The sequence below is a fragment of the Vibrio sp. T3Y01 genome (assembly GCF_013114525.1).
GTDB lineage: Bacteria > Pseudomonadota > Gammaproteobacteria > Enterobacterales > Vibrionaceae > Vibrio > Vibrio chagasii_B.
This window is the reverse complement of sequence record NZ_VTXJ01000006.1, coordinates 1-57671: the sequence shown is the minus strand read 5'-3', so window position 1 is coordinate 57671 and position 57671 is coordinate 1. Positions and strand designations below refer to the sequence as shown.

Genomic DNA, 57671 nt, shown 5'->3' with positions numbered 1-57671 from the left:
GGCTATTGTCGCTTTCTTTATGTGTATTCAAGCAAAACAAGCGTGGTTAGGTTATATCCCAGGGACCTTCATTGGTTGCTGTGCGACGTTTGCTGCAGGTGGTGACTGGCAATTAGTTGTGCCTTCTTTACTACTTGGCGGAGTATTTGGATACTTGATGAAAGCTACGGGCTTGTGGCTTCACGCAAAATCAACTCAATCTTCGGAAGTGGTTGAACAACACGCTAAACAAGCAAAGGCGTAACGAATACGTTAAGCAACGTTGCTTTAGTTACTGTGAACTCTTGCAAGATAACCCCCAATTAATTTGTATATCAATTTATACAGGCACACCACTTGGTGTGCCTTTTTTGGTTTTGGTTACTCTAAAAATACGATGATCTTATCTACAGAAGAACTTATAGCGTCTATCAGAAAAGCTAAAGTTTTAGGCTTAGGTATTCCCATTCGCCATGGTGATCACTCGTTTTAGTGTCCAGCGTAATAACAGTGGTATGCATTCTTGACCGCGGCTCTCACAATGGGAAACTATCGCCAAAGCGAGGTCCGGTTTTGCATGTTTCTTCAATACTTTAGCCACTACTTTTTTCGGCGGAATAGGGTGATCATAAGGGATCTTGACCATGTCCCTGAAAAAGCTCTCAAATCCATTCATATATAAATAGTGTTCGATGTCTTTATCTGGTAACTCGGTTAAACGATGGCGTTCTTGATCGTTACCAAGCTTGGAGTGAACCGTTGCTGCATACTTTTTACCTGCGGCATCCCCATCGGTGACCACGTGCCAATCGATGCCAAATTCTTGTGCGACTTTGATTAAAGCTTTGAGCCCAGACTGAGCAAACTCAATAATCTGTACACCTTCGGCTGCAAGGTTATATCCGCATTGGTTGGCCAGTTCATTAAACAGCCAAACTTCGGTTTCACCCTCAACTAACAGCCAGCATCGAGCGAATAACGCACCAGAGCGATGGAACCGAATATGGAAACCAATACGTCTCAATTCATCTTTGCTGAAGTGGTTCATGTTCAGTTGATTAGCGATGGTTTTGTCTGATTGACGAACCAAACGACGAATAGATTGTAATGGAACCGCGGCAAGCAACTCACCACTGTTAGTAGTGAGGATTTTCTGCATTGGCAGCTTTTGCATCAGGCTCCAAGCCCTCGCCAAGTGAGTAGGGTGCAATCGACCTTCGGGATCTTCGAGGATCAAAAGCGGACGCGCACATCGTCTTAAGTCATTTGGTCCCTTCGCTTGTAGGTAAGCGTTCAGTAAACCCATGAATAATAAACGAGTTTGTTTATTCTTGGTTTCTTCAACAAGTTGATGAATACTCTGATCATTAGCCCCAGCTGAATAGAGCAAGCCATCTCTTTGTTTTCTTGGGTTACGACGCGAATTACTCTTGAAGGAAAAGTAGTGTTCAATCAGGCTCTGCATTGACTGTAAGCTGCTGCGCATCTCGCCTTTGTTTACATGCCCAGGGATAGCCATTAGACGACGGCATGTATTATCGATTCGTTTTTCAATTCGAGCTTGGCGTGCGTTACCATTATTGCCATTGCCATTGCCATTGCCATTGTTCGAATTTCCATTCCCGTTACCATTGATAGGCGCGTTATGGTTAAGTGACTTGGCATTAAAAGGACGATCAAAGTGCCTTGCATCGCGTAATCGAATTACTGGGTGCAAGGTCATCAATTCTTGTGCGAGCTTTTCTGAATGGTGAAGCTTGAGAGGGTTACCATCTAGGCCTAAGAATGCATAGTGGGTGGTGGTTTCATACTGCTCCAAAGTCGCGCTGATTCGGTAATAAATTCGATAAACACCGAATTCATCTTGGACCCAGATCGGCTTGAGCTTGCGATAACGGCCTGCATTCAGCTCGCTCTTGTCGTTGGCTTTGAGCGATAGGACAATTTGAAGATGTTGAGACTGTGGATGTGAAACTGAGTAATCGACATGAAAATCGGTCATTTCAAAGTGGTATGGCACACCGTCTGAGGGCAGAACGACGGAAAGGGCATCTAATAGTGAAGACTTACCCCAAGTATTTTCACCAATGAGCGTGGTTAGCTCGTCAAACGCCAATGACATGCGCTTGATACCTCGAAAGCCAGAAATCTCGATTCTTTCTAGTTGCATAGGCTTACTCCTAACGGAAGGCTCTGCTAATTGTTTGAAAGCTAACAGATATCTTTAATCATAATCGAAAAATGCATATTCGGTATGCTTATCTGTCACAAAACCCACTCTTTGTTTATACGCCGTAAAATGAGATTTTTGATCTATCTCGAGTATTTTTTTGCAGTGCAGTTTCATAAAATTCACGATTCTGTCATGATTCTCGACCTAGTATGAAGGGACAAAGAGAGAAGACAATATGACTAAAAAGAATAAGCCGACAAAAATTGTGTTGGCACACATCAACGACACCCACTCATACTTTGAACCAACGTCATTACAGCTATCACTTAAAATGAACAACCACATCATTGAACCTTATGTCAGTGCTGGTGGTTTCGCTCGAATCGCAACACGCTTTAAACAAATAGAACAAGATGCCCAACGACAAAAGGTCGGAACCCTGTTCCTGCATGCTGGGGACTGCTTTCAAGGGACCCTGTACTTTTCTCTGTTCAAGGGGAAAGCCAACGCCGATCTGCTGAATGCACTGAATATTGACGCTATGACTCTCGGCAATCACGAACTAGACATGGGTAATGAACCCGTTGCTATGTTCGCAAAGAAAATCCAATTTCCGCTATTGGCCGGTAACTGGAACTTGTCGAATGAAGATATCAATAAAACTCATACCTTAGCAGACAACGACATTGTTAAGCCTTATCAACCCGAAACACGAAGTGCTTCTTATATAACGAAAGAGTTCGATGGTCAGAAGGTCGCTATTTTTGGCTTAAGCATCGATAAGATGTCGAGTATTGCCAACCCAGATTTAGATACTCCATTTGAAAATGCCCTTGAAACAGCGAAAGCAACCATAGAGCAAATTCACAAAGCAGGTATCAATAAAATTGTATTGCTCAGTCACCTTGGTTACGAAGCCGATTTAGAGCTCGCGGCAAATGTCTCTGGCATTGGAGTGATCGTTGGCGGTCATAGCCACCGCTTGCAAGGTGATTTCTCAGATATTGGCTTGGTAAAAGACGATGACTATGGCGTGAAAGTGGGTGATACCTATGTCGTACAAGCGGGCTTCCACGCAATGAGCCTAGGCCACTGCGAAATCGAGTTCGACGCTCAAGGTAAAGTGACGCACTTTAATGGCAAGAATGAACTGTTATTAGGTCGACGCCTCTTTATCGATGCGAAATTGAGTGAAGTAGGGCAAGACGATGCACATGATATGGCGTGTGATTTTTTGAACAATCACCCAAACATCGCAGTGTGTAAGAAAGATCCTGAGCTGCAAAGCATCCTTACAGACAAGTATCAGCCTAGAGTCCGTAAACTTCAGCAGCAAGTAGTAGCGCATGCCGACACTAAGTTACGCCATGTTCGTATCCCTGATGAAAATGGGCCAAGCCAACTTGCACCGCTCGTTGCTCAATCATTCCACTACTTAATGAACCAAAAAGGACATCAGGTAGATTTTGCGATCCATAACTCTGGTGGTGTAAGGAACTCCCTTAATAGCGGTGATGTTTCGGTTGCCGATATTGCCGGAAAGCTACTACCGTTTGCCGTACCTATTGGCGTGTATGAAGTCAGAGGTGAAACGATAGCTGGTATGTTGGAAGGTGCCATCAATAACGCACTGGATAACGGTGTGGTTGGCACAGGATCGGGGAGTTTCCCTTACACCCATAACTTAAGGTTTTGTTACCACAAAGAAGCGCCACTCGGGCATCGCATCCATCATTTAGAAATTCATTCAGAAGAGTCTGGTTGGCAGCCAGTTTCGCGTGATCGCGTCTATCGCGGCACATCATCAGCCTACACGATGAAAGGAAAAGAAGGTTATCACGCGGTGTTGGATATGATCGGAGATGGCACAGTTACGACCTACTCAATGGCAGACTGCTTTATTGCGTTTTTGCAGGATAATCCTGAGTCGCTTCAATACAATGAACCATTTAATTGCATGGAGTGTTTTAGGTAATCACGTCTAAAACAGGTCATTTATAAAATTGGCACTGTTTATGCTTAGAATCTAGGGTAATTCTTGTGGAGGCAAAGCATGAATAGGAAAGATTGGTTGGATGCAGCGGCTGTTGTCGGTTGGGTATCCATTTGGTCGGCATTGGTTTATCTGGTACCTGTAGCCGGTATATAACACATCGTGAACGGATGTTTCAGTAAGATATAGTGATAAAACGAATGGTATTTTATGTGTTGTCTGTTGGCTCTAAAGCTAACGGACAGGGCTAATAGTATTGTCGGAATCAATACGAGTGTCTTATTGACAGAGTGGTATAAATAAAAAAGGAGCGTTTTGCTCCTTTTTTATTTATTTCTGCAAATTTATCTAGACGAAACAAAGTTAGGGGAATATTATCCACGCGTTTGGGGAGTAGTTAGCGCAAGTTTACATATCGTCATCTCGTTAGGCCAAGTGTCTATCCGGTATGTAAAGGTGAAATCCCATATTTCACTTCAACGAGACCAACGCAATCACAGTCAAGATCCGTCGTGGAGCTTGATATGTTTTGTTTGCGGAAGGTCTTTAAACAGTTCTTCCGCCCGGAGGAATAATGAACTCAACTCAATCTCTATTATCTACCAATAGTGAATCCTTTTTTTCATCGCCAATCATGACGACGTATGCGGGATTTTTCCTGCTTACGGTTATTCTCGTCTCTATTGATATCTATCAGACTCGCGGTGGTAACGTCACAATCAGAAAAGCGGCGATCTGGAGTGTTTTCTGGTTTTTGCTAGCATTCTTGTTTGCAGGTTCTATCTACCTGTTTTGGGATGTATACGCACCAAATAGTGATTACACCGCACAAAAGGCGACAGTGTCATTCATCACGGGTTATTTGCTAGAGAAATCATTGAGCGTAGACAACCTGTTTGTATTCGCGATGATCTTTGCTCAATACCAGGTTCCTGAACATCTAAGACCTCGTGCGCTTCTTTGGGGTGTAATTGGTGCATTGGTGCTTCGTGCAATTATGATCGCACTAGGTGCTCAATTACTTGCTGAATATCACTGGGTGCTTTACGTATTCGCTGCATTCTTGATTGGTACAGGTATTAAACTGGCTTTAGACAAGGGCGAAGAGGAGAGTGTGAATACACTGCCTGAAAAGCTACTTCGTAAAATCATGCCGGTAACTGAAGATTTCCATGGTCCTGCACTAATGATTAAGCAGGGCACCAAATGGGTACTAACGCCAATGATGTTGGTGATTGGTGCGATTGCAGTCATGGACGTGATGTTTGCACTGGACTCTATCCCTGCAATCTTCGCGGTAACACAAGAACCGTTCTTGGTACTTGCGGCTAACGTGTTTGCGTTACTTGGTCTTCGCTCATTGTACTTTGTACTGCAAGGTATGATGGACAAGTTCATCTATTTGAAACCAGCGCTTTCGTTCATCATGGTGTTCATTGGTGTGAAAATGCTTCTGGTTGATAGTGAGTGGGCTATCCCAACTTACTGGTCATTGGCGGTATTGGTTTCTACGATGACAATAGCGGTTATAGCGTCTATTTATGCAAAGAAGCCTGCTATTGAGCAAGTAAATTAGAGTAAATATAACTTATCGAAAACTCGATAGTATACATGTGGTCGGTGAAGCGGAAAATTTATTTATGTAAAATTTCTGTGACATCGACCACTTTTGTTTGAGGGGTATTTGTACTAAATGCATGATTTAAGCATCATATTGAATTTTAAATCACTGTTCATGCATATGTATTTTGGCGTATTGTTAATGGTTTGTGTTATTAGAAAAACTAATCTCAAAGTCTAAATTTAGTCATTTTTTAACCTGCAAAAGATCACTTATTATTCTTGCCATCAGAACGAAACACACAAACAAATTTATAGAGAGGCAATCATGGCTCAAGCAGTACAAATGAATACTATCGCTGTTCCTAACTCTATGGATAAGAAGACCTACTCGGTTAACTTCAAAGGATTGATTGCACACATTTTTGATATTCTTTTCGTAGACAACTCTCCACGTAGTTACTACGCGAGCGACCTATCTGGTCACATGCAACGCGATATCGGTATCAACCGTTAATCTCAGCGTAAACGCATAGAATAGAAGAAATACAGAATTTAAAAAACGCCAGCTTCTCAGCTGGCGTTTTTGTATTTGAAACAGTTTGTATCTGAAAGAAGTTGTATTTGAAAGAAAACGTTTAGTATCGCGGTCTTTAGATAAGTAGCTTCTATGAGGGTCGCGGTGTGTCATACGCCAAATACAACACGTCATTGATCAAACTCTGCTTATTTGCCTTACCGATCGGCTTCTATTCTTCAGTGTCGAATGCTCAAACTTGGAGTCACGAAGGGCAGCCGGCACAGGTGATTGAACTATTCACGTCAGAAGGTTGTTCTAGTTGTCCTCCCGCTGATGCGTATCTAAGTACATTTGAAGATGACCCAGAACTGTGGACACAAGTCATTCCTCTCGCTTATCACGTCGACTATTGGGACTACCTCGGTTGGGGGGATAAGTTCGCGAGTAAGGCCTTTAGTCAAAAGCAACGTTTGTATAACGCTTATGGGGTGACAAGCGGGGTCTATACACCGGGTTTTGTTGTTGATGGAAAAGAGTGGCGCGGCTATTTCAACTGGCTCGATAGAACGTTACCTTCGCTCCCCCAAAAAAATAACCCCAAGCTGACGGTAAATCATAAAGGCGACACGTTCAGCGTGAGTTACGAAGGTAAAGGTGATTATGTGGCACATATCGCTCTATTGGCGATGAACGAAGTCACAAGTGTCAAAGCTGGTGAAAACAGAGGTAAGAAGTTAGAGCATGATTTTGTCGTAGTGTACGATGGCTACCAACGTGGTGAATCTGAGTGGCAATTCAATGTGGACTTTGATCCGCTAGTCGCTTCGCCCGATGCCGTAGCTATCTGGTTAACCGCACCTAATTCGTACGCACCTGAACAGACGGTAGCAGGGTGGTTGAATTAAACTCACGGTGCTCAACGCCAACCGTCCTTCAATTATCAAGTTCGCAATTGGGGCGACACCAAACCGGTACTGTGTCGCCTTCGTCCCGTTTTAGTTGGTCTAAATTGAAGTTACAGGCTGGAAAGGGGCGATTTAGTTACGTAATACAGCGGAAATACGTTAGTATAGCGCGCTATTATTTTAGCTTTGAGTTCCTGCAATTAATGACTAACACCACAGCACCAACCAACTTCTCTGATCTTGGCTTAATTTCTCCTTTGATGGCTCGTCTTACCGAGCTTGAATATCAACAGCCAACGCCTATCCAAGCGCAAGTGATTCCAAGTGTGTTAGCAGGACGCGACTTAATTGCAGGCGCAAATACGGGCTCGGGTAAAACCGCTGCATTTGCACTTCCTCTGTTACAACAGATCCATGAAGATGCACCTTTAGATCGTCGTTCGGGCAAAGGTAACTTCGTTTCTGGCCTTATCTTAGTGCCGACTCGCGAACTGGCTAAACAAGTTGCTGATAGCGTTAAATCTTACGCAGTGCATTTTAACGGTGCGATTAAAACGGTTTGTGTATTTGGTGGTGTGTCTGTGAACACTCAGATGCAGGCACTACGAGGCGGCACTGACATCTTGGTGGCAACACCAGGTCGCCTGCTTGACCTTATTTCAAGCAACGCAATCAAGCTTGATAAAGTCAAAACGCTCGTGCTTGATGAAGCGGATCGAATGTTAAGCCTTGGCTTTACAGAAGAACTAGGCGCTATCTTGAAGCTTTTGCCAAGTAAGAAGCAAACTCTATTATTCTCTGCAACATTCCCTGAACAAGTTCAAGCCCTAACCGAAGAGCTACTCAATGACCCTCTAGAAGTTCAACTTCAAAGCGCGAACGCGAGTACGCTGGTTCAGCGTGTATTTGAAGTAGAAAAAGGCCGAAAAACTGCATTATTGGCTTACTTAATCAAACAACACGAATGGCGCCAAGCTCTGATCTTCGTGAATGCAAAGAACAGCTGTGAACACCTAGCAGACAAACTATACAAACGCGGCATCATTGCAGAAGTCTTCCACGGCGATAAAGGGCAGGGCTCTCGTACTCGTATCCTTGAAGATTTTAAATCTGGCGAGATCGACGTTCTGATCGCAACTGACATCGCAGCTCGTGGTCTGGATATCGAAAAGCTTCCTGTTGTTATCAACTTTGATTTACCGCGTAGCCCTTCAGACTACATGCATCGTATTGGCCGAAGTGGTCGTGCAGGTGAGGTTGGCTTAGCGCTATCTTTGATCGACCATGAAGACTACCATCACTTCAAAATCATCGAGAAGAAGAACAAGATTCGTCTTGAGCGTGAGCAAATCGAAGGCTTTGAAGTTGATGCAGAAGCGGTTGCTGAACTGATCGCAGCGCTTAAGCCTGTTGCGCCACCTGCTGGCACAGGTAAGAAGAAAAAGAAGAAGAAAGCAGCACAAAACCAAGATGTGTGGCTGAAAAACAACTGATATGAATCGGTGACTATCGGTGAGTCAGTAATTATCGATACAGAAAAAGGCGCTTGATTGCGCCTTTTTTGTGTCGGTTGTTCCACCATTTTCTACTGTCTGCATGTTGCTGATAGAGGATAGCCCCCATCAAATCAAACCGCCGCTTTTACTCTGAACAGGTCGGTAAACAGCTTGGCAATCATCAAAATAATCAGAAGAGTGGTCAACATAAGCAGTGGCGTCTCAATCCGATATACAGGTGTAAGGTTCAAAGCTCCGGAGGTAAGTACGACTAACAAGTTGATACCCAAGACTCGATGTACCATCAGTTTAGGTGTAGCAAAAACCTTCCAGATCACCACGCTATTGATGAAATAGAATAGCGCAAGTTGCCACAATTCAGTCATCATCGGCATGATGAAAATGTATTGAAGTAAGATAACCGTACCCGTTCCAATTACACCAAAAAAAGCATCTTTGATAACACTGGGTGGCATGGTTGGTAGCATCGAAGAGAATATGCCTGCGATCATCGGAAAGATAAAACCACCCGGAACAGGAAGGTATATCCAAACCAGTAGTGACGTTACAAACATGGACACACCCTGTAGAACTTTTCGGCCATCTTCATTTAAGTGCTGAACAAAAGTGCGATGTTCTTGGTGCCAGCACACCTTCGGATTGCTCATCATGACCAAAGGTTCTCCCTCGACCAGTGAGTGGTGAGGCATCATTAAATCTAACTGTTCCATATTCTCAACCAGTATCGGCCAATGAATAGGGTCATCATGTTCGTCAGAAGCAAGTTCAAGCAAACGTTCTTGGATATGGGCCATTTCGTTGATTCGTAAACGCCATGCCTTAACATTCTGTTTTAAATGGTAACTTCCCGATAGTGGTAAGTTTAATAACTGATACAGCTTATCAATGTTCGTAGAATTAGCCTCTAACGCTTCAACATCGAGCTGTACTGGGTTTCGCATTGCTGATAACAGAGTTTCTTTGCTAGATTCAAAGCGTTGTACAAATTGTTGCTCTGTGTTCACTGGCCAAAGTAAACGATAGACTATTGAAAATGTGATGACGCCAAGAAGAGTTTCTTGTATGCGTAACACAGCAAAATAGAACGTAGCTTGGTTGTCGAATCCACCCATACAAGCAATGATCGAGCAGACAGCAAAGCCGATCGAAAATATATAGCCGTATTTATCGTCGCTTGACATAAAAATACATACCCCAAGAAATAGGGTAAAGAACGTCAAAAACAATAAGCGGTCTTGCGAAAACATGGCGATCAGAAAAAAGGCATAACCGGTTCCCAATAAAGTTCCTATCAACCGGTTATGACCCTTGTTTATTGAGTGTGCAAAGCTTTCATTCAATGCCATTACGGCAACGGCTATCGCAGCCCAATATGGCTTCTCCCATTGAAACCACAGGGCAAGGCAGATCGCGATGACAATAGAAAGCGCAGCTTTAATTGCTTCTTTAGTTGATGCACTGAACATAAAACCCACACTTCTATTTAATTATTTTGATCGAAGCCGTCATGCCTACGCGAAGTTGTAAGTCCTCAGGCACCTTATCGAGCTCTACTTTAATTGGGATACGCTGAGCAAGACGGATCCATTGAAAATTTGGATTAACGTTAGGTAAAAGATCGTTACCAGTGCTTCCATCTTGTTTGGCAATACCAAACCCAATGCTTTTTATATGGCCTTCCAATAGGATATCGTTATGCATCATGAGCGTGACCAACGCTTTATTATTGGATTCAACACCCACTAGGTCGGTTTCTTTGAAGTAGCCTTCAATCCAGAAGCTGTCTTCATCAATCAAGGCTACTACTGGTGTGTTGGCTACAACCTGAGAGCCTGCACGTAGATTTAAGTTAGTAATGTAGCCATTTGTCGGCGCATAAACCTTGGTAAACTTCAGGTTTAATTGTGCTTCTTCAACATTTGCTTTTGCTAGCTCTACATTGGCAGCAGAAGTTTCAACCGCATTGCTCAAATTGTTGAGCGTTAGAATAGGCACTGCGCCAGGTGTGCGCTTTTGTAGGTTCACGGCACGTTGCTCTTCATTTTTTGCTTTCGCTAATAGTGCAAGCGCTTGTTTTTGCGTTGCTAATGCCTTGTGGTAAGCCGCTTTGTAAATACTAGGGTCAATTTCAAAGAGCAAGTCACCTTTAGAAACATGCGAGTTATCATCCACATGGACCTTAGTAACTTGTCCGGTAACACGAGGCGTTATAGATACAATGTAAGCACTGACCTGACCATCTCTTGTCCAAGGGTTACTTGTATAGGATTGATAGTAGGTATACGCGACTGTTCCCGCAGCAGCGAGCAATAATAATGAAATTAAGTAACGTTTAATCATGTGAGGTGCCTTATAAAATGGGAATGAATAGGCCGATCACGCCTGTAAACAGTACGACTAAGCAAATCTCCGCAATCGCAGGAAAAGCGACAAACTTATGTAACCCGAACTTGGTTGCGAGCGACCCCGTGACCATTGTTAATGCGTAAGCTAAAGCGATAACCAATAAAAACGGGGGGAAATAGACTTCACCCCAAACAAGCTCGTGCGGCATGGTATTCATGTTTTAATTCTCTAACGTCTGAAGAAGACAACGATAAATGAAAGAAAGAAATACTAAAACTCGCTTATAGAGGATCAAATCCATCAAATGAAATGAATTAAGGTATATACTGAAGTTTAAAGCGGTAAAGGTGAGGTCGATAATTTTTCTATCTCACTTTGAACTTAATGAATGATTAAGAAGCGAGCACATCAAAATGAACTTTAGTATTGAACAACTTCTCGCGTTTGTGACTGTCTATGAACAGCTTTCGTTCAGCAAAGCTGCGGTAAAACTCAATAAGCACAGAACGACCGTGGGCCAGGTAATTAGTAACTTGGAAGATCATCTTGCAGTGAATCTGTTTGAAAGAGTGGGTCGCTCTGTTGAGCCCACAGAGGATGGGCACCTCCTTTATCACTACGCAAAGCAAATGACCGAACAGGCCCTCACCTTCAACAAGGTTGCATCGAGCCTTTCTTATGGCGGGTTAGAAAACATCACCATTGCGTATTCCAGTATGGTTCCACAAGGTGTGCTAGTGGATATACGTAAAAGACTTAAACAAGATTTCCCGATGATGCGAGTTAATTTTGTCATCAGGAATAAAAAGGAAATTAAGGCAGGGTTACAAAGTGGAGAATTGCACTTTGGGCTTGTAAATGCACATCATAGCCGAGCAATGCACAGTTTTGATTCGACGTTTCTAGGGCATTTTGAGTTTTATCCGTTCGCACAAAAAGCTGGCGAGCTGTCTCAAATAGGCAAAGATGACGTATTAGTGGCTTTGAGAAACTCGAAACAGTTTGTTTTGAAATCGCTGGTTGATGAAGGGATGGCAGAGAAGATTATTGTTAGCTCTGACTATGAAGAAATTGACCAGCTGTCACTAATTATCAGAATGCTTGAAGAGGGGTTAGGTTGGGCATTGCTACCCAAGGCTTTTTTCACTGACTCAGAGTTTTCAACGCATTTAATAGAGCCAATTCATTCCGCTCAAATGGTAGAGGGCTTCAAATTTGGCTTCGCATTGTGGTGCCCACACTCTAAGCAAGTCAGTGCCATCAAAGGCTCTTTGGTCTCGGTGATAAAGGAGTATCGAGATCAGCTTATTGGTAGCATTAAGCGATGATAATCTCAGGTATAAAAAAGGCGCTCAACGAGCGCCTTTTTTCGTTCTGTATAGAAGCGATTACTTCTTACGGCAGTACTCAGCGATCACGTACATTGATTGACCACCGTTAGTTTTACCAGAAACAAGCTTAGGATCGTCACCAACGCTGATACCGCGGATAACAGTACCTTGCTTGATTACTTGGTTAGTACCTTTAACTGGAAGGTCTTTGATTACTGTTACGTCGTCACCTTTTTTAAGCTCAACGCCGTTGCAATCAAGAGGTTTATCATCAGCAGACATGCCGATTTGTGCCCATACTGATGTTTCTTCTTCCATGTACATCATATCTAGCGCGTCTTGAGCCCAGCTTTCTGAGTTAAGACGAGTTAGTTGGCGCCATGCTGTTACTTGAACAGGGGCTTCTTGGCTCCACATGCTGTCAGTTAGGCAGCGCCAGTGATTAATATCTTTAGGCTCGTCAATCTCACCAAGACATTTGTCACATACCATGATGCCGTGATCCACTGTTACGTGGCTGTGTGGCGGTACTGCGTATGCAGTAAGAGAAGAATCAGAACCACATAGTTCACATTTAGATTGGCAGCGTTCTAGCATAGTAGCTTCAGAAGACATAATGGACTCACATTTATTAGGTATTAATTTACGGGGCTATTATCCACTTTATTTACAATAAAGAAAGAGGTCGTACGGTATTCTGTCTTGATTAATTTTAGCCGAGATCAACCATTTGTGTTTTAAAGTTTTATGCAAACGGTTAACTAACCTTAGTTAAAAGTTGCGAATACAAAAATGCCAGCGGTTAGGCTGGCATTTGGTTTAGTGAGGGAGAGTTATTATTCCAATACCGCTCCATTAATTGAGCCTGCTGATAAAGCGTTGTTTACCAAGAAGTCTGTAGCTTGGGTCTGCATGCTAATGTGATGGTTTAAATCTAGTGGCATAGGCGTAGTGGTATCTTGCGGAGCAACAAATGTACTATGCGATGCCACATCACTAAACTTAACAAAGTCTTTAGTGCCGTTTGGTGATGTATTGCTTGCATCTACCACCGTTAAGCCAAGTTTCGTAGCGAGCGGTGTTGTACCAGCAAAAGGTGCATCCGCAACAGTATTTGGCACTGTTTGGTCGTCTTGTGCTTGCCCCATATAAATAGGCATCTGAGTAGAAGCTGCTAGCAAGTAATCAACATTACTATATGGATCAATAGTGTCTAACACGGTTTGTGCCGCATAAGCGAACTGTTGGAACGCGGCCGTCATTGCAGCTAGTTGTTCCGGCGTAGCATTATCTTCAAACGTGCTATAACAAACTTGATCTGTTAAACCTGTGCAGCTTGCAGAAGCGAAACTTGCGTAATCACTAGAAGCACCCAAAGCTACATTATGCTTAACTTGCGGTCCAAAGAACGGTGAACCCAACAAAAGGTTAGATATCTGTCCACCAGAGTTTTCAATAGCCGCAGCACTGAAGCTATATAAAGCATCGGCAGTCGCACTACCTAGCGTTCGGTTAGATGATGCAACTGCAGTTGTTCCGACAATACCACCCAATGAATGACCTAAGAATTTAACCTGTGAGCCAGCAAATGCTTTCAAAGGTGAACTAGCAAGCAAACCAGCTTGCAAAGAAGCAGTTAAAGAGGCTCTTAAGCCCATTACATCCAATGAACTTTGGCGTACGTTATCGCGAGCTACAGGTAGGTTAGCAAGGTTCAAGTAAGCCAACACATCTGCGTTTGCTGAACGGGTATCATCTAGACTGCGCGTACCATGTATTGGTAAGTCAATTGCGATAACAGCAACGCCAGCTCTCGCTAAATTGTAAGCGAACGCATAAGCATTTTCTTTAGCAGAGGTTATACCGTGTTGGTAAATCACCACATCAGTAGGATCTGCACCATTAGGTGTAAATAACAAAAACTCTACAGACTCTAATGATTTTACCTGAGGAACTGGAGAGTATTTCGTAATAACTCTTTCGCTATCAAGTGGTGAACCATCTGCTAAAGTCAGGTTTAGGCCAACCAGTTTAAGCTGTTCTGTTTGGTCAGTCGCTAATACACTAGTATCGATACCTGCTGCAACTAATTGAGCAGCCATGTTAGCTTGCTCGTTAGCATCACTTAGAGCATTTGATACTTTAGCTAAGCTAGGCATACCTGATTCGAATGGCTGAGAATTCCATTCGCTAATACTGGTTTCTAGGTAATAAGGTAACTGAACGAAACCCTGAGTCACATCAACGTTGTCAGTACCACCGTATAGTCCGTTAATCGCAGCCTTTAGAGTAGCGATAGTTGTCGCGTCACCGCCAGCAACATATTTATCGAAGTCTGTATCGTTTGCTAATGCTGTAGTGAAGAGTTCTGTAGAACCGAATTGCATTGTGTAAGCCGCCGTAAGATCGACAGAGTTAGGGTTTGCGCTGCCTTTCCAGACACCATTTAGGTTTGTCGCTGCCAATCCTGTTGCCGTAGCGCCTTTAGTAGCAAATAGCGTGTCTCCAACAGACTCAGTAGTAAACCAAGTTGAATAGATGATGTTCTCTGTATCAAGGTTAATTGCACCTGCTGCTGTCGCGCCAGCGAAGATCTTCTCAACCCCTTGAGTGACTTGTTGAGCTTGAGCAAGGCTACCTTCGGTATAAATCACTGCACTCGATTTTAGTGCAGCGTAACTTGCTGACATACCAACAGGATCACCATTCACATCCGTAAGTTCGTTTGACAGAGCCAACACATACTCACTGGAGGCATCAAGTGAATCATCAAATTTGATCGTGAACGTGTCAGTTGCAGAACTAGATTCGACCTCAAAATCAATACCTAGCGTCAATACCTTTGTAACACTTGGTGTGGTCTCAGATGTAAGTGAACCACTAAGTTGTAAAAGATAAACGCCACCAGTCGCAGCACCATCCGCTAATCCAGCACCTTCAAAATCCATGATGATCGGCATAGAAGTCGACCAACCGTCCATAGTGTTCATTGCTGCGATAGGGTTGGTCAATGAGTCATCACCGCTAGTCGGCAGACCCAGTGTGCCGTCTGTCGTATCCATCAATGCAAAGCTTGGAAGAGGAACTGCGACATCTGCACCTGTTAACTGAAACTTGATGTTAGTCGCTTGAGCAAGTGAATCTTGAATATATTGCTCATATTGAATTGCGGTTGATGCGCCAGAGCTTGATGAGTCGTCACCACAACCAGCAAGAAACATTGCAGAAGCAAGCAGCGAAACATTAAATAACTTTTTCATGTTTTGTAATTCCGTTTAGTTGAAGGTGTAGTTCATTTGAATCGCAGATAGGTACGCAACTGCATCGCCAGAGAACTCAAGCTCTTGGCCTAGTTCATTGGTTTCTTTGAAGTCACCATCTTTACTTTGTACAAGGGCAAAACCAGCATCGAACGAAAGGTTAGGGCTGTACTGGTAAGTTAAACCGGCGCTGTACCAGAAACGATCGCTGTCAGGGATACTTAATGTCGCTTCACCCGCTTGTTCGTCGTATGCAAGACCAGCTCGCAGAGTCCACGCTTGGTTCAGTTGATAAGTCGCACCTAATGAGTAACGGTTGTTATCGTCGTAGTGTTCAGTCTTATTGAAACATTCACCATTTACACAATCTGGACTGGTTGCTTTAAGTTCTTTGAAGCTACTCCAACCCGTTTGCTGCCAACCGTAGTGAATTGCCCACTGGTCAGTCAGTTGGTGAAAAGCGGAGATTTCTATAATCGAAGGTAACGTGATCTTAAGACGACCTGTTGTAGATGTAGCACTGCCTTGTACGATGCTTCCGGTGTAATCGTTAAAGTCACCATCATCAAAATCTAGGTCAACTTCAGAACGATAGGCGATAGCGAAGCGATTGTTTTCGTTTAGCTCATATAGCGCACCAACGTTCCAACCGAATGCAAAAGTTTCACCCGTCATGCTAATCAGCTTGGTAGAAGCAGGATCACCGGTAATGTTAGAAATTGAACCTTGGTGACGGTTCAGTTCTGCCTCAGCGTAAACAAAGTTCACGCCAGCACCAACGCTGAATTGTTGGTTAATTCGATATGCTACGTTTGGATTGATGTTAACAGAGATCAGAGAAGTATCACCGGCGAGATCACCAGCATAGATATCGTCTGGGTAGTCAGTCGCTACACCATAGTTTGAGAACATACCGATACCCCAAGCCCATTTATCATTGATTGGACTAATGTAGTAAGCAGCTGGAACAACTTGCAGAGGCGCCACATCACTGGACTTCTGACTCTGACCGCCAGAACCTGGGACATTCTTCTGTGTGATGTCTACTTCTGGATCAACGATAGAAACCGCGCCTGAAAACTGGGCTGTATCAAATAGGGTCATTGCGGCGGGGTTTCTCGCTAGTACACTCGCGTTGTCAGCTACTGCACCTTCACCAGAAAACGAGCGACCAAGGCCTGAGGCAGAATGCTCAGCAACTTGGAAGCCAGCGGCAAGTGAATTACATGCAAATAGCACCGAAAGTGAAACGAGAGAGCGTTGTATTGTTTTCATCCTTGACCCTCCTAGGGCATCGAATTTCGTTATTATGGTTTGAAAACACACTGAGCATTTTTGGTGTTGAAGCTCTAATGTAAACAGCATGTTAAATTCATGTTTTATATAAAGTCAAAGAAAGAGTTGTTATTTTGTGAACTTATATTTTTGAGGGGCGGGACTTTAACATCAATATTATAAATGCAATCAATGGTTTATTTGTGGTTGGAGGTGTGACCAGAGTGTTTATGCACCGTTACGGTATAAATAGTGTTCAATAGCTCGATATGTAACGATTTTGTTTCTGTTTACCGTCATTCCCTAAATCGGCATAATATCAGCTCATTTTGATGGTCATTTAATTGGAATTTATAGTTTGGAATTACTCGCGATAGAGTTTCTTGGTAAACCACTTCGTTTAGAAGGATCGATGGCAGGGTGGCAGCAGCTATTTTGGGACAACACACTAGTGTCTCAATTAGATGCGACTTCGGAAGATGGTGATGTGCGAACACATACATTTATGCTTCGTTCTGGCGAAGAAACGTTGCAGTGTCACGTGGAATCTACGGTTCAGTGGCAACCTTTTGAGATGGTTTATAAGGCGCTGGTTAACGGACAAGTCGTTACCGAAGGAAGTCGTAATACTAAAGACATCGAGCAGCAAACTCCGGTTGTCGCACCTAAACCTGAAAAGCGCTTTAGCCTGATTGGGTTAGTATCGCTTGGAATGAAAGCGCTTAAGAGCGCTAAGTTGATTAAAGTAGTGCTCGCATCTGCAAGTTTGGCGGCATATTCGTGGCTGTTTTCTATTCAGTTCGCTCTCGCTTTGATCGCTTGCTTGATGTTCCATGAATATGGACATATCAGAGCCATGAAGTACTTCGGTATGAAAACGAAAGGTATTTATCTAATCCCATTCCTTGGTGGCTTAGCACTCTCCGACGAAAAGATTAATACACGATGGCAAGATGTGGTTATCTCAATCATGGGGCCTTTGTTTGGACTGATATTATCGCTTGTGTTCACCGTGTTGTATTGGGTGACAGGTGAGATGTTCTTTGCAGGTCTTGCGGTATTTAATGCCTTACTTAACCTATTCAACCTATTGCCAATTTTGCCGCTTGATGGTGGTCATGTTCTAAAAAGTATCAGCTTTTCGATGAACAGTGTGCTCGGTATCGTTCTATGTGTCGCAGCGGCTGTAGGCGGCGTTATTCTAAGTTATCAGTTGAATCTAACGCTGTTTGGCTTCTTATTGATTATGGGTAGCGTTGAAATTCTGTTTGAATGGAGAGGGCGCCACCATAGCCATTTATTACCACTAGATAGATATGGCCAAGTAGTTTCTTTCCTTTGGTATGTAGGCCTGGTTTCTAGTTTGATCGGCGTTATTTGGTATTTTGCTTCTACAGGCGACCAGCTACTAAGCCTACCGTTACAGATCCTTGGTACTTAATGCTCTTGCGATAGAGTCAATGTCAGAGCAAGAATCTCACTAAACAAAAAAACGCCCTAACCATTTTGGATAGGGCGTTTTTTATGGAGTCTCACCGAGTCGTGTTGCTAAAGCGATCCTAGCTTACATTATGCCTTACAGTTTGGTCTTGCTACATTCGATTGAGGTAGCGTTGTTATTTTTGACTGTAAGTCTTTAATACGAGTACTGTGCGAAGGGTGAGTAGAAAGAAGCTCTGGTGGTTGGCTTCCACCTGACGCTTTCGCCATGTTCTGCCACAAATCGACGCTCTGTTTAGGGTCAAAGCCAGCTTGCGCCATGTATTCTAGGCCAACAATATCGGCTTCAGACTCTTGAGTTCGACCATAAGGCAGAATCACACCATATTGAACCCCCAAGCCTAATGCGGCCATGGTCATCCCTTGATATTGCTTGTATTCAGATGAACCCAAAGCAACACTCGTAATCGATAAACCTGTATTGGCGATCTGTGATTGGGACAAACGTTCGTTGCTGTGATCAGCTAAAACGTGCGCGACTTCGTGTCCGATGACGGTAGCCAATTGGTCTTGGTTCACTGCAACCTTAAGTAACCCCGTATAAACACCAATTTTACCACCAGGTAGGGCAAACGCGTTTACTTGGTCACTATCAAAAACAACGACTTCCCATTCACTAAAACCTTGCTTGGGAATGTGTTGAGTAATACTGTTCGCTACACACTGTACATAGGCGTTTGTTTTTGCATCTGTACTAATAGGTTGCTCTTTCTTCATCTGTTCGAAAGATTGCGCGCCAAGTTGAGACATGTCTTTGTCTGAAAACAGCAGCAATTGATTTCTTCCTGTTGGAGAAGCGCTACATGCGGTTAAGCCTGCGAGAGTGAGAAGCGAGGCAAACTTCATCCATGACGTCATACAATATCCTCTGTGTATTCGGTTTTTATGCATGTTAACATCAACTTGCGTAATGGCTAATAGGTATAAGATAACTTATTAGATGTAAGACAAGAACAGACACCAATAACAAACTCTGCTCAAGCGATAACAAAAATTAAGGAAACTGCATGACCATTTGGAAAAAGCCTGTTGACCTAGATACCTTCAACGCGACCTCAAAAAATACCTTAATTGAGCACCTCAACATCGTTTATACCGAGGTCAACGACAATTCATTAGTGGCGACTATGCCTGTTTGTCACTTTACTCACCAACCACTTGGTATGCTTCATGGTGGTGCTTCCGTCGTGCTTGCAGAAACGTTGGGCTCGTTAGCGGCAAATTTCTGTGTGCCAGAAGGCTACTACTGTGTTGGACTCGACATCAACGCTAATCATGTAAGATCAATGCGTGAAGGGCATGTTATCGGCACCGCTGAGCCAATTCACCTTGGTGTATCGACACAAGTATGGCAGATAAATATTACTGACGAGCGTCAACGCTTGGTCTGTACAAGCCGTTTAACCATTGCAGTAAAAAAGCACAAACGATAAAACGATCGATTATTGGTGGCACCATTGTGACCACCAGTTTGAACCCCGTTAACTAACCACAATTCTAGTTTGAGAAATCCATGGTCATAACCTTTAAAAATGGAAAAGTCATTGCAACAGCGCACGAGCTTGTTGTTCGTTTAGATGGTGAACATAGAGTCACGCTTCAAGCTCAAGTCGATGCGATTCAACTGATCGGAAAAGGGGCAAATGTCATCTCAGCCAATGGCTCTGAATGTAAGTGGTCAATAAAGTTAGACGATGAACAACAGCTTCGCGACATCGCCAATGAAATTGGTTGTGATGTGATGTAATCCAATGTCTGCAAAGCGCTTTGCTGGCTTGCTATCTTAGTCAAAATAAACTTACCTACTCAAATTCGATATTTCTGTGTAAAAACATTATCAGTTAGATTGATTTTCACTAATAAAATGAGGAAACTGAATTCATTATCCCTTGAATAAGTTTTCCTCTTTATGAGTAGCCCAAGACTTCGCGTTCAATTTGAAACCCTGTTTGAATACTTCGATGGTAAAGACGCTGATGTTCAGCTTGATGACATAACAGATGTACTCTGTTGTACACGTCGAAACGCCAGAATGGTACTCAATAAACTCGAAGAAGAGGGCTGGATAGAGTGGTTACCTGCGGCTGGTCGAGGTAAGTTATCTCAACTAATTTTTAAGCAAAACCGCTGTGACGTCAGTGAAAACTTGGCAAGGCGCTACTTAGAAGAAGGTAAGATTGGACAAGCGCTATCCGTTCTTGACCAAAATGCTGCAAAGCTAACCCAAGTTATCCAAAACTACCTTGGGGTTCAATATCAAGAGGGTGAACAGGTCATTCGTTTGCCTTATTATCGCCCGCTTTCCATGCTTAATCCGACAAAGTCGATGCGTCGTTCAGAACAACACATCGCCTGCCAAGTCTTCAGTGGTTTGACGCGTTTGGATGAAAACGATCAGCTCCAGCCTGATCTTGCCCACTCTTGGCAGCAAATCAGTGACTATCAATGGCGGTTTTTCTTGAGACCCGGTGTACGCTTCCATAATGGTGAGCCACTCATGACAAATCACGTCGTTGATACACTGCTAGCACTCGAGCCACTTAATATGTTCTCTCATATTAAAGACGTATCCTCACCGGCCAATTGCGTCGTTGATGTCTTTCTAACGCGCCCGGATAAATACTTCCCACTCGCGCTCACAGAATCCGTCGCAAAAGTAACGTTGCCGATGATTTTACGTGGAGAGGACTACGACATTCGTCCAATTGGTACTGGTCCATATCGCATTGAAAAAAATGACGAAAAACAACTCGTATTAACCGCTTTCAATGGCTACTTTGGCTTTAGGCCGCTGATTGATCGTGTCGAGGTGTGGGTCGTGGATGAAGCCTATTCGTCCATGGTTTATCCAAGCCTTTCTAAGCCGGTTATGGCTGATCGCGGAGATAGCGATGAAGTAGAGCTCGATCCGGGATGTACGTATCTATTGCTCAACAGAAAGAAAGGTATCGCGAAGGACCCTGCATGGGCGGAGTTTTTATCCAATGCGCTAAATGCTGCCGATCTTTTTGTGCACATTCCCAAAGAGACCGTCATTGATCTGGGTGTATTGCATGCTTATGGCATCAAGCCTGGTTGGTACGATATCAAGTTAAAAGTTCCGCAGTGTCCACCAGCCGATACTAAGCCTGCAGTAAAGTTAGCCTATCAGTGCCAACACCCGATGTTTCCTACGCTCGCGAAAGCCATAGTGACGGTTCTCAAACAATATAACGTTGATGTTGAGCTTTTCGGTTACGAAACCGATCCACCGCATGCGGACGATGTAGATATTTGGATAAACCCAATGGGAATTGCAAACAACAGAGACGATGCGTTGGCATGCTGGCTTATGGATTACAGCTTCCTTGATGAGTCGAGCCCAGCAGAAGATTTTGATCAGTGGTGCCATATGATCGATCGTTGGCGCTCTGGTGAATTTGAGCAGTTCCCAGCAAGGCAGCTCGGTAAGCAACTGGTACAAAGCAATCAATTGATTCCCATGTTCCATTGTTGGCTAGGTGTAAACAAAGACCAATGTGGTACCTTGCAAAACGCGAAGTGTAATGCGCTTGGTTGGTTCGACTTTAGCCAAGTTTGGGTTAAACCTGACGTTGATTAATACGCGGATAGCGTCAGCAAGGGCAAGGGAACAATAATGCAAACCGTCTTAGTGACATTAATTACGCTGGTGGCCTTTGCGGCCAACTCAGTGCTCTGCCGATGGGCATTGATGGATCAAACCATCGATCCTTTGAGTTTCTCCGTCATACGTATTTTATCTGGCGCGTTTACTCTATTGATTTTGCTAAGTATAGCGTCCCAGAATAGCAATAACACAGCTGAACTTAGCCCTACATCGCTGTTTTCTAAGCTCAAATCTCAATTCAGTCTAGTCTCTGTCGTGTCATTGATCGTTTATATGTTCGGATTCTCGTTTGCATATTTAGAACTGGGAGCAGGGCTTGGCGCGTTAGTGTTGTTTGTTGCGGTACAATTTACCATGATTGCGGCTCATCTCATCTCAGGTAATAAGATGTCCTTGATTGAGTGGGCGGGTTGTTTGCTCTCTGTTTCAGGACTTGTTTATTTGTTAATGCCGACCAGCACAACCAATACACCTGATTTAGTTTCAATTGCGCTAATGTCATTGGCAGGTATCGGGTGGGGTATTTATACCTTGGCCGGAAAGCGATCTTCAAATGCTCTGCTGTCAACAACGGCCAACTTTGGGTTCTGTTCATTGATTGTCTTGGTGTTTATCTCACCATGGCTAGTAGTACCAAATTCAGCTCTTGATATTTCGATGTCTGAACAAGGGTTCATTTATGCCGTATTGTCTGGTTCTGTAGCTTCAGGGGTTGGTTACAGTTTGTGGTACTACGTAGTGAAGAAGCTCAATACTGTCGTGGCATCAATCGCACAGCTTTCGGTGCCGGTTATTGCGACGCTCGGCGGCGTACTGTTGCTCTCGGAGCCTGTCACCATGCAATTTGTTATTTCATCAACCATCATATTAGTCGGCATAAGCTTAGTGCTTGTAGCGCCTAAACTTAAACAATAAGAATCAGCACGTTACCTTTATGGCGAAACCAAACAAGAAGCAACCCACGAAAACCGTTCAAATATTTTGCGCGAAATGCAAAACACAGTTATTCAAATATCGAAAAGGCGGTAAGGGTGCGCTCGTAAAATGTTTTAAGGAAAGGATTGTCGAAGACTTTACTACAGAGCCGTGCATTTGCCCTGAATGTGGAATTGAGTTTGCTCGAGATACCTTAGTACGAGGCACACCCGCATTTAAATTCGTGGGTGGTAAGGTCACTATGAAATAGCCTTGAAGCTAAAACACAAAAAATGTCACAGCGTATAGGGCATGTGGCATTTGAAAGTGAGTCTTGAATAAACTGAGTTAACGAAGTGTTCGGCTAAACTTTGGTACGTCCTTGAAGCTTTAGAAGCAGCAGTGAGACGATAGCTCCGGTCGTATCACATAACATGTCTTTTTGCGCATCCCAAATATCACCTTGTGAACCAAGGAAAGCGATACCTTCATCACCACCTGCGATTTCAGCATACCACCACTCAATAATTTCATAGCCTGCCGCAACACTCATGATGGCAAACAGTGCAAAGAGGCACGCAATCACGGGTTGAGCCAATTTCTTCCGAATAAGATATTCAGCGAGTGGGTAGGCATAAAGCCCGATAGAAAAGTGCGCGACTCTGTCAAAATTGTTGCGCTCAGAGCCAATTAACTGATTAAACCAATCGAACGGTACCTCCGCAAAAGTGTACTTAGCGCCAATCGTGTGCAGTGCCAACCAAATGAACATCAAAACATAAGCGGTTTTTGAAAATGTTAATTTAGTGGATAGCCACCAAATACCGATAAGAATCATTAATGCAGGTACGATTTCCGCAATCCATACGGCTCTCGAAGAGGGAGCAAACGCTGAGAAAAGAAAAACAACGAGATACAAAACAGTGAGCGAGAGTAGAGGTCTATTTTGAGCAAGTGGCGTAATTGTCATCATCAGATCCTATATAAGTTTTATGTATAGTTACACAATAATGAACACTGTTCAATTGGCTTTTAATTACCAAATTTGTTGAAAAGTAGCGTTATCGCCCAGTATCTAGACAAACGGTTGCGAGAGTTTCACTAAAGTTTGATTTACAACAAAGCGGACCATAAAATCCCCGTATCACTACATAACAAGAAAGAAAGTCATGAAACTGGAAACTGTCGATTATCTTGCTGACGACGCAGCAGAACAATTTGTTCGCTCTTTACGTGAAACTGGATTTGGCGTACTGAAAAATCACCCAATCCCAAAAGAGCTTGTTGAGTCAATTTACGAGAACTGGTACCAATTCTTCATCTCTGAAGAGAAAGAAAACTTCCACTTCAATGTTGAAACACAAGATGGTTATTTTCCACCTTCAGTATCTGAAGTTGCAAAGGGCCACACAGTAAAAGACATCAAAGAATACTTCCATGTATATCCTTGGGGTCAAATTCCTGAGCAGCTTAAAGAACAGATTCTAGATTACTACCAACGTGCTAATGCTTTTGCTCAAGAGTTGTTAGGTTGGGTTGAAGCGCACGCACCTCAAGAAGTGCAAGAGAAGTTCTCTATCGCTCTATCAGAAATGATCAATGGTAGCGAACAAACTCTGCTTCGCGTACTTCACTACCCACCAATGCAAGGTGATGAAGAGCCAGGAGCAATCCGCGCTGCAGCACACGAAGACATTAACCTTCTTACTGTTCTACCAGCGGCAAACGAGCCTGGACTACAAGTTAAGTCTCAAAATGACGAGTGGTTAGATGTACCGTGTGACTTCGGCAACATGATCATCAACATCGGTGACATGCTGCAAGAAGCATCTGGCGGTTACTTCCCATCGACGACTCACCGTGTTATCAACCCAACTGGCGCACGCCAAGAAAAGTCTCGCATCTCTTTGCCTCTTTTCTTGCACCCGAAACCAGAAGTGGTTCTTTCTGAAAAGTACACAGCAAACGAGTACCTAATGGAGCGCCTAAGAGAGCTTGGCGTTATCTAATTCGTCTGTTTTCGTATACTAAAGGTCAGCATAATGCTGGCCTTTTTGCTTTGTAAATACATAACTGGTTGAAATTTATTTAGTTTGAAACTCGACAAACCACGACAGATCGCTTATCAATTAATTAGATACACACATGCATATGGCTGCGGGCTCAATTGATTATGTCAGACAATCTAGACTCATCGAGTCATCAAAATATTAGTTGCCAGTTTCAAGCACACATGGAAAACCCGTTGCTTTGGCCAATCATGGAAGTGCTCAAACAAAACCCGACGGGGTGGAAAGTGCACACCTTGGCTGCGCATCTCAACGAGCTCGGCTTTATTCCTGTCCTTGATCCGGTTCCAGAGAAGGAGTTATTCAAGAAAAACTTCTTGATCATGAACGCGCTTTACCAACTACAAGAGACGCTATACCCAGATAATTGGCTGCAAGTTCAAGCGATGGAGATAGAACTAATGTGTGGTCGATATCACGGAAGTACACACGCTATTGACCACCAAGACCCGTTGCGTGAGTACTACATTGATTGGTTGAACTATGAAGCCGAAGAGGGTGAAGTTAAGCGACTATTGAATGAGTTTTGGACCCGCTATAAGAAGTTTGTTGGTGGTAGTGAAACAGACATGGACCGAAAACGAGCATTGAGCTTGTTTGAGTTACCACTAGACGCTTCACAGGAAGAAATACGTAAACAGTGGAGAAGGCTTGCGCTTCGTTGGCACCCAGATAGAGATGAGGGTAACACCGCCCAATTTCAAACCTTGTGTGAAGCTTGGCATGTGTTGCGAAGCTAGTTTTTTACCTAGATGCAATGTTCTTTATAAACGATATAAAGCCCCACTGAAGACTCGTGGGGCTTTGTGCTTCTTGTGTGTTATGAGTTACCTTTACTCACACCGCTTTTATGTTCAAATGCATAATCAAGCACTTTGCGAATGTAAGGAGCACCGACCTTAGAGCCACCATTACCATGTTCAATAACGACGGTTGCAACGTAATCCGGGTGTTCATACGGAGCAAAGGCTGTGTAGAGTGCGTGGTCAAGTAAGTGCCTTTCTAACTCTTTCGAGTTGTACACCTGATCTTTTGCTAAACCAAATACTTGAGAGGTACCGGACTTACCACCACTCGTGTATTTTGTTCCTTTAAACGCTCTTCTACCACTACCACGACTACCGTGGTTCACTAATCTCATCGCATTAATTGGTACATCCCAAATCTTGTCTGGGACTTCATCGATGGATGTCATTTGTTTAGGTTCTACTAGCTGTTGAGTCTCTAAGTCTTCACCGTGATCGAGTGTTGCTCGTAGGATATGCGGAGGCATCACCTTGCCATGGTTGACTAACACAGAGGTCGCTTTAGCAAGTTGTAAGGGAGTCGAGGTCCAGTATCCTTGTCCAATACCGATCGGTACTGTGTCACCTTGATACCAAGGCGTTCGGTAGCGCATCATCTTCCAATCTCGTGTCGGCATGTTGGCGCTACTCTCTTCGTAGATGTCGATGCCCGATGGTTTACCAAAACCAAAACGGTTCATCCACGTGCTAATACGGTCGATGCCTAGGTCGAAAGCCATTTGATAGAAAAAGGAATCGACCGACTCTTCAATCGCTTGTGTAACATCAACAGGACCGTGCCCCCAACGCTTCCAGTCGCGCCAGGCTTTAGAGTTAGATTTAGACCCAGGAATGCGCCATACGCCGTGGTCATTACGGATGGTATTTTCAGAAATAACATGTTCTTCCAAGCCCGCAACAGCCATAAACGGCTTAACAGTAGAAGCGGGTGGATAAACACCTAACGTCGCTCGGTTTACCAATGGATGAGCTGGGTCATTGAGAAGTGTTTGGTAATTCTTGCTAGAAATGCCATCAACGAATAGGTTAGGGTCGTAACTCGGGCTTGATGCCATAGCTAAAACACTGTTGTCTTTCGGGTCTAGGACAACAGCACTGCCAGTGCGATGATCAAGTTGTTCGAACACATACTTTTGCAGTTCAAGATCAATGTTGAGTACGATGTCTTTACCAGCAACAGGCGGAACGTACTTTATCGTTCTGACGATGCGGCCTCGGCTATTTACCTCAACCTCTTGATAGCCTTTTTGTCCATGAAGTATGTCTTCATAGTATCGCTCAACGCCGAGCTTACCAATGATAGTCGTCGCTTGATAATTCGCTTCTTTACCTTGTTCTTCTAGTTTTCTTAAATCGTTATCATTGATATGAGCAACGTATCCTAGTACGTGAGTCAGTACCTCACCATTAGGGTAAAATCGTTTTAAGCTGGTATCGATAGATAACCCGGGAAATAAGTATTGGTGAACAGAGAATTTTGCGATCTCTTTTTCCGTCAGGTTCTCTAACAGGGTAACGGACTTAAAGCGGCGGGTATTGCGGTAACGCTTTTTAAAACGCGTAATTTGTTCTTTATTCAGCGGGATGTACTCGTTGAGTTTGCTGAGCATCTCATCCACATCTTTTGTTTGCTCTGGGATCATGGTGAGAGAAAAGACCAGTTTGTTTTCAGCCAGCAACACACCATTTCTGTCGTAAATTAACCCTCGCGTAGGGGCGATCGGGAGCACTTTAATTCGGTTCCCGTCGGCGCGGGTTTGGTAGCTATCAAAGTTTTGAACTTGGAGTCGGTATAGGTTACCGACTAAGACGAGAGTGAAAAGAAGAATACCTATGAATGCGACAATAACACGGTTTCTAAACAGGTTTACTTCACTTTTATGATCACGCATTTTTACGCGTTTGTGGTACATCAAATCTTAGCCTGTTACATTTAGTTACACTTGTTTAGGCGGACTTTACCATAGCTTCGTAAAAACAATGTCATGTTTTATGAGCATCTCAAAGATAACCAGAGTTATATAAATTATGGGAAAGGAAGTGAAGGGCGATAACCAGCTTATTTATCGTGCACAAAGTTCGTTACTTAACATTTGTGGTTTGATAGAACGCTTTCTAGGACGAGTAGAAATAAAAACGGCCCCATTTGTGGGGCCGAAAAGTTGTATTTGGTTGAGTAAAACTTAGTTCGAAGGCTTGAACTGAGATTTGCGCATGCGGTTAAGAGCTGCCATAACATCCAACGTTCTTGGTTTCGCTAGGTCACCGTAGTTAGGCATATTTTGGTGCCAATCGTTACCTAGAATCGCGTTAAACTCTTTTGCTGGATTATTTGACCAACCAGGCGTTTGTGCAAACTGGAACCAAGCCCAACCAATCGCGTTGACTTCAGAAGTTGACTCTAGCTGCTCAAGAGCAGACAGGTCGGCAAACTCTTTACCAAAACGCAGAGACTCCTTACCTTTAGCACTCACGCGGAACTTTCCATCAGTAAGAATGTTCATTAGTGATGCACGGTTCAGTGAACGAGGAACAAACATCTCCAACGGTGTTTCGCACTCGTTAGTACGTTGGGTAGGGTGCTGAGCAATAACATCTTTTGCTTTCTCTGTCACATCTACCGCTTGGTAATCGTGCATTTGGATCACGGTGTCTGCTACATCTAGGTAATCACCCGAGCCCCCCATGACGACGATAGTAGAGATTTCCATTTCATCACGTAGCTGGCCAATACGGTCAACAAGTGGAGTAATTGGCTCGTCACCTTTTGAAACCAATGCCTGCATACGCTCATCACGGATCATGAAGTTAGTCGCTGACGTATCTTCGTCAATCAATAGGGTTTGAACACCGGCTTCAATCGACTCTTGTAGCCAAGCCGCTTGAGAAGTAGAGCCCGAAGCATCTTGAGTACTGAAATCAGAGGTATCTTTCTTCATTGGAAGATGATTGATGTAGTTTGACAGATTTAAGCTGTGCACACATCGGCCATCTTCAGCGCGAATCTTCATTGTATCAATGGCAGTCACGATGCCTTCACGGCCATCACCAGGAATATGGTTGTAGATAGAGCGTTCAACCGCATTCAATAGTGTCGATTTACCGTGGAAACCACCACCAACGATCAATGTAATCCCTTTAGGAATTCCCAAGCCTGTTACATCGCCTTGGTTTGGCGTGTTTAACGTAACGCTCAGTGATTCTGGTGCTGTAAATGGAACCGCATCTTTCATTGGAAGATCACAGTTACCCGCGATACGTGGTAATACACTGCCATTTGCCACAAATGCAGATAGGTTGTGCTCATCTAGCTGTGCACGTAGCGCTTCTTGGTCTTCGATTGTTTCACAGTGCTTGATCATTGCGTCTATGTTTAGCTCACGCTCAAGCGTTGCGCGACGGATAAACTTCGGCAGGTAGAAGGTGATGATGTTGTTCGCTTTCTTCGCAAGAATGCTACGACCATCAGCAGGCAGGTTAATACGGAAACGAATTTCGATACCGTGCTCAGTAAACACGACTGCAGTGTTGTCGAGTACTGTTTGACCCGTTAATGCGATAGAAACGGTCGCTTCTTGTTTTGCGAACTCAGCAAAGCTGCGAGCAATAAAATCACGAGCTGCTACTTGGTATTCGTAAGATTTTTCTTTCAGCCAATCTAACCCAGTCAACGACCACGCGCGTGTTGCACGAAAACGAGAGGCTGACGCGTACGGGTCACCTTGAATGTGGTCGATGTGTAATTCGAAATCAGCAAAGTCGTATTGACCTTTAATTTGTTGATATGCACGGTAGTTTTGTTTTTCGAGCTTTTTAAGCTTTGCAGTCAACTGATCCATAACGAGGAATGCCTATATAAAGGGGAAGATAAAAACAGAAAGGCGGCGATTATAAAAATCACCACCTATAGAGTAAAGAGAAACTAGGTTTAAATCCAAAACTAACGGCTATTTTTCACTTTAAGCGTAACGAGTCGTACCTAAATAGTTTTGATTGATTAAGCTATGCTCAAATTCTTGACTCGGCATTGGTCGACCATACAGATAACCTTGTCCTACGTCACAACCTTCATCAATGATAAATTTCTCCTGAACTTCTGATTCAATGCCTTCGATCATCACTTTTAGATCTAACTTTTTCGCTATCTGAACGATGGATCGAACAATTTCTGAATCTTCACTTGAGTTGAGCATTTGGTCTATGAAGCTCTTATCAATTTTGATTGCATCGAATGGAAATTTCTTGAGATAGCTGAAAGAGGCATAGCCGGTTCCAAAGTCATCCAGTGACAATGTAACGCCAATATCATGTAGCGATTCTAAGGTATTCTTTGCGACCACTTCATCTGCAATCAATCCGCTTTCTGTCACTTCAAGCTCCAAGAAATGAGGCTCAAGGTGGTAGGTTTCTAGCAAATGAACAACTTGCTCTGCAAAATGCGCGTTTTTGAGTTGCACCGCAGACACATTGACCGCCATCTTGAAGTCCTCAACATATTCAGACCATTCTTTGGCTTTCTCAATCGCGTTGCGCAGGACAAAGCTGCCCACTTCGAAAATCAATCCGTTTTGCTCGGCCATGTGAATCAAGGTTTCATTGGATATGTCTCCCAAAACGGGGTGGCGCCAGCGGAGCAATGCTTCAGCACCGACCCAACGATGGGTTAGCGGGCATACTTTGGGTTGGAAGTAGAGCATTAAGTCATCGTTACGTACCGCTTGCAGCAAGTAACCTTCGATCTTATTGATATGACTTTGCTCTTCAGTGTGAGATTGGGAGTAATAAGCAAACTTTTGCCCGGAATCCTTGCAGGCCAGCATAGCCTCTGACGATTTCTGAAGAATACTTTCTGCATCGTCTTCGTTATTAGTAGTAGCAATTCCGATAAATGCGTGCAGGTGAACCTTATCATTTTCGATAGCAAATTCAGAATGACCAACTTTTACTAGAGTTTGGCAAAGCTCTTCGAGGCGATGATGCAAATCTTTAACACTGAACGCTAACACCAGATCCACAGAAGTAGGGCGCGCGGTTAACACCTCAATATCGGCAATGCTATCGATACGTTTTCGGTATTCAACTAATACTTTGTCCAGTGCTGTATAGCCGTATCGAGCTTGTATACGTCTGCCGTTGGTAAAACCGATGTGAATGACAGCAAATGAGCAATCCGTCAGCCTGCGTTGAGAAGAGAGTTTGTGGTTTAAACGCGACTCAAATGCACTACGATTTAAAAAGCCAGTTCCTAGGTCATGGTTCTTTTGGAAATTGATTTTTTGTTCAGCGGCTTTTCGCTTATCAATTTCTTGATTTAAGGAGTAATTCAAACTGGCGAGATCTTTGGTTCGTGTATACACCCGGTTTTTGAGGTCACGATTCATTTGAGTCAGTTTGGCGTGCTGAAAGAGGGTTTTAAGCTGGGACTCAATTGAAGTTCGAAAGCTTTCCAAGAGTTTAATGTAAGTCGGCGTGTAGTGATTTTCTTTAGAGTCCAAGATACAAATGGTGCCGAAAAGCTCACCATTCGGCCAAAGCAGAGGGATACCACAATAGGATATCAACCCTAGCTTGATGTCAGGGTTACTTTCCCATGCCGGGTCAGCGAGAGCGTTGGGGACAAGAAGTTGCCGCTGAGATTCCATAACGGTTTCACAATATAGCCCGTTGCCTAATGTTTCAGAATCGCCCTTATTGTATGGGTTGTTCTCACTACGACTAGTGGAAAAGACTTCGATGTAATTGGAATGAACACGCATAATAAGTGCTGCTGGCACTTGCGTTATTTGAGCCAACAGATCAACGATGTTCTGCCAACCGTGCTCCATATCGTCTGGAATATCTAAGTCGAGAGTTTTTATTTTCTTCATATGACTCCGAGTCAATTATGCTAAATGCATCAACACATCCTGTGTTAATTATGATGAACCAAATAAACTGTGAATCTTAAGTTAATTAAGTATAAGAAATGTTGCACAAAAAAACCTCGGCAATTTTGCAGAGGTTTTCAAATGTGAATACGGGTCTCAGTAATGAGATAAATTTCGACTAGGGCTTTAATTTTATAAAGTCTTCGCTATTCAATTTCTTACTGTAGTCTACCGATGGTTGTGCAAAGCCGTTTAGCTGCAAGAATTCATCTTTAAACCCTTGGTAATCGCCCAGAGTTTGGAAGTTGTTTTCATCCATCTTATTGAGCAACTCTGTCACATGGGCTTGTGTCTCTGGGTCTAGTTCCCAGTCGTCCATTCGTATCAACCGTTCGCCATCAAGTGGTACTTTAGATTGACCGTACAGCTTAGTGCTAAATAGGCGCTGCATTTGTTCGATACACCCTTCATGCGTCTGCTTCTCTTTCATCACTTTGTACAACGCTAGCAAGTAGGGGCTTAAGCCTGGGATGAATACGCTTGCTTTGGTAACCAACGCCTTACACACTGTCGCATAAGCGTTGCCGTCAAAGTTTGCTAATTCTAGGTTAAGCGCATGACTGGTTTGATGAAGATCGATTTTTGCACGACCAAGTGTACCATCGAGATAGATAGGGTGTGTGACTTCAGGGCCAACATAAGAGAAGGCGATAGTCTTACAGCCGGGAGCGATAGATTCGGCATTGATGAGTTCGTCGATCCAACTTTCCCAGTCTTCGCCCCCCATCACTTTGAGTGTGCTTTCTGCTTCCTCTTCAGTGGCAGCTTCAAGCGTGTTGGTCACCCAATTATCGTGCTCAAGAGAAATGGTTGCGCCAGTTACGCTTTCACCAATAGGTTTAATCGCAGAGCGCCAGAATTCATCAGAATCGGGCTTGGGACGTACACCAGCAGCCAGACTGTAAATCACGAGATCGACTTCACCTTCGAAATAAGTTTCGATGGCTTCAACAACTTGTGCGCGGGTTTCTTGGGAAAAGGCATCGCCTACGATGTTAATAGCGGTGCGCTGCTCACGTTCCGCTTCTTTTTTGAAGTAGATGTTGTTGTACCAGCCGGCACTACCAAGGGATTTTTCGTTTGGGCCACGTTCGAATGAAACGCCAATGGTGTCGGCTTGAGCACCGCCAAAGGTAAGGGCGATACGAGCGGCAAGGCCAAAGCCTGAAGAAGCGCCGATGATCAATACTCGTTTAGGGCCATCTTTGATTTGCGGCGCACTCTTAACGAATCTAATTTGTTGCTTTACGGCTTCTTGACAGCCAAGAGGGTGAGCGCTTTTTGCTACCACACCCTTGATAATAGGTTCGATCAGCATAAATAACCTTACAGTTAACGGTGATATGCACTCAGGCTAACGTAAAGCTGTGTAAAATTTATTGAGCTAGACCATTAAAACCTAAAGATACTGATATAATTCTTCGGCGACAAATTCAGCAATCCAAGGTTGAGCTTCTGGTTTAGGATGCAAACCATCGTTCATCATCCACTCCGGTTTTAGGATGATGTGCTCTAGGAAAAATGGAAGCAGGGGTACATTTTGTTGATCAGCCAACGCTGCAAATACGTATTCAAACTGCTGGTTGTAACGCTTGCCATAGTTAGGTGGGATTTTAATTTGCATCATAATTGGTTTTGCACCCGCCGCTTTTATCTGCTCGATAATTTGATCTAAGTTTGAAGACATCAGCTTAGGTGGGAAGCCACGAAGACCATCATTGGCTCCAAGCTCAATAAGGACGGTGTCTGGAGCGTGTTCTTCTAGTAGCTGGGGTAAACGAGCTAAACCGTTACCTGTTGTGTCGCCAGAGATACTGCCGTTGACCACGGTAACCGCTTTATCATGTTTCGCTAACGCATCTGGTAACAAACTTGGCCAACTCTGTTTGATATCCATGTTGTAACCAGCACTCAAGCTGTCACCAAGTATCAGTAACTTTGAATCTTGAGCTGACGCAGAGCCTTGAGCCAAAGAAGCGGTAGAAAAGAATATTAATAATAAAAAGGAAATTAGTCGAGTCATGCATACATCCATCATTAAAGCAGAAGCTGTTTCCAAGACAGTGTCTACTAATCAAGAACATTTAACAATCCTAGAGCACGTCGATATTGATATTCGTGAAGGTGAAACAGTCGCGATTGTCGGTACATCTGGGGCAGGTAAATCGACCTTGATGACACTGCTGGCTGGCCTTGATGTCCCTACCAAAGGCGAAATCCATTTATTGGGGCAACCACTTTCACAGCTAGATGATGAAGCGAGAGCGAAAATCCGAAGTGAATCGGTCGGATTTGTTTTTCAAAGTTTCTTGTTGATTCCTAGCTTATCAGCGCTGCAAAACGTGACACTACCATGCTTACTAAAAGGCGAAGATGAAGACATTGAACGCGCAACTGCGTTACTTGAGTCGGTTGGCTTAAAAGACAGGCTCGATCATCTACCATCTCAGTTATCAGGTGGAGAACAACAGCGTGTTGCTTTAGCTCGTGCGTTCATGATCAAGCCCAAAATCCTATTTGCTGACGAACCAACCGGTAACCTGGACCAACAAACCGCGGCCAAAATCGTCGAGCTACTGTTCGAACTGAACTCTTCTCACGGCACCACACTAGTACTGGTGACACACGATCCTAAGCTAGCACAACGATGTCAACGAACGCTTAAGATGCATGTCGGACAGATAGAGGAAGTCTAAATTGAATTCATCAAACGGACTTAACAAGCGCCTGTTTTCATGGAGCATTGAAGAGATTCGACATGGTCAACTATGGCCGGTATCGATCGCTTTAACACTGATCATTGCCTGTGTTTTCGCATTATCAGCATTGGCTGAGCGCATGGAACAAGTCATCGTAAAACAGGGGAAAGATGCACTGACTGCTGACAGCGTGTTCATCTCAGCAAACCCAATCCCGCAAGCATTGTTAGATGTCACTCAAGTTGAGCAGTTAGAAAGCTCTCAATTAACTCGCTTTTCAACTATGGCATTTAGCGATAACGCGATGCAGTTGGTGACAGTTAAAGCGGTGGAGAGCAACTATCCATTGCGTGGTGAAATGTTACTAGAAGGTGCAGACAATGCATCGAGCAATCACGTTGAACCTGGTGAGTTGTGGCTGGACGAACGTATTTTCGCGCAGTTGGAAGTTGAAATAGGTGACAATGTCACCATTGGGGATGCCGACTTAACCATAACAGGACGAATCACCCAAGAGCCAGGGTTAAGCTTCAACCCATTCCAACAAATGCCTGCGGTACTGATACACAATGATGATATTGATGCGACAGGTGCCATTCAACCGGGAAGTCGTGTAAGTTTCAGACTGTTCTTAAACGGTGATGATGCAAAACTCAAAACTGTTCAAGACAGTATCAAATTAACCCCGAGTGATCGTTGGCGTACACAAGACTCATCAAGCCGTACCAACGACATGTTTGAAAGCACCACGCAATACCTATCGTTAACTGTTGCAATTGTTGTGATCATGGCGGCGACCACTTTGGTCTTAACGTGCCAACATTATGTCGCGAGCCGTAGAAAAACCATTGCTATGCTAAAAAGCTTGGGGGCGAGCAAACCGTGGATCATTAAGTGGCTAGCGGTACAAGTATCATTACTTGTCGTTATTGGTGCCGTACTCGGTATTGCGATTGGTATCGCTTTAGAGTTTCTTTTACGTATTCCGCTTGGTGATTTACTGCCATCGCCGCTTCCAAGCTACGGTATCGAACCTGCGATTCTTGCAATCTTATCCAGTGTTTTAATTGGTGTGCCTGCACTTGGCATTCCGTTGATTGGGTTGGTAAATACCTCTGCGATTAGCGTGATTCAATCAAGCCATAAGACTCGCGATAGCTATAAGAAATTCGCTTTGCTGTTGGTGCCTATCATCCCAATGATGTTGATGTATGGTGACAATCTATTGGTATGGATTGTTCTAGCCGGTATTGCGTGCCTATTTTTGGTCCTGGCCCTAGTTAGTACGTTTGTACTGCGCCTTTTTGGCAAGCTTCCGACGTCGACATCAATGCGCTTAGCTTTAAGTCGAATTAATCGTACGCCGCTTGCAACGGGCATACAATTTGGCTCGTTAGCGCTTTCGTTGATGTTGCTATCGATTATCTGGTTGGTAAGAAGCGATCTGTTGTCAGACTGGCAACAAACCCTGCCTGAGAATGCGCCCAATGCATTTGCACTGAATATCGCCAGTTATGAGAAAGAGAGCTATTTGGAAACCATTGATGCTAACGGAGTCGAGCGTACTCAAGCTTTCCCGATCATTCGTGGGCGACTGACAACAATCAATGGTGTCAAAGCATCTGAATATAGCGAGACATCTGAACGAACTGATGTGCTAAGCCGTGAAATCAACTTCACGTGGGGCGACTCATTACCAGAGTACAATGAAGTGCTTGAAGGCACTTGGACGAAAGAGCAGGGCGTGTCTGTTGAATCTGATGTAGCAGAACAGCTAGGTTTGGAAATTGGAGATGAGCTCGCTTTCACCATCAATAGTCAAAAGGTATCAGCGAAGGTTAACAGTATCCGTAAAGTAGAATGGCGTGAAATGAAGCCAAACTTCTACTTCATCTTTACTCCAGACGTCTTGAGCTCAATTCCTTCAACTTGGTTAGTGAGCTTTAGAGTCGAAGATCAGCACAACCAAATGCTCAACGAACTCTCACGGAATCATCCAACAGTTAGTTTAATGGATATCCGTGTAATGGGCAGCAAGATCCAAGAGCTGCTTAAACAGATTGTTTGGTCGATTACCGTGTTGGCAGCACTTGGCGTCGTTGCAGGATTATTGCTTATTTTTACGCTCTTACGTCTTAGCTTATCTCAAAGGCAACAAGAGATACGTTTGTATCGTACGTTAGGGGCAAGCAAGAAACGCATCCTTAACACTATCTGGTGTGAATATGGGCTAATGGCACTGGTAGCAGGCTCAATTGCTGCGCTGGGTTCTGAAATGAGCGTGGCAGGTGTGATGAGTTTCGGCTTTGAACTCGCGCCTTCGCTTCATCCGATGTTGTGGGTTGTTTTACCTGTGCTGACCTTTATCACACTGGCCGCTGTTGTGAACAGCTTAATTAAGCGTCTATTGGCTCCTGTAAACAAGGATTTTGGTTAACTCTCTTGAGTATTCGTGATGTAAAACCGTAAGCTTTTATTCGCTTATTGAAACGGTCTGATTGTGAATTTTTATACTAAGGCGCAAGCTATTTATAGAATTCACGGTTAGGCCGTTTTTTATTTGACCAACGGCTAGCACAACTTAGGCATTTAGCACTTTAAAATTGACATTTTTTAGCATTATTTGAAATGTATTGTGTATTTGTGTCGATTTAATGAACAGCGGTTAGTCCCTGTAAACAAAGGGTTTGCGCAACTTAGCATGAACGTTATCAACAGTTATCCACAAAAACGGTGGATAACTTTAGGGATAAGTTAACATCTTTGTTTTAAGAGTACTGAGGCAGCCTTTGTGTGGCGTCACTTAGGACAAATTTGACTGTTAGAATAACCTCGAAAACAGTATTGGAAGTTATTGAGTCAAGAGATTATTTAAGTTTTTTACATAAGTTCAACGAACCACCAAGCTAAGACCTTGATAAAAATGTGTTTTAATTCATCGTCGAACAAAAGTAGAATAGTGGCAGTTAATCTTATTCTACAGAACACGATGAACCACAACAAAACGGATACAAATCAAGCTTCTATTGCCATTGTTGGCGGTGGTATAGCCGGAACAACAAGCGCTATTCACTTCAGTGAGTTGGGTTTTAAGGTCACTATATTGGAAAAAGGGCCAAGTTTGGTTAATGGTCCACCGATTTGCCACCTACATGCTGGCGGCAATTTGTATCGAGATATTTCTGTAGAGCAGTGTCTTCAATTGCTCACACAGTCAATTGACACCGTCCGTTTGTTCCCTCACACGATCAATATTCGTCCAACCGTCATAGCCGTTCCACACAGCGATGGTGGGGAGCCATTGGACTTGCTTCCTCGTCTCAAGATAATAAAAGACGCTTATGCCGAACTCGTTAAGCAAGACAAAAACAATCAAGTACTTGGGGCCCCTGAAGAGTACTACAAGCTTTATGACAAAGATGAGTTATTGGCGCTAGCTAAACTAACGCAGCCACTAAAGCCAACAACGCTTGATGAGTGGTGTATTCCTTTCGCCAAACATACTGATTTAGAAACGCTTAAATATCCCGTTGCCATGGTTCAAGAGTATGGTTGGAGTGTATTCCGACTGTCTGCGACGGCTCAACTATCGTTGGAGCAACAGCCAAATTGTACAGTGTTGACCAACAGCCGCTTACAATCGGTTCAATCTACGGGACAAGGTTGGTCATTAACCTACACAGACATTGGTAACAAAAGCCGCACACTAACCACCGATTATTTGATTAATGCCAGCGGCTTTGAAACCGGCATCGTGGATGACTTTGTAGGTTCGAAACAGCAACGACTTGTTGAGTTTAAAGCCGCCTATGTGACGGAGTGGCCATATTCCCAAGAATGTAAGGAAGAGTGGCCTGAGGTTATCTTTCATGGCCCACGAGGCACACCACAAGGTATGGCTCAATTAACACCATACGCTGATGGAGTATTCCAGCTTCATGGCATGACGGAAGGGATCACTCTGTTTGAAGGTGGCTTGGTTTCATCTTCTACAGGCTCTTCACAGCCTCAGCTACCTTCAAAGCTACTGAAGAAAATCGTATCTGGTTGGAGTGAAGAACAGCTAGAGCTAAGAACATGTGCGGCGATTACCCATATGTCTCAGTTCATACCAAGCTTTAGCTCTGCACAAGTTGGTGGTAAGCCTCTATTTGGAGCGCAGCAAATTCCGGGGACCGACCCAAGCCTACGCGCTTCAGATGTCTCTTTCTGCGGCGAGCGTTATGCAAGGCTTGAGGTAGTAAAGGCGTCTTCAACATTAGAAGCAGCGCAAAAGGTGGCTCAACACTGGTTCGATATTCCCGAGTCTGACTCGATTGAAGATACACACTCAGTGACAATGTCACTTAAGTTAAACGATATTGAAAATAAAGCGATAGGGTTGACCCAAGAGCGTGGATACCCAAATGCGCTGGCGAAAGTTTCAGGCCAAGACCACCACTAAAACGAAAAATCGGCTTACTTAGGTAAGCCGATTTTTTATCCGTTGACAATCACCACTGTGAACGGTGGCTGAAAGTTCATTATCAATAACCGAAGAATCGCGCCCACTGACACCACACATCTTGCAACCCCAAGCGATCCCCCTTACTAAATGAAATCTGATGCCCAGGCTTTGCTTGCGCCAAACGCGGCAAGTCAATTCTTGCAACACACCCGATCTTTGGATAACCGCCAATTGTCTGCCTATCATTAAGCAGAACAATAGGTTGCCCATCTTGTGGTACCTGAATCGCACCCAGCGCAATGCCTTCGGATAACAGTGAGATATCTGGAGAGTGAACCGATTCACCACTAAGGCGATAACCCATACGATTCGAGTTTTGGTCCACAGTATAAAGAGAGCTATACAGTGTCTCTTTAGCTAATTCAGAAAATTGTTTGCTCTGATAGCCTTCAATCACTCTCAAATTGACCGGTAGGTTGTAATCTGGTGTGTATCGAAAAGTTACACAGAGAGGTCTAAAGTGCTTTGCAAGAGGGTGCTTAGTGAAGCCTAATTGGTACCCAGATTGGCACGCTTCACCGTCTCGAGTTAATCCACCTATTTTTTCACGAGTTACCGTTGCACAACTGTTGAGTACGACGGGAACATCAAAGCCCCCTTTAATTGCGAGATAAGCTCTTAATCCATTCTTTGGTAAACCAAATGAAAGCATTTGCCCTTTAAACGCTTGAAATGTACTCCAGTTGGCCAGCGGTTTTCCATCCAAAGTCGCCTGTAGATCACCACCGCAAATCGCCATCTCGCAATCGTCATTAACCTTTAGCGTGCATTGGCCAAGAGTGATTTCTAAAGCTGCTCGATTAACAGGATTTGCTAATAAATGATTAGCCCAACTGTAGGAGTAATCATCTACGGGTCCACCTTGTGTTATACCTAGATGAGAAACGCCAAAACGTCCGAAATCTTGAATCAAACTTAAAGGTCCCGGTTTAATAACGGTGATTGTCGCCTTATTGATTGATTTAGCCATTGCCGACATCTCCTCCAAGTTCAATGAATTCTTGCCTTGAAATTGCTTTAAAACGAACAGAATCACCTACATTGAGTAACGAGAGTTCTCCTTGTGGATTATGTGAACCATGCTGTTGGCTACCGTCGAGCTGGCTATGATTAAACAATGACAAAGGACAGTTACCAATAATGTTCCAGCCACCTGGTGAGTCAGATGGGTAAACCGCAGTTTTTGAGTCTGCTATCCCGATACTGCCTTTGGGCACACTTAGTCGTGGAGTGGAATGACGAGGTAATACCAACGGCTCAACAACATCTGACATGAATGCAAATCCAGGAATGAATCCGATAGCGCTAACAGTGTAGATCTGAGAGGTATGATATTGAATGATATCGTCCAGCGATAAGCCTTTCGCTTGGTACTTATCTAAATCAAGGGCTGTGTCAGTAGAGTAATAAGCAGGGAGTTCGATTGCATTACGCGTATTACTTGTTATCGAAAAGGTAGCAACTGCCTCTTTCAGTATCGAATTGAGTTGAGTAATGAAGTGTTGCTCGGAGATTCGATACGGTAAGTAATCGATCAGTATCGTGTTATAGGCTGGCGTGACATTCATCAACACTGTGGTCAGTTCTTCGCGAATCACCTTTGAAAAATGTGCCATGTATTGAGCGCTAACCACACTTGAACGATTTCCTGAAGGCAGTAACGTAACAAGTACGCTGCACTCAGCGACGGGCGTGATATTAAATTCTATCTGATTATTCGTCATTTCCTTTCCATACGTTCTATTTCAACGTCCGTGTTTAGCGAGGCATGAGAATGTCGACTTGTCTCAGTCAACGAGTAAGAGCACACTCACGCCATACTGATACTAATTAAATGCGTTAAGGTCTTGGCGAATTTTTCTAATTAATGCGATGGATTGAGGATTATCACCATGGACGCAAATCGTATCGGCTTCAATAGGTAGTCTTTCACCTTCGATAGTCGTTACCGAGCCGTAATTGACGATTTGCATCACTTGGTTATAGATATCGTCTTGATTCACGTACACCGACCCTTTTTGTGTTCGTGGTGCGAGGTGGCCGTTATTTAGGTATGCACGATCTGCGAACGCTTCGAATAAAAGGGGAAGATCGTGGTCGTCGGCAATATCTAGATATTGTTGGTTGTCCGAGGAAGAGAGAATCATCAGTGGGATATTAAATTCAGCTACCGCTTGTGCCACCGCATTAAAAATATCGGTGCTCGACATCATATCGTTATAAAGCGCACCATGAGGCTTTACGTAACCAACGGTAGTATGGTGATAACGGCACAGGGCTTGTAATGCGCCGACTTGATAACAAACGAGCTCACTGATCTGCTCCATAGTATGTGGGATAGATCTACGACCGAATCCGACAAGATCTTGATAGCCCGGATGAGCACCAATTTGAGTATGGTAGTGCTGAGCAAGCTTTATCGTTTTCGACATGACGTGTGGATCGGACGCATGAAAGCCACAGGCAATGTTGGCCATATCTACCCATTCCATGACCGATTCATCATCGCCCATCTTCCAATTGCCGAAACTTTCTCCCATGTCGCAATTAAGCAATATCTTCGTTGTCACTTGCCGTCATTCCTTTAGGTTTAGATATCTAACGACACTCGTACAAATGACGAAATGAAACAGTGACCTGATTCAAAGTTTTGCTACTGTACATTTATTAGTACGCCATTTCATATATAGTTCATCCATCAACAAAGAAGAACCATTTTTATCTTTATATTAGGTGAACGCATGATTTCCCGCCCAATTAGCTTAGGACTAGCATTAACCACATCGGCCTGTGTGGTGGCTCAGGAGAACTCTTTAGATCAACTCATGTCGATGAGCCTTGAAGAATTGTCGATGTTAGACGTTGAGATGGAAACGGCGTCAAAAGTGACTCAAAAGCTCACGGACATTCCGTCGTCCGTGTATGTGCTTTCGAATGAGCGTATTCAACGTAGCGGTGCTAAGACCATTGCGGAAGCGTTGAAGCTCGTGCCGGGCCTTAAAGTCACTAAGTTCAACGAAACTTCATGGTTTGTATCTGCTCGTGGCTTTCATGATGGATTATACAACAAAATGCTAGTAATGATGGATGGACGAAGTTTATTTAGCCCAGTGTATGGCGGTACGTATTGGAGCGACGTTGACTATGTTCTTGCCGACATTGAACGAATTGAAGTATTAAAAGGGCCAGGAGGAACAATTTGGGGTGGTAATGCGGCTAATGGCGTCGTTAACATTATTACGAAATCAGCCAGTGAAACCCAAGGTACTTATATCTCAGGTCTTGCCTCGAATACTGACAATTATGAGTTCAGTGTTAGGCAAGGGCTTAGCTTTAACGCTAGTGTCAATGCGAGAGCCTTCTATAAATACCGAAAAGAGCCAACGTATCGTTCTAATGAATCCGAGAAATGGAAAGCGCAGTCCGCTGGTATGGTGTTTCAACCAAGCGACAGTGATCAACAATGGTCACTAAGAATCGGCGGTGAAAAGAGCTTTTCCGAATCAGAGTTGTATTCAGTTCAATACGATAGCTCTGGTACGCTCGTTGATTACCAAGCTAATGATTTTGATAATGAAAGCCACTCTTTTTATCTGCAATTTAACGACTCACGAAGCATAAGCGATACCTCGACCTTCTCATATTCGTTGTGGGGGGAATACAATGAAGATAATGCACCGGATGCACCTGGGAGTTATACCACGGTCGATTTTGATTCGACGCTTATCAAGCAACTGTCGACGACTCATCAAATCACGGTTGGTGGTGGGTTGCGATACCTGTATCTAGATTTTTCGTCGAGTCAGGTTAACGAGGTTGATTGGTACAATCCTGATTACTACGGGCGTGCCTATGACGTAGAGAGCGCCAACGATTACATCGCCAATGCATTTATACAATCACAGGTACAATGGACTGAAGCACTGTCCGTTACCCTTGGTGCAAAGTTAGAGCATTTCACTCAAAATGACTCAACAGAGGTTTCACCTCAAGTGCGTGGGTTATACAAGTTGAATCTTAGCCATTCACTTTGGGCAGGGGTAAGTAAAGCGGTAGTCGCACCATCTTATATGGACAGCAATTCAGCCTATTACTTTAACAGCTACTATCCAGAGACCGGAGTTAGCTATTTGGATTTGTTTAAGCCAAACAACCAATTAAATAATGAAGATGTTGTCACAATAGAAATGGGATATCGATATACGAATAACTCTGATTTTGAGCTCGATGCGACCATTTACTTGAGTGAACACGATAACCTTCGTTTCCATAGTTATGATCCGAGCGACATTCCAGCTAATCATGTTTATGTCGGCACGCTATCGGATGATTACCAAGCGACAACTTATGGGTTAGAGGTCGGTGCGTCATATCAATTAACACCAGGCCTCAGCAGCTATTTCGGATATGCCTATTCGACATTAGAAGGTAAGCGTAAAGGCGATGATCCGAACTCAAGCGCTCAAACCAGTGTCTATTACGATATCGACAATCAACATTTAGCCACAGTACAACTCATGTGGAACATTACCGACAGCTGGCAATTTGATGTTATTGGGCAATACATCAACGTGAACTACCCAGATTACTGGGTTGCAGAAGATGGCACTCAATACTCATGGCAATCTTACCCACATGAACTCGTCTTTGATGCACGTCTAGCATGGAAAAAATCTCATGCCGCGCCATTGGTTGAAGTAGTTATTGAAAACATCGGAAAAGGCAGTGGCTACCAGGCTGAGCTCACTTCACCAAAGAGTGTTAATCAAGAGTCTGTTTATGTAAGGGTTTCTCATGAATTTTAGACGCTCAGCCAAGCGAGTCGTTTCGTGTATCGCTCTTGTATTTCCCTTATTCACTGCTCTCAATATCGAGGCTGCAGGTTTCAAGCCTTATGAAGTGAAAGCGGTCTACCTCTTCAGAATTGCCAACTTTATTCAGTGGAATGATGAAAACTTGATGGATAAGGTTCACTTCTGTGTACTTGGGAACCAAAAAATAAACGATGCGCTTGTTTCCATTACTAACCAAAAGACGCTCCGTTCACTGCCAATCCAAGTCCACCAAACGCTAACGCCACAGTGCAATATCACTTATTTGTCTGATGTGAATGGTCAGCTAAATGAACAGATTTACTCACCGAATATGGTCACTATTAGCGATGACGACGATTTTACCCAAATGGGCGGCGTGATCGAGCTTATGCACGTTGACAACAAACTCAAGCCTAAAATCAATCTCACCAATGCTAAAAAAGGTAATTACATCATAGGCTCAAACCTCCTTCGTATCTCTGTAGTGGAGGGTAAATAATGCTGTCTTTCATCAATAATATCTCGATAAAAAACAAGCTTATCTTACCGATCATTCTGTTTGTATCGGTTGCCTTTGTTACTATTCAATCAATAAATTACACTGTCACGTTCGAGCGAGAGAAACAGAACCTGATACAACGTGTTAAAGTGCTTGCTCAAGGGGTTGCGTATAACCTGCAAGCTGCAATATTGTTCGAAGACAAAGCGTCAGCTAACGAAATCTTATCCGCATTTGTCGCAGACGAAGATATCGTTCGAGTAAAGCTATTCGACACTCAAGAACAGCTCTTTGCCAGTTATCAAATAGGGGGCTCGAATATTCCTAGGCCCACCAGCGAAGAGCGTGAAGATATCGCATCTCAACAATTTGCGATTTCAAAGCAGTACATCTATTTATTGGTTCCTGTGGTTCTCGACAACGAAATCATCGCAAATCTACGTGTCACCATTTCAAAGAAAACATTTGAGAAGATCTTAACCAATATTATTAAGGTCGCTGGGATCTATTTCGTACTGCTGGTTATTTTGGGCGCTGTGCTCGTTAAATTAATTCAACGCTTTATCATCGACCCAATGTTTGAACTCAACGAAGCAATGCAAGCGTTTGTGGAAAGACGTGCTGAGAAGCCAAGATTGGTTACTTCGAACAATGATGAAATAGGTGAGTTGGTTCGTGCATTTAACACCATGCTACAACGATTAAAGCAGCGCGACAGCCAGGTTCATTTTACGCTTGATAAATTACAAGAAGAGAAAGCATTTGCGAATGAAGTGATCGAAACGGTGCAACACTCTTTGCTGGTGGTCGATAGCAAAGGGGCGATCGTACATGCCAACATGGCAACACGCGATATCTTCAAGTGCAGCGAAGCATTTCTCGAAAGCCTATCCATACAAGAGCTTATTCAAACCAAGCAACAGGGGTTCTTAAAAGGGGTTATCGATTCAAATATTGAGCTGAATGACGAATTAATTGAAGCAACTGATCTATTTCATAATAAGCAATGGCTACAGATCAGCAGCCGATCTTTATCAAAGAATGGCAACACCTTGTTCGCGATCCAAGATGTGACCGACATTGAAACAGCGATGAGTCGCCAACGTATCGCAGCCGGAGTATTTGAAAACAGTAAAGATGGACTCATCGTAGTTAATTCATCCAATGTCATTACCATGGTTAACCCCGCCGTCACTCAGATGCTTGGTTATCACGCGGATCTGCTGGTGGGTAAAACTCCGTTCGAAGTTTTTTCTTGGCAACAATTCTCGTCGTTGATGCCAACTATTCGCACCTCACTAGAGAATTATGGTCAATGGCAGGGAGAGGTATCGGAGAAAAACGTTTCAGGCACCATAGTTCCGATGTTCATAAAGGTTAACCGAGTCACGTCAGGCAACAACAAAGGCGCGTTCGATATGGTGTTAACACTATCTGACTTATCCAATGTCAAAGAGATGGAAAGGCTTGAGCATTTAGCTCATCACGATGCATTGACAGGCCTAGCGAACAGAGCGCAACTGTATAAATTTCTTGATGATGCTGTCTCATCGAACCTGTATTCAAACAAGCATTTTGCGGTCATTTATTTGGATTTAGATGGATTTAAACACGTAAATGATACCTATGGGCATGACGCGGGTGACGAAATCCTTAAAGAAGTCTCAAATAGGCTGTTATCTCAAGTAAGAGCCGGCGATCTTGTTGCTCGTTTGTCGGGTGACGAATTTGTTCTTATTATTAAACAAACCGACAAGATCTTGCTTGGCAAATTGGCCGAGCGCTTGTTGAGGCTTATTGAACAGCAAGTGAGTTATAAACAGCGCGAACTGCACGTAGGCGCGAGTATTGGTATTCATTTAGTCAAAGGTTCTGAAAGTAATATCGACGTAATCTTACAAATGGCTGATGAAGCCATGTATCACGCGAAACACCAAGGGAAAGGGCAATTTGTGTTCTCAAGTGATGTTTGATTGCGCTGTGGGGTGTGACCTCGCACTAAGTTGTTGTATCATAAGCGATAGATTGAGTATTCATAATTAAAAGGTCTAAACATGAATGTTTTAGTAACCGGTGGCATGGGCTATATCGGCAGTCATACAAGTATCCAAATGATCAACGCAGGTATGACACCTGTACTTTTTGATAACTTGTACAACAGTAAGCCAAGCGTTCTAGAGCGTATTGAAAAAGTGTCTGGCGTTCGTCCTATATTCGTTGAAGGTGACATTCGTAATAAAGCACTGTTAACTGAAACATTGAAGCAACACGACATCGAAGCCGTCATTCACTTTGCTGGCTTAAAAGCTGTGGGTGAATCAGTTGAGAAGCCTCTTGAATACTATGACAACAATGTAAACGGCACTTTGGTTCTCGTTGATGCAATGCGCGAAGCAAATGTTAAAACGTTGGTATTCAGCTCATCAGCAACCGTGTACGGTGACCCTGCAAGTGTGCCTATCACTGAAGATTTCCCGACTAGCGCAACCAACCCTTATGGTCGCAGTAAATTAATGGTCGAAGAGTGTCTCGCCGATTTCCAAAAAGCGAATCCAGATTGGAGCATCACGCTACTTCGTTACTTTAACCCAGTAGGTTCACACCCAAGTGGCGAACTAGGTGAAGATCCACAAGGTATTCCAAACAACTTGATGCCGTTTGTTTCTCAAGTTGCCGTTGGCCGACGCGAATTCTTATCTGTATTTGGTAGTGACTATCCAACTAAAGATGGCACGGGCGTTCGTGATTACATTCACGTTATGGACCTGTCGGATGGCCACATTGCAGCACTTGAGAAAGTAGGGCGCAAAGATGGTCTGCACATCTACAACCTGGGTACTGGCAACGGTTCTAGTGTTTTAGACATGGTTAAGGCGTTTGAACAAGCAAGCGGCAAAGAAATCCCATATAAACTTGTTGAGCGACGTGCTGGTGACATCGCAGAATGTTGGGCAGATCCGGCGAAAGCTCAGAAAGAGCTTGGTTGGAACGCAACCCGCACACTGACTGAAATGACCGAAGATACATGGCGCTGGCAGTCAACAAACCCTAATGGTTTCCCCGGCTGATCTAGTTGTTTCATGAATAATTAACTTATGAAAAGATGCTTTAGGGCATCTTTTTTGATCTAAATCGAATAAAAAGTAAATTAGTGGTTAAAAAGTATCATTCTGTATTCATTGTGTTACTATGCACACGAATTATATGTTTAATGTTAATTTTCTTTGGAGTTAATCATGGAACTAGGCCTAATCATCACTTTCATCATTGCTGCTGCGGTAATGGTAAAGAAAGAAATGGCAGAGAAGTAATTTCACTTATTCCTTTTTGATACAATTTTTAGTGAAATAGATAAAAGCCAGCATAAAGCTGGCTTTTTAGTTTCTGCAATTTAAGTTTGTAACGAATTAGAATTCGTACTTAGCTGAAATACCGTAGTTTCTTTCAGCTTGAGAGTTCTCTTTGTAAAGCTCATCATCGCCGCGAATATCATTCCAACGGTAGTACTCTTCGTTAGTTAAGTTGAACACGCCACCACGAATAGTCAAATCTTTCATTGGTTTGTAGTAAGCAGTTAAGTCAACAACCGTTGCACTTGGAAGTTCAGCTTGACCAGCATTACCGCCATTCTCGTCATCAAAGTTGATGTCTGAGCCAGATTTATCAGCCGTGTAATTTAACTTAAGGCTTGTACCCCAATTTTGGTTCGGTGCATCGTAGTTCAGACCTAACACAGCGTTCCATGGGTTAACACTGTTTAGTGCATTACCGTTTCCATCTTCACCCTCAGTGTAAGATGCCACGAAATGAGTAGAAATACCCTCTGGCGCACCCACTAACACATCCCAAAGTAACGTGTTCGAGAACTCAACACCCTTGATTGTCGCTGACTCTAAGTTAACGTTAGAGTAGTGTGTCGTACCGCCGGTTTTTTTCGTTACTACAGTTTCAATGAAATCATCGTAATCACTGTAGTAAGCTGCAATCTCAGACGATGAAGCTTGCGTGTTGTGACGGTAACCAAGCTCGTACGAGATACTTGTTTCTGACTTAAGGTCAGGATTCGGATCATTTACGTAGCCGTGACCAGGGTTGTCGTATGTGTAGTAGAGTTCATCAAATGACGGGGCTCTAAAGCCTTGGCTAATTTGACCAAATACAGTACCTGTATCTGTTAGTTTGTACGTTGTACCTAAACGACCTGTTACTGCAGAATCTGAGAAGTCAGTTAGAGATTCGCCAGTGTTTTTACCAGGGTCTGTAGAGAAGTAGTCGAAGCGAACACCAGGAGTCACAACCAGCTTATTGTTCATTAGGCTGATTTCGTCTTGAACAAACAAACCAAACTTCTGCTCTTTCGCATCAGGCGTGTACACGTAAAGCTGATCGTCAGTCGCTGGATCTGAGTTGTACTCCATATTGGTGTTGCTGATGTCACTATGTGTATAAGTCGCACCATAAACTAGGTAGTGATTGTTAATCTCTTTGTCTAGTTGCGTCTCTATCTCAAGCTTATCTTCGGTGTAATCATAATCTTTGGTTTGAAGGTTGTCGTTATTAGCAGGAACGTAAGGAGGGAAACCTGGGCCTGCAGGCTTAAAGCGTTTCGTAACACCGTTCTCTTCTTTAGAAATGTACGACACTTTACTCGTCACTGTGTCAGCAATCGCGCCGTCTGCAAACCAAATGTGCTTGATTGCGAATCGGTTTTGTTTCGTGTCATCTTCACCAGTGTAGCTATCATAACTAGAGTGGTAGATGTCTGAATCAGAGGTATCTTTAATGAGCTCTGCTAGAAACTCAATGCGATGGCTTTCATTCAATTGGTATTGAAGTTTAACCAATAGATTATCTGCTGATGTGTCTTGATTTTCTACTGCGTAGTTCTCTAAATCACCCGAGTTACGGAAGTTTTGAAGCTCTTCACCATCACGGCGAGTGTAAGCAACCAGAGTTTCTAAATCGCCAAAACGATTAGCTAATGCAACATGTTCGCTGAACGAGTTATCTTCAGAAGAGTAAGACAGTTTAGCTTGACCACCGAAGTCTTCACCATCTTTCAAGAAGTCAGAGGGATCTTTAGTTTCAAACGCCACAACACCGCCAATTGCGTCACTTCCGTGTAAACTTGAAGCAGCACCTTTGATGATTTCGACACTCTTCAACATATCAGGGTCGATAGAAATACCACTAGAATTGATAAATGCATAAGGACCACCGTCAAATGAACCAGGTTGCGATGAACCGTCGACTAGAATCTTAACGCGTTTTCCTTCCATGCCACGGATATTAATAGTTTGTGCACCTTGGCGTGAACTTGAGTTCATCGTTACACCTGGCGTGTACTCGAAAATCTCGTCGACATCTTTTGCCATATTCTCTTCGATTTGCTTATCAGAGATTACGGTGACTGAAGCTGCAGTATTGATAAGTGTTTGATTCGTACGAGTCGAAGATACAACAACCTCGTCAAATAGGGCATAATCTTCAGCTAAGGCTGAGGTTGATGAAAGCGCTAAAACGATTGAAGCAGAGAGTAGGGATTGCTTATACATCTGATAGTTACCTTAATTCCATAGTATTATCTTGATTTCGCGAAAGATAATATTGGATCTAAATGATAATTACTATTATTTGCATTTCAATTTATTTGTAGTTTTGTCATTAAAAGCTCACTTAAACCGTATAACTCATTGTATTAAAAGACCTTTAATGGTTCCATTTATCTGGTGAATGCTTCCATTTTTGTGATCAAAATCTCATTTATAAAGTAGGGAACTGATGCATAGCCCAATAACACTTGAAGCGTTACACATCCTAGACGCCATCGATAGACGTGGAAGTTTTGCTGCTGCGGCCAATGAAATGGACCGCGCGCCTTCGTCACTCAGCTACCAAATTCAAAAGCTTGAACAAGACTTAGATATCATGATTTTTGACCGTTCAGGTCACCGTGCAAACTTCACGGAAGCAGGGCAATTGATACTTGAGCAAGGCAGAGTAATTCTTGGGGCCACAGAGAGGCTGGTAAACGAGGCGAGCATTCTAGCCAATGGTTGGGAATTGGATTTGACCATTGCCTTTGATGGCATTATCCCAATCGCTAACTTCTTCCCACTGGTTGATGAGTTAGGAAAAATCAGTAAAACACGGGTACGTTTACAAGAAGAAATTTTGGCGGGGTGCTGGGAATCGCTGTCAGATGGTCGAGCTGACTTACTGGTTTGCCCAAAGGTAGACACCATTCCCAATGACATGAAAAGTGACGTAATAGGAAAAATGGAAATGGTTTGGGTAGCAGCATCCAACCACTACGTACATAAGCGCTCTGGAGATTTTAATCAAAAGGCTAGAGAAAGTTACAGGGTGATTGCAATTGCAGATACTGCACGCGATCAGCCAGCATTAAGCATCAATATTTTAGAGAAACAACCGCGCTTAACGGTGACGAGCTTCCCAGCAAAAGTAGAAGCTTTAACTAGTGGGCTCGGCATTGGTACCTTGCCGTGTAGCGTCGCTAAACCTTTGATCGAATCTGGTGTTTTAAAACAGATTGCAGGGACGGAGCCGCAACCGATCGACATTGTGATGGCTTGGCGACGCAACAAAATGGGCGACGCCAAATCTTGGTGTATTCAACACCTTAAAAAAACATGGTCACTCAAGTAACGGAAGCACCATATCTGCTGTGCCGTCTTCAAAACAGATATCTAGCTTGAAACCCAGTTTTTGAGCTAGTGTCAGCATCCCTCTGTTGGTTGGCATTGTCATTCCCGACATCTGTTTAGTCTGCTTAGCACGGCAGTAATCAATAACCTTAGTCATAAGGATTCGACCTAAACCAACGCCTTTTAAATCAGAGCGAATCAATATCGCGAATTCTGCATCCGTATTCTCTGGGTTAATCAGCGCGCGCGACACACCGATAATGGCAGGAACCCCTTGCTCTTCACGCACAACAACAAAAGCAATCTCTCTATCGAAGTCAATCTGAGTGAAATTAGCTAACGCTTCATGATTGAATTCACCCACATCACTAAAGAAGCGTTTGTAGAGATCCTCTTTAGACACTCGGTTAATAAAGTCGGCATGAAGTGGTTCATCTTCAGGAAGAATAGGGCGTAGCAACACTTCTGTACCATCTTTTAACTGGATACGTTCTTCAAGCTCCACGGGGTATGGGCGAATCGCCAGCCTTTCTTGCGGATCACCTTCGTAGGCTTTCAATACAATATCTGCATCCAATATCGTGAACTTATCGCCATTCGCAAGTACTGGGTGTATATCCAGATCATGTATTTCAGGGCAATCAACCACCATTTGTGAGATACGAACCAGCAACTCCGACAAGCCTTCTATGTCGATAGGGTTAGGAAGCTTCTGTAGACGAATCTTGCCACTCTTTATCGCTCGAATAATCAAATAGCGAGCCAGTGTCATATTCAGTGGTGGGAACGCTGCAGCCGCATCAATCGACTCATCCCATTCCGAACCACCTTGACCGAGTAGAATAATAGGACCGAATGTTTCATCGGTTGTGACTTTCACGCGAAGCTCTTGTCCGCCAGCAAGTTTCGCCATGCCTTGTACCAGCAAGCCATGGATATGTGCTGTAGGAAACGACAGTTGAGAGCGATCAAGAATCGCTTGAGCCGCATTTGCGACTTCACTGCTGTTTCTTAAATTAAGCATTACGCCTTGAACGTCAGATTTATGCGCGATATCTGGAGAGCGGAGTTTAACTGCGACAGGATAACCAATCGTTTCTGCAATATGTACCGCTTCACTAGGATCTGAAGCGATCCAAGTAGGCAGCACATCTAGGTTGAAGTGTTTGAAAAACTGACTGTTTTGATGGGTATCAAGGCTAACTGTATCTTTATCCAGTAATTGGCGTTCTATCCAATTTCTGGCATCGGCTAAATCTTCAATATGGACTTTCTCAGCCGTGGTTGGCGTCTCCATAAGCTGACGTTGGTTGCGTCGGTACTCGACCAAGTGCATGAATGCGACCACAGAGCTCTCTGGTGTTCGATAGGTTGGAATACCAGCTTCAGTGAACAGCTTTCTAGCAGGCCTTGCCGTAAGCTCACCAGACCAATTGGTAAGAATATTGAATCGCTTATGGCGAGGGTGCTTTTTAATCGCTTCGATGATGCGCTCAGCAGTTTGAGCAGAGTGTGCGATAGCAGAAGGGCTATGCATGATGAGAATAGCATCTGCCTCATCACCATCGAGCAGTGTGTTAATCGTATCAATATAACGCTGATCACCTGCATCACCCACAATATCGATAGGATTGCTATGTGACCAACTTGAAGGTAGCACCTTATTAAGCTTTTCGAGCGTCTCTTCCGATAATTCAGCGAGTTTACCACCGCGCTCAAAAAGCGTATCTACTGCCATAATCGCAGGCCCACCACCATTCGTGACAATGGCCAGTCGCTCTCCGCGTAATGGGACAGAGTGAGTTAAAGTTTCTACGGCAGCAAACAGTTCATGCAAGTTCTTAACTCGCAGCATGCCACTACGACGAATGGCCGAGTCATAAATAATATCTAAAGTGTCTGCACCGCCGGTATGTGCCATTGCCGCCGCTCTGCCTTTTGCAGTCCTCCCGCCTTTTAAGACCAATATTCTCCGGTTGCGCGACGCAGCTCGTGCTGCCGAAATGAAACGTCTTGCGTCTTTAATGCTATCGACATAAAGCAATATTGCTTCCGTGTGGGAGTCGGTGCTCAAATAATCCAACAGTTCCGAGAATTCGATGTCTGTGCCGTTTCCGATAGAGATAAATGCAGAGAAACCGATCTCTTTATCATTCGCCCAATCAAGTATCGTGGTACACACCGCTGCAGATTGAGAAACAAACGCAATCTTGCCGGGTAGTGCGGTAACAGGAGAGAAGGATGCATTGAGATTAAGCCAAGGGATTATCACGCCTAAGCTGTTTGAACCAAGCATCCTTATATTGTGCTTTTTCGCAATCGCTAGGCATCTTGAATCGTATGTTTCACCGTTATCACTCGGCTGTTGCATGTCTGAAGATAGAACAATGACAGACGCAATGCCTTTCTCCGCTAACTCCTCAAAGATTGCTATATTCCGAGTCGCGTTAGTGCAAAGAATCGCAAGGTCAGGAACAATAGGTAACGACAAAATGTTTTTGTATGAGAGTACGCCCGCTACAGAATCGTATTTTGGCGTAACTGGCATTACCGCCCCCTTAAAATCCCCATGCAACAGATTATTCATAACAATGTATCCCGCTCGGTTTTCACGTTGAGAAGCGCCAACAACGGTAATCGAACGGGGTTTCAGTAGGGGATCAAGATGATTCATAGACATATCCTAGCAATGCACGTAAGTTCATCGTAACTTACTTTTCGATAACAGGTTGATGGCAAATTCACCGAATTAAGATGAATAAGCAAACACTGCATTAAGTTTGTGAAATAGGTCACCCACTAATGGTGTATAATCTCAAAGTTAACTTGATTCTAAACCGACGTATCGGCATGATTTATAGTAATTATTATTAAGGATATAGAGCTTTCCATGAAAAAAATTGCAATTGCGACTTTGCCACTGCTCTTGGCTGCGTGTGTATCTGAAAACTACATCACGGATGTGACTTCAGATAGTTATCAAGAAGAGTACAAAACTGCCAAAGTTGAAGCTCCAGTTGTGTCTCAATCACAGCAATCAGGCGTTGTTGAAGAGAATGTTGTTAACGTTATCAGAACAGAACCTGTTGAGCAGAAAGTCACTCAAACAACTCAGGCTAAGCCAGTTGCGGCAGTGAAAGGTCCAACTAAGAAGCAACAAGACATGAACCAGCGTTTTGGTTACACAGTTCAAGTTGTTGCGGTTGGCAGCCAAAGTAAAGTCGACTCTTTCGTGAAAATGCTACCAACGACTTCTCAGCCAGTTTGGGAAAACTACAAGATGGTCAACGGCACTAAGTGGTTCACAGTACTTTACGGTGACTACGCAACACGTTTAGAAGCAAAAAAGGCGATCTCAACACTACCTAGTTCACTTAAAAACTTGAAGCCATTCGTGAAGAGTATTGATGATATCAAGAACTCTGAATACCCAACGCTTAACAAGTTAAACTAAGTTTTGAATCATAAAGAAGGAGCAAATGCTCCTTCTTTTGTTTTATGACGAACCGTTTTGTCTAATAGTTAATCGCTCGATCTTTCGGACGCAATTTTAACAATCAAAACACTGTACCTATCTCGACTTTTGTTTATCATTGAAGTCAGTATTCCTAGTTTCAAGGACCGAATTTACCCATGAACACCACAAACATTCTTCTTCTATGCGGCGGTGGATCTTCAGAGCACGAAGTGTCTTTAGTTTCAGCCAATTACCTTTTTGATCAACTTAAGAGCGTTGAAGACTTTAACGTTGTAAGAGTTGAGATTAAGAGCGAAGGCTGGTGTCTAGATTCGGGCGAATTAGTATATCTTGATATCAATAATCAAACGCTACGTGGTGATGATCTAGAATCAAAAGTTGATTTCATCGTACCTTGTATCCATGGTTTCCCTGGCGAAACCGGTGATATCCAATCACTGTTTGAAATGGCAAAAATCCCGTACCTAGGCTGTGGTTCTGAAGCTAGCAATAACAGCTTCAACAAGATCACCTCTAAGCTTTGGTATGACGCGTTGGGTATTCCAAACACGCCGTATTTATTCCTATCTGACAATACAGGCGAAGCTCATTCACAAGCAACTCAAGCTTTTGAAAAGTGGGGCAAAGTATTCGTGAAAGCGGCACGCCAAGGCTCTTCTGTTGGCTGTTATCAAGTCAACCATATTGAAGACTTGAGCGAAGCTATCAACAAAGCATTTACTTATTCAGATCAAGTGCTTGTTGAAAAGTCAGTGGTGCCAAGAGAGCTGGAAGTTGCGGCTTATGAAATCGACGGAGAGCTGCACATCAGCAAGCCAGGCGAGGTGATTGCACCGAATGGCGCATTCTACTCTTACGAAGAAAAATACAGCGCAGATAGCCACTCAATAACAGAAGTTGAAGCAAGTAATCTTACTGATGAACAACGTCAACTGATTGCGGACAGCGCTCGCAAAGTGTTTACACAAATGAAGCTTCGCCACTTGTCTCGCATCGACTTCTTCTTAACACAAGATAACGAAATCTACTTAAACGAAGTGAATACCTTCCCAGGTATGACACCAATCTCGATGTTCCCAAAAATGGTAGAACACGACGGGCATAAGTTCGCTCAGTTCCTAGAAAACTGCGTAAGAACCAGCCTTTCTTAAGGGTATTTTCTAAATTTTTGTATAACAGATTAACTATAAAAAGCGGCTCGGATTTCTCCAAGCCGCTTTTTTGTTTGCGATGTTTTCAGTCTACTGCCGACCTAATGTCGCTTATTGCCACGGTGTTAACGCTTTGAACTTCATTTTCTCGCTCTCTGCCGTACCAGCATATCCAACGTACTGGGCTGGCATCGCAGGGCTAAGCCAACGTCCGAAATCTTGTATTTCTCTCACGTTAAGCCCTTGTTTTGATAGCTCTTGTGCCGCGCCAACTCGAATCGAATTACCTGAAAAATGGTGATTGTCGGCTAAACCAAGTAAGTCACTTGCACGCCTTAAAATCCGATAGATCGACGAATCATCTAATGGTTGTCGGCCGATGTTTTCGTGCTTATCAATCGCCCGGAACACAGGTAATTCCTCTTCCAAACCAGTAAAGCTCAGCCAGCGCTCAAGCGCAGAACTTGCAACTGGTGAAAGCTTGTATATCAAGTCCTTGATTGTGATTTGATAGTCATGATCAATACTCTCCACATCACTCGCCAATAAAGACTTGAGTTCAGAGCGCTTCAACGCACATTCGAACATTACGTTATAAATCGCTATGTCGCGGATCTCTTTTAGTGTCGCTTTGTCATGTGAAAGTAACGAGTTCAATTGAGTAAGGTGTGAAGAAGTCATCGCGTTTGTCTGCTTAGCATCACCAGCCATTCGAGCTTGCAGATGGAGCAAGGTAAAGCGAACTTGTCTATGCTTAATAGGGTTGGCAAAGTTGAGTACAGTGTGCAGCAAGCTAAGCGTTGCAGTGTAACGTTTTAACGATGCATACTTTCGTTCACTAGACTCCGTCTCAAGAAAACGACGAACAGCCGTAATAGAAGCAGGGAGTGTATTGATTCGATGTTTGGTACAAAAAGCGTGGTAGCGATTCCAATCACTGTAGATACCCAACAGTGAATTATGAGAATACTGGAAACCTGTTAGCTCATCGATAATTTCAACGGTAACGTTGCTGTTTAATTTTTCAACAAACGAATTAATTATCACAGAGTCGGTTAAAATAGGGACTTTTTTTCTCAAATTACCGTACCTCGACAGGTGTTTTTGCCATATTATGCTTGCTATCATTATTAGTATACTTATGATTAATGCAGTGAAAACAAAAAGATGATCAATAGATATGGCTAATTCAATTTACCGAGGGATCCATCTCCAATCGACGGATGCCACGAACACAATTTGGCGTACCAAGTTAAAAAACCACGTTATTCAAGGTAACTTAGCTGCCGTGAAAAAGAGTATCGATTGGTGGATTGATACTGCATCTATTATTGACCCAAAAGAGTTCACAGCGTTAAGTAAGTCTAGAGGGACCGGTGGCCAAACTGAAAACTTCAATGGTTACCAAATCAAAAATGACACTGGTGAGCCGAATGCGTGGTACTGCATGTTTAACGGACGCCTTATTAAAGGCGGAAAGATTGCAATACAGCGTCATATAGAAGCTTACTTACTCGCTAAACAAAAAGCAGAGCAACAAAAGAAATAAATTATGAGCCTAGTATATTCAACAGAAACAGGTCGTATCAAACCTGAAGAAGAGAAAGTCCAACGTCCTAAAGGCGATGGTATCGTTCGAATCCAAAAAGAAACCAAAGGCCGTAAAGGCAAAGGCGTTTCTGTCGTAACTGGCTTAGATCTAGATGACGCACCATTAAAAATAATGGCAGCAGAACTTAAGAAAGTTTGCGGCTGTGGTGGCTCAGTAAAAGATGGCAACATCGAAATTCAAGGCGACGCGCGTGACAAGATCAAAGCGCACCTTGAAAAGAAAGGCTACAAAGTTAAATTTGCTGGCGGTTAATCTCTAACTAATACCAGGGTTAAAATCGAAGATTATTATCACTGGATATTAGGTATTTTATGGTAAATAACCATTATGGTTAAATACACAGTATAATTCAGAGAATATCGACACAATACTAAGGCAGGGCATCACACAAAGAGTTCTGCCTTATAAACAACAAATCCAATTTAACATAACGTACATAATACGCACTTAGGCTAGTTTGATTTGTGGGCCTTAGTGCGGATTCATCTAGCTTTCTATTTATCATTAATTGGTGTTATCAGTATACCGAAGCGTTTCAG

Annotated in this window: 47 protein-coding genes (1 of these 47 running past the window's edge); 27 read left to right on the top strand and 20 right to left on the bottom strand. The window is 43.5% G+C overall.

What is annotated here, in order from left to right; genetic code table 11:
- Positions 1-244: the 3' end of a DUF1097 domain-containing protein gene (locus F0232_RS08315; RefSeq protein WP_004738068.1), read on the top strand. It extends 251 nt beyond the left edge of the window; 244 of the gene's 495 nt are visible here — the last part of the coding sequence; its start codon lies beyond the left edge, outside the window; the stop codon is at positions 242-244.
- A 189-nt stretch (positions 245-433) separates the two neighbouring features.
- On the opposite strand, the gene F0232_RS08310 is transcribed toward F0232_RS08315, so the two are convergent.
- The gene (locus tag F0232_RS08310; protein ID WP_061030972.1) at positions 434-2149 is read right to left on the bottom strand and encodes an ATP-dependent endonuclease; all 1716 of its coding nucleotides are present in this window, start codon (positions 2147-2149) and stop codon (positions 434-436) included.
- A gap of 238 nt (positions 2150-2387) precedes the next feature.
- On the opposite strand from F0232_RS08310, the gene F0232_RS08305 reads away from it, so the two are divergent.
- The 5 genes from F0232_RS08305 (at position 2388) to F0232_RS08285 (ending at position 8623) form a co-directional block, all read left to right on the top strand.
- Positions 2388-4127 (top strand): bifunctional UDP-sugar hydrolase/5'-nucleotidase, encoded by a 1740-nt coding sequence (locus tag F0232_RS08305; RefSeq protein WP_105058180.1) that lies wholly within the window; start codon positions 2388-2390, stop codon positions 4125-4127.
- 592 nt (positions 4128-4719) lie between these two features.
- On the top strand, positions 4720-5721 hold the full coding sequence (locus F0232_RS08300; RefSeq protein ID WP_061030970.1) for a TerC/Alx family metal homeostasis membrane protein: 1002 nt from the start codon (positions 4720-4722) through the stop codon (positions 5719-5721).
- A gap of 312 nt (positions 5722-6033) precedes the next feature.
- A complete protein-coding gene (locus F0232_RS08295) occupies positions 6034-6222 on the top strand; it encodes a hypothetical protein (protein ID WP_017059812.1) in 189 nt (62 codons plus the stop codon).
- A 167-nt stretch (positions 6223-6389) separates the two neighbouring features.
- The gene (locus F0232_RS08290; RefSeq protein WP_105058181.1) at positions 6390-7130 is read left to right on the top strand and encodes a DUF1223 domain-containing protein; all 741 of its coding nucleotides are present in this window, start codon (positions 6390-6392) and stop codon (positions 7128-7130) included.
- Positions 7131-7333: 203 nt separating this feature from the next.
- Positions 7334-8623: a DEAD/DEAH box helicase gene (locus tag F0232_RS08285; RefSeq protein WP_105058182.1), complete on the top strand. Its 1290-nt coding sequence runs from the start codon at positions 7334-7336 to the stop codon at positions 8621-8623.
- A gap of 134 nt (positions 8624-8757) precedes the next feature.
- Here the strand turns inward: F0232_RS08285 and F0232_RS08280 are convergent, their stop codons facing one another.
- Genes F0232_RS08280 through F0232_RS08270 form a run of 3 tightly spaced genes read right to left on the bottom strand, consistent with a single transcriptional unit; the run spans position 8758 to position 11210 of the window.
- Complete coding sequence (locus tag F0232_RS08280) at positions 8758-10113, bottom strand: FUSC family protein (protein ID WP_105058183.1); 1356 nt, start codon at positions 10111-10113, stop codon at positions 8758-8760.
- A 13-nt stretch (positions 10114-10126) separates the two neighbouring features.
- On the bottom strand, positions 10127-10987 hold the full coding sequence (locus tag F0232_RS08275; RefSeq protein WP_008221480.1) for an HlyD family secretion protein: 861 nt from the start codon (positions 10985-10987) through the stop codon (positions 10127-10129).
- Positions 10988-10997: 10 nt separating this feature from the next.
- Positions 10998-11210, bottom strand: coding sequence for a DUF1656 domain-containing protein (locus F0232_RS08270; protein ID WP_008221478.1), 213 nt, complete (start codon positions 11208-11210; stop codon positions 10998-11000).
- A 196-nt stretch (positions 11211-11406) separates the two neighbouring features.
- Here F0232_RS08270 and F0232_RS08265 point away from each other — a divergent pair, with 196 nt between their 5' ends.
- On the top strand, positions 11407-12321 hold the full coding sequence (locus tag F0232_RS08265; protein ID WP_061030965.1) for a LysR family transcriptional regulator: 915 nt from the start codon (positions 11407-11409) through the stop codon (positions 12319-12321).
- Between the two features lie 60 nt (positions 12322-12381).
- Here F0232_RS08265 and F0232_RS08260 read toward each other — a convergent pair whose 3' ends face one another.
- The 3 genes from F0232_RS08260 to F0232_RS08250 all read right to left on the bottom strand — a co-directional run bounded on the left by F0232_RS08260 (position 12382) and on the right by F0232_RS08250 (position 16859).
- Entirely contained in the window at positions 12382-12939 is a 558-nt protein-coding gene (locus tag F0232_RS08260) for a PhnA domain-containing protein (protein WP_008221474.1), read from the bottom strand.
- 221 nt (positions 12940-13160) lie between these two features.
- Positions 13161-15584: a VolA/Pla-1 family phospholipase gene (locus F0232_RS08255; protein WP_105058185.1), complete on the bottom strand. Its 2424-nt coding sequence runs from the start codon at positions 15582-15584 to the stop codon at positions 13161-13163.
- Between the two features lie 15 nt (positions 15585-15599).
- The gene (locus F0232_RS08250) at positions 15600-16859 is read right to left on the bottom strand and encodes an outer membrane protein transport protein (protein ID WP_105058186.1); all 1260 of its coding nucleotides are present in this window, start codon (positions 16857-16859) and stop codon (positions 15600-15602) included.
- A 358-nt stretch (positions 16860-17217) separates the two neighbouring features.
- On the opposite strand from F0232_RS08250, the gene F0232_RS08245 reads away from it, so the two are divergent.
- Positions 17218-18300 (top strand): site-2 protease family protein, encoded by a 1083-nt coding sequence (locus F0232_RS08245; protein ID WP_061030962.1) that lies wholly within the window; start codon positions 17218-17220, stop codon positions 18298-18300.
- A gap of 128 nt (positions 18301-18428) precedes the next feature.
- Here the strand turns inward: F0232_RS08245 and F0232_RS08240 are convergent, their stop codons facing one another.
- Positions 18429-19217 carry a M48 family metallopeptidase gene (locus F0232_RS08240; RefSeq protein ID WP_008221465.1) on the bottom strand — a complete coding sequence of 263 codons (789 nt, stop codon included), beginning with the start codon at positions 19215-19217 and terminating at the stop codon, positions 18429-18431.
- 149 nt (positions 19218-19366) lie between these two features.
- Between F0232_RS08240 and F0232_RS08235 the strand changes: the two genes are divergently transcribed.
- From F0232_RS08235 to F0232_RS08215, 5 genes are all read left to right on the top strand, one after another.
- Positions 19367-19792, top strand: coding sequence for a hotdog fold thioesterase (locus F0232_RS08235; RefSeq protein ID WP_004738033.1), 426 nt, complete (start codon positions 19367-19369; stop codon positions 19790-19792).
- An 80-nt stretch (positions 19793-19872) separates the two neighbouring features.
- Positions 19873-20106, top strand: a complete 234-nt coding sequence (locus F0232_RS08230) for a DUF3389 domain-containing protein (RefSeq protein WP_008221462.1) — start codon at positions 19873-19875, stop codon at positions 20104-20106.
- 162 nt (positions 20107-20268) lie between these two features.
- Positions 20269-21960 (top strand): SgrR family transcriptional regulator, encoded by a 1692-nt coding sequence (locus F0232_RS08225; RefSeq protein ID WP_061030959.1) that lies wholly within the window; start codon positions 20269-20271, stop codon positions 21958-21960.
- A gap of 36 nt (positions 21961-21996) precedes the next feature.
- Positions 21997-22902, top strand: coding sequence for a DMT family transporter (locus F0232_RS08220; protein WP_105058187.1), 906 nt, complete (start codon positions 21997-21999; stop codon positions 22900-22902).
- Positions 22903-22921: 19 nt separating this feature from the next.
- The gene (locus tag F0232_RS08215; RefSeq protein ID WP_004738029.1) at positions 22922-23173 is read left to right on the top strand and encodes a hypothetical protein; all 252 of its coding nucleotides are present in this window, start codon (positions 22922-22924) and stop codon (positions 23171-23173) included.
- Positions 23174-23266: 93 nt separating this feature from the next.
- Here the strand turns inward: F0232_RS08215 and F0232_RS08210 are convergent, their stop codons facing one another.
- Entirely contained in the window at positions 23267-23872 is a 606-nt protein-coding gene (locus tag F0232_RS08210; protein WP_105058188.1) for a DUF2238 domain-containing protein, read from the bottom strand.
- Positions 23873-24071: 199 nt separating this feature from the next.
- Here F0232_RS08210 and F0232_RS08205 point away from each other — a divergent pair, with 199 nt between their 5' ends.
- Together F0232_RS08205 and F0232_RS08200 are read left to right on the top strand one after the other, a co-directional pair.
- A complete protein-coding gene (locus F0232_RS08205) occupies positions 24072-24911 on the top strand; it encodes an isopenicillin N synthase family oxygenase (protein ID WP_008221453.1) in 840 nt (279 codons plus the stop codon).
- A gap of 164 nt (positions 24912-25075) precedes the next feature.
- Entirely contained in the window at positions 25076-25711 is a 636-nt protein-coding gene (locus tag F0232_RS08200) for a DNA-J related domain-containing protein (RefSeq protein ID WP_105058189.1), read from the top strand.
- 80 nt (positions 25712-25791) lie between these two features.
- Here the strand turns inward: F0232_RS08200 and mrdA are convergent, their stop codons facing one another.
- The 5 genes from mrdA to F0232_RS08175 all read right to left on the bottom strand — a co-directional run bounded on the left by mrdA (position 25792) and on the right by F0232_RS08175 (position 33727).
- Positions 25792-27690, bottom strand: coding sequence for a penicillin-binding protein 2 (gene mrdA / locus F0232_RS08195; protein WP_105058190.1), 1899 nt, complete (start codon positions 27688-27690; stop codon positions 25792-25794).
- Between the two features lie 270 nt (positions 27691-27960).
- The gene (locus tag F0232_RS08190) at positions 27961-29616 is read right to left on the bottom strand and encodes an ABC-ATPase domain-containing protein (protein ID WP_105058191.1); all 1656 of its coding nucleotides are present in this window, start codon (positions 29614-29616) and stop codon (positions 27961-27963) included.
- Between the two features lie 120 nt (positions 29617-29736).
- Positions 29737-31644, bottom strand: coding sequence for a GGDEF and EAL domain-containing protein (locus tag F0232_RS08185; RefSeq protein ID WP_105058192.1), 1908 nt, complete (start codon positions 31642-31644; stop codon positions 29737-29739).
- A gap of 178 nt (positions 31645-31822) precedes the next feature.
- A complete protein-coding gene (fabV, locus tag F0232_RS08180; protein WP_061030952.1) occupies positions 31823-33022 on the bottom strand; it encodes an enoyl-ACP reductase FabV in 1200 nt (399 codons plus the stop codon).
- Between the two features lie 81 nt (positions 33023-33103).
- Positions 33104-33727: an arylesterase gene (locus F0232_RS08175; RefSeq protein WP_105058193.1), complete on the bottom strand. Its 624-nt coding sequence runs from the start codon at positions 33725-33727 to the stop codon at positions 33104-33106.
- Between F0232_RS08175 and F0232_RS08170 the strand changes: the two genes are divergently transcribed.
- The 3 genes from F0232_RS08170 (at position 33726) to F0232_RS08160 (ending at position 38847) form a co-directional block, all read left to right on the top strand.
- Positions 33726-34400 (top strand): ABC transporter ATP-binding protein, encoded by a 675-nt coding sequence (locus F0232_RS08170; RefSeq protein WP_004738017.1) that lies wholly within the window; start codon positions 33726-33728, stop codon positions 34398-34400. The two genes, F0232_RS08175 and F0232_RS08170, sit on opposite strands and share 2 nt — an antisense overlap.
- Before the next feature lies 1 nt (position 34401).
- Positions 34402-36840, top strand: a complete 2439-nt coding sequence (locus F0232_RS08165) for an ABC transporter permease (RefSeq protein ID WP_171750739.1) — start codon at positions 34402-34404, stop codon at positions 36838-36840.
- Positions 36841-37392: 552 nt separating this feature from the next.
- Positions 37393-38847 carry an FAD-dependent oxidoreductase gene (locus F0232_RS08160; protein WP_061030949.1) on the top strand — a complete coding sequence of 485 codons (1455 nt, stop codon included), beginning with the start codon at positions 37393-37395 and terminating at the stop codon, positions 38845-38847.
- Between the two features lie 82 nt (positions 38848-38929).
- Here F0232_RS08160 and F0232_RS08155 read toward each other — a convergent pair whose 3' ends face one another.
- The 3 genes from F0232_RS08155 to F0232_RS08145 form a co-directional block, all read right to left on the bottom strand.
- A complete protein-coding gene (locus tag F0232_RS08155) occupies positions 38930-39880 on the bottom strand; it encodes a biotin-dependent carboxyltransferase family protein (RefSeq protein WP_105058195.1) in 951 nt (316 codons plus the stop codon).
- A complete protein-coding gene (locus F0232_RS08150; protein ID WP_105058196.1) occupies positions 39873-40634 on the bottom strand; it encodes an allophanate hydrolase subunit 1 in 762 nt (253 codons plus the stop codon). Before F0232_RS08150 ends, F0232_RS08155 begins: the two co-directional genes overlap by 8 nt.
- A gap of 102 nt (positions 40635-40736) precedes the next feature.
- Complete coding sequence (locus F0232_RS08145) at positions 40737-41480, bottom strand: 5-oxoprolinase subunit PxpA (RefSeq protein ID WP_105058197.1); 744 nt, start codon at positions 41478-41480, stop codon at positions 40737-40739.
- A gap of 171 nt (positions 41481-41651) precedes the next feature.
- On the opposite strand from F0232_RS08145, the gene F0232_RS08140 reads away from it, so the two are divergent.
- The 4 genes from F0232_RS08140 to galE all read left to right on the top strand — a co-directional run bounded on the left by F0232_RS08140 (position 41652) and on the right by galE (position 47291).
- Positions 41652-43715 carry a TonB-dependent siderophore receptor gene (locus F0232_RS08140; RefSeq protein WP_105058198.1) on the top strand — a complete coding sequence of 688 codons (2064 nt, stop codon included), beginning with the start codon at positions 41652-41654 and terminating at the stop codon, positions 43713-43715.
- Positions 43705-44223: a YfiR family protein gene (locus F0232_RS08135; protein WP_061030944.1), complete on the top strand. Its 519-nt coding sequence runs from the start codon at positions 43705-43707 to the stop codon at positions 44221-44223. The genes F0232_RS08140 and F0232_RS08135 overlap by 11 nt, the downstream gene beginning before the upstream one ends.
- On the top strand, positions 44223-46196 hold the full coding sequence (locus F0232_RS08130; protein WP_061030943.1) for a diguanylate cyclase: 1974 nt from the start codon (positions 44223-44225) through the stop codon (positions 46194-46196). Before F0232_RS08135 ends, F0232_RS08130 begins: the two co-directional genes overlap by 1 nt.
- Before the next feature lie 81 nt (positions 46197-46277).
- Entirely contained in the window at positions 46278-47291 is a 1014-nt protein-coding gene (galE, locus tag F0232_RS08125) for a UDP-glucose 4-epimerase GalE (RefSeq protein WP_061030942.1), read from the top strand.
- A gap of 339 nt (positions 47292-47630) precedes the next feature.
- Here galE and F0232_RS08120 read toward each other — a convergent pair whose 3' ends face one another.
- Entirely contained in the window at positions 47631-49778 is a 2148-nt protein-coding gene (locus F0232_RS08120; RefSeq protein ID WP_061030941.1) for a TonB-dependent hemoglobin/transferrin/lactoferrin family receptor, read from the bottom strand.
- Positions 49779-50004: 226 nt separating this feature from the next.
- On the opposite strand from F0232_RS08120, the gene F0232_RS08115 reads away from it, so the two are divergent.
- Positions 50005-50892, top strand: a complete 888-nt coding sequence (locus F0232_RS08115) for a LysR family transcriptional regulator (RefSeq protein WP_105058199.1) — start codon at positions 50005-50007, stop codon at positions 50890-50892.
- On the opposite strand, the gene F0232_RS08110 is transcribed toward F0232_RS08115, so the two are convergent.
- The gene (locus F0232_RS08110) at positions 50881-53565 is read right to left on the bottom strand and encodes a bifunctional acetate--CoA ligase family protein/GNAT family N-acetyltransferase (RefSeq protein WP_105058200.1); all 2685 of its coding nucleotides are present in this window, start codon (positions 53563-53565) and stop codon (positions 50881-50883) included. The genes F0232_RS08115 and F0232_RS08110 overlap by 12 nt on opposite strands.
- A 216-nt stretch (positions 53566-53781) precedes the next feature.
- Here F0232_RS08110 and F0232_RS08105 point away from each other — a divergent pair, with 216 nt between their 5' ends.
- Both F0232_RS08105 and F0232_RS08100 read left to right on the top strand, forming a co-directional pair.
- Positions 53782-54345: an SPOR domain-containing protein gene (locus F0232_RS08105; protein ID WP_008221412.1), complete on the top strand. Its 564-nt coding sequence runs from the start codon at positions 53782-53784 to the stop codon at positions 54343-54345.
- 179 nt (positions 54346-54524) lie between these two features.
- Positions 54525-55520: a D-alanine--D-alanine ligase gene (locus F0232_RS08100; protein ID WP_105058201.1), complete on the top strand. Its 996-nt coding sequence runs from the start codon at positions 54525-54527 to the stop codon at positions 55518-55520.
- A gap of 111 nt (positions 55521-55631) precedes the next feature.
- Here F0232_RS08100 and F0232_RS08095 read toward each other — a convergent pair whose 3' ends face one another.
- Positions 55632-56600: a tyrosine-type recombinase/integrase gene (locus tag F0232_RS08095; RefSeq protein ID WP_105058202.1), complete on the bottom strand. Its 969-nt coding sequence runs from the start codon at positions 56598-56600 to the stop codon at positions 55632-55634.
- 100 nt (positions 56601-56700) lie between these two features.
- Between F0232_RS08095 and F0232_RS08090 the strand changes: the two genes are divergently transcribed.
- Positions 56701-57069 carry a DUF3319 domain-containing protein gene (locus tag F0232_RS08090; protein ID WP_008221406.1) on the top strand — a complete coding sequence of 123 codons (369 nt, stop codon included), beginning with the start codon at positions 56701-56703 and terminating at the stop codon, positions 57067-57069.
- A 3-nt stretch (positions 57070-57072) separates the two neighbouring features.
- Positions 57073-57384 carry a stress response translation initiation inhibitor YciH gene (gene yciH, locus F0232_RS08085; RefSeq protein WP_105058203.1) on the top strand — a complete coding sequence of 104 codons (312 nt, stop codon included), beginning with the start codon at positions 57073-57075 and terminating at the stop codon, positions 57382-57384.
- The last annotated feature ends 287 nt before the right edge of the window (positions 57385-57671 follow it).

Coding starts and splice junctions, on each gene's coding strand:
- F0232_RS08310 (WP_061030972.1), bottom strand. CDS start 2,149: ATGCAACTAGAAAGAATCGAGATTTCTGGCTTTCGAGGTATCAAGCGC.
- F0232_RS08305 (WP_105058180.1), top strand. CDS start 2,388: ATGACTAAAAAGAATAAGCCGACAAAAATTGTGTTGGCACACATCAAC.
- F0232_RS08300 (WP_061030970.1), top strand. CDS start 4,720: ATGAACTCAACTCAATCTCTATTATCTACCAATAGTGAATCCTTTTTT.
- F0232_RS08295 (WP_017059812.1), top strand. CDS start 6,034: ATGGCTCAAGCAGTACAAATGAATACTATCGCTGTTCCTAACTCTATG.
- F0232_RS08285 (WP_105058182.1), top strand. CDS start 7,334: ATGACTAACACCACAGCACCAACCAACTTCTCTGATCTTGGCTTAATT.
- F0232_RS08280 (WP_105058183.1), bottom strand. CDS start 10,113: ATGTTCAGTGCATCAACTAAAGAAGCAATTAAAGCTGCGCTTTCTATT.
- F0232_RS08275 (WP_008221480.1), bottom strand. CDS start 10,987: ATGATTAAACGTTACTTAATTTCATTATTATTGCTCGCTGCTGCGGGA.
- F0232_RS08270 (WP_008221478.1), bottom strand. CDS start 11,210: ATGAATACCATGCCGCACGAGCTTGTTTGGGGTGAAGTCTATTTCCCC.
- F0232_RS08265 (WP_061030965.1), top strand. CDS start 11,407: ATGAACTTTAGTATTGAACAACTTCTCGCGTTTGTGACTGTCTATGAA.
- F0232_RS08260 (WP_008221474.1), bottom strand. CDS start 12,939: ATGTCTTCTGAAGCTACTATGCTAGAACGCTGCCAATCTAAATGTGAA.
- F0232_RS08255 (WP_105058185.1), bottom strand. CDS start 15,584: ATGAAAAAGTTATTTAATGTTTCGCTGCTTGCTTCTGCAATGTTTCTT.
- F0232_RS08250 (WP_105058186.1), bottom strand. CDS start 16,859: ATGAAAACAATACAACGCTCTCTCGTTTCACTTTCGGTGCTATTTGCA.
- F0232_RS08240 (WP_008221465.1), bottom strand. CDS start 19,217: ATGACGTCATGGATGAAGTTTGCCTCGCTTCTCACTCTCGCAGGCTTA.
- F0232_RS08235 (WP_004738033.1), top strand. CDS start 19,367: ATGACCATTTGGAAAAAGCCTGTTGACCTAGATACCTTCAACGCGACC.
- F0232_RS08230 (WP_008221462.1), top strand. CDS start 19,873: ATGGTCATAACCTTTAAAAATGGAAAAGTCATTGCAACAGCGCACGAG.
- F0232_RS08225 (WP_061030959.1), top strand. CDS start 20,269: ATGAGTAGCCCAAGACTTCGCGTTCAATTTGAAACCCTGTTTGAATAC.
- F0232_RS08220 (WP_105058187.1), top strand. CDS start 21,997: ATGCAAACCGTCTTAGTGACATTAATTACGCTGGTGGCCTTTGCGGCC.
- F0232_RS08215 (WP_004738029.1), top strand. CDS start 22,922: ATGGCGAAACCAAACAAGAAGCAACCCACGAAAACCGTTCAAATATTT.
- F0232_RS08210 (WP_105058188.1), bottom strand. CDS start 23,872: ATGACAATTACGCCACTTGCTCAAAATAGACCTCTACTCTCGCTCACT.
- F0232_RS08205 (WP_008221453.1), top strand. CDS start 24,072: ATGAAACTGGAAACTGTCGATTATCTTGCTGACGACGCAGCAGAACAA.
- F0232_RS08200 (WP_105058189.1), top strand. CDS start 25,076: ATGTCAGACAATCTAGACTCATCGAGTCATCAAAATATTAGTTGCCAG.
- mrdA (WP_105058190.1), bottom strand. CDS start 27,690: ATGTACCACAAACGCGTAAAAATGCGTGATCATAAAAGTGAAGTAAAC.
- F0232_RS08190 (WP_105058191.1), bottom strand. CDS start 29,616: ATGGATCAGTTGACTGCAAAGCTTAAAAAGCTCGAAAAACAAAACTAC.
- F0232_RS08185 (WP_105058192.1), bottom strand. CDS start 31,644: ATGAAGAAAATAAAAACTCTCGACTTAGATATTCCAGACGATATGGAG.
- fabV (WP_061030952.1), bottom strand. CDS start 33,022: ATGCTGATCGAACCTATTATCAAGGGTGTGGTAGCAAAAAGCGCTCAC.
- F0232_RS08170 (WP_004738017.1), top strand. CDS start 33,726: ATGCATACATCCATCATTAAAGCAGAAGCTGTTTCCAAGACAGTGTCT.
- F0232_RS08175 (WP_105058193.1), bottom strand. CDS start 33,727: ATGACTCGACTAATTTCCTTTTTATTATTAATATTCTTTTCTACCGCT.
- F0232_RS08160 (WP_061030949.1), top strand. CDS start 37,393: ATGAACCACAACAAAACGGATACAAATCAAGCTTCTATTGCCATTGTT.
- F0232_RS08155 (WP_105058195.1), bottom strand. CDS start 39,880: ATGGCTAAATCAATCAATAAGGCGACAATCACCGTTATTAAACCGGGA.
- F0232_RS08150 (WP_105058196.1), bottom strand. CDS start 40,634: ATGACGAATAATCAGATAGAATTTAATATCACGCCCGTCGCTGAGTGC.
- F0232_RS08140 (WP_105058198.1), top strand. CDS start 41,652: ATGATTTCCCGCCCAATTAGCTTAGGACTAGCATTAACCACATCGGCC.
- F0232_RS08135 (WP_061030944.1), top strand. CDS start 43,705: ATGAATTTTAGACGCTCAGCCAAGCGAGTCGTTTCGTGTATCGCTCTT.
- F0232_RS08130 (WP_061030943.1), top strand. CDS start 44,223: ATGCTGTCTTTCATCAATAATATCTCGATAAAAAACAAGCTTATCTTA.
- galE (WP_061030942.1), top strand. CDS start 46,278: ATGAATGTTTTAGTAACCGGTGGCATGGGCTATATCGGCAGTCATACA.
- F0232_RS08120 (WP_061030941.1), bottom strand. CDS start 49,778: ATGTATAAGCAATCCCTACTCTCTGCTTCAATCGTTTTAGCGCTTTCA.
- F0232_RS08115 (WP_105058199.1), top strand. CDS start 50,005: ATGCATAGCCCAATAACACTTGAAGCGTTACACATCCTAGACGCCATC.
- F0232_RS08110 (WP_105058200.1), bottom strand. CDS start 53,565: ATGAATCATCTTGATCCCCTACTGAAACCCCGTTCGATTACCGTTGTT.
- F0232_RS08105 (WP_008221412.1), top strand. CDS start 53,782: ATGAAAAAAATTGCAATTGCGACTTTGCCACTGCTCTTGGCTGCGTGT.
- F0232_RS08100 (WP_105058201.1), top strand. CDS start 54,525: ATGAACACCACAAACATTCTTCTTCTATGCGGCGGTGGATCTTCAGAG.
- F0232_RS08090 (WP_008221406.1), top strand. CDS start 56,701: ATGGCTAATTCAATTTACCGAGGGATCCATCTCCAATCGACGGATGCC.
- yciH (WP_105058203.1), top strand. CDS start 57,073: ATGAGCCTAGTATATTCAACAGAAACAGGTCGTATCAAACCTGAAGAA.